The sequence below is a fragment of the Manganibacter manganicus genome (genome assembly GCF_002075885.1).
In the GTDB taxonomy this organism is placed as follows: Bacteria; Pseudomonadota; Alphaproteobacteria; order Rhizobiales; family Rhizobiaceae; genus Mesorhizobium; species Mesorhizobium manganicum.
In genome coordinates, this window is record NZ_MDET01000020.1 from 1 (window position 1) to 55,888 (window position 55,888).

The following is a 55,888-nucleotide window of genomic DNA, read 5'->3' on the forward strand; positions in this document are numbered from 1 at the left end:
TGAGCTACCCCCCGAAATTCGGACACTGACATAAGCTATGATTTGCGGTCTGCTGATCTTCGACGAAAAGGAGATCAGAGATGTCGAAACGCAAGCAGCACGCGCCTGAGTTCAAGGCGAAGGTCGCCCTGGAAGCCTTGAAGGGCGAAGAGACCGCAGCCGAGCTGGCAAGCCGGTTCGGAGTTCATCCGACGATGGTTCACCAGTGGAAACGCGCTCTGCTCGAAGGCGCCTCGGGTGTGTTCGAACGCAATGGCCGGAAAAAGCCCGAGATCGACGAGGAGCAGGTGAAGGAGCTCCACGCCAAGATCGGGGAGCTGGCGGTGGCCAACTCTTTTTTGGAAAGAAAGCTGAAGCCCTGGGGCGGGAAGTGAGGCGCGGCATGGTTGAGCCGGATCATCCGGAATTGTCGATCACTCGGCAATGCAAGCTGCTGTCGATCTCACGCTCGTCCTTCTATTACACCCCGAAGGGGGAGACCGCGCAGAACCTGGCCCTCATGCGGCTGATCGACGAACAGTTCCTGGAAACGCCCTTTTTCGGTGTCCGGCAGATGACCTGGCATTTGCGCAACGACGGCCATCTGGTGAACGAGAAGCGGATACGCCGGCTGATGCGGCTCATGGGATTGATGCCGATCTACCAGAAACCCACTACCAGCAGACCGGCGAAGGGGCACAAGACCTATCCCTACCTGCTGAAGGGACTGCGCGTGGAGCGGCCCAACCAGGTCTGGTGCGCCGATATCACTTATGTGCCGATGCGGCGCGGGTTTCTCTACCTGGTTGCCATCATGGACTGGCACACCCGAAAGGTCCTAGCCTGGCGCATCTCGAACACGCTGGAGGCCGATTTCTGCGTCGAGGCGCTGAACGAGGCCATCTACAAGTTCGGGCTGCCGGAAATCATGAATACCGATCAGGGCAGCCAGTTCACCTCTTTCGCCTGGACCGATCGCCTGCGCCACACCGGCGTGCGCATCTCGATGGATGGAAAGGGTCGGTTCCTCGACAATATCTTCATCGAAAGGTTGTGGCGGACCCTGAAATACGAGTGCGTCTACCTGCATGCCTGGGAGACCGGATCAGAAGCGAGGGCGGGCATCCGGAAATGGATGACCTTCTACAACCACCAACGCCCACATTCAGCCCTTGGCGGCAGACCGCCCGCCGTGGTCTATTGGCTGAGAAAAGACGAAACCCAACCCGATCAGCAGGTGCAGAGAGTAGCTTAATTTATGCCAGATCCTGTCCAACGATCGGGGAGCAGCTCAGTTCACCTGAGCCCAGCAGGAGCGATGGTAGAGATAATGGGTGAGGCCCACCGCCTTGCCGTCAATCAATGCGATGAAACCTTTCGGCTCGAATTCACCGTCGCTGAACAGGCGTTTCTAGGTGGCGGCATAAACCTCCTCCGGCACTGTCGTTTCGTAGAATTCCAGATAGGCGGTCCATAGATTTCGCCAATCGGCGTGGTCGGATTCTTGCAGCCGGCGGACGGTGAGGACGGGCATGGCTATTTCCTATCACTGATAGTTGATGAATGGTGTGGCGTGGGCGATCCTGCCGTAAAGACGGTGCTCCGTCTCATTGAAGTCCTGCGTCAGCCAGTGGCTTGTTCGTGAGAGACCAACTTGTCGAAGCTGCGCCCGGTGCCAACGGGCCAGATGGCGGAAAGCGCTGGCCGTGATAGCACCGCTGCCTTCTTGCCATGAAGGCGGGGGCGCGGACAGATAAGCCACCGGAAAGCCGCCTATTGCACTGGCGCGAACGCCCTGCCGTCTCTATATTGGCAAGCGGCGATCTGCGCTTCCCGACAGGAGAGACATATTCCCCGGGGCCTTATTGATCTCGAAGGGAGCTGTCCCTGTCCGGGCTCGTGGGCTCGGACATATGGCGCCCACCTACTTTGTAGGTTCCCGGGATCGACTTCTCCACCGGTTGTGTGGATCGCCGCTTTCCCTTGACCTTTTCACCAAGTTGCGGTTTTGCCAGCTTGCGGTTACGTCTGGCATGCGGGAGAAGGGTCTCATGTCATCGCTGAAAGAGTTGAAGACGCAGTTGCGAGGCGAGGCGCTTGGCCGCCGCGATGCGCTCGATCCGGCGTGGCGCATAGAGGCTGCCCTGCAGGTGGCCGACCGGGGGGCACCGGCACTTTCCTTCTCGCCGGGTACGATCATCTCCGGTTTTCTGCCGATCCGTTCCGAAATCGATCTTCGCCCGCTGATGGCGCGGTTGGCGGAACGAGGCGCCCGGCTGTGCCTGCCGGTGGTGCTCGACCGTGAAACCATCGTCTTTCGCGAACTGGTGCGCGGCGCCGAAATGGTTTCCACCGGCTTCGGCACGTCCGGACCGGGGCCGGAAGCCGCCGTGCTCGATCCCGAAATCATGCTGATGCCGCTTGCCGCCTTCGACCGGCGCGGCCATCGACTGGGCTATGGTGCGGGCCATTACGACCGGGCCATCGACCGGCTGCACCAAAGAGGGCTGAAGCCGCATCTGATCGGCATTGCCTTCGACTGCCAGGAGGTCGAGCGCGTTCCTAATGAACCGCATGACGTGATGCTTGCCGAAATCCTGACCGAGCAGGGCTTGCGCCGCTTTGCCGCCGCTGGATAAAAGGCGGGTATGAGACTCCTCTTCCTCGGCGACATGGTGGGCAAGACGGGCCGCACGGCAGTGTGGCAGCAACTGCCCGGCATCATTTCGGATTATCAACTCGATTTCGTCATCGTGAATGGCGAGAACGCGGCCGGCGGGTTCGGCATTACCGAAGAGATTTTTCGCGAGACCATTACCGCTGGCGCCGATGTGGTGACCACCGGCAATCATGTCTGGGACCAGCGCGAGGCGCTGGCGTTCGCACCTCGTCATAACCGTTTTCTAAGGCCGGCCAATTTCCCCAAGGGTACGCCCGGCAGCGGCTCGGGTGTATATCTGGCCAAAAACGGCGCCCGCGTTCTCGTCGCCAATATTATGGGGCGCGTGTTCATGCATCCCGAACTCGACGATCCGTTCCATGCGGGCGAACGTGAACTGGCGGCCTGCCCGCTCGGTGATCAGGCCGATGCGGTGGTGATCGATTTCCACGCCGAAGCGACGAGCGAGAAAATGTGCTTCGCGCATTTCGTCGATGGCCGCGCCTCGCTGGTCATCGGTACGCATACGCATCAGCCGACCGCCGACCATCAGATCCTCAATGGCGGCACGGCCTATATGAGCGATGCAGGCATGTGCGGCGATTATGATTCTTCGCTTGGCATGGACAAGGAAGAGCCGCTTAATCGATTTCTTTCCAAAGTGCCGAAGGGGCGGTTTGAGGCCGCCAGCGGCCCGGCGACGCTGTGCGGAGTCGGCGTGGACATTTCCGATCGCACAGGTCTTGCCGAGAAAATCGCGCCGTTCCGCCGCGGCCCGCGGCTGGAAGAAACCGCACCCTCATTCTGGGCCTGACATTGATCTTGGCCGCCGGCGTACCTAATTGCGGCGGACGTGATTTCGATACATCAATCCGGTCGAGATGGTGCAAGGCCGTTTCGAGTCGGCCGGCTTGATCCTGAAACTGCTTCAGATCGTTAAAGAGGGGACGACCTCCATGCAGCTTGCCGATTTTTTCGCCCAGCATTTCGTGTGGCTCTCCGATCCGACCGCATGGGCGGCGTTGGTGACGCTGGTCGTGCTGGAGATCGTGCTCGGTATCGACAATCTGATCTTCATTTCGATCCTGACCAACAAATTGCCGAAGGAACAGCAGGTTCCGGCGCGCAGGTTGGGTATCTCGGCGGCGCTGATCATGCGCCTTGTCCTGCTCGCAACCATTTCCTTCATCGTCCAACTGACAAATCCGCTTTTTACCGCTTTTGGACATGGTTTTTCCTGGCGCGACCTGATCCTGATCGCCGGTGGTCTGTTCCTGGTCTGGAAGGCGACCAAAGAAATTCACCATACGGTCGATCCCGCTGAACATGGGGATGCGAGCCTTGCCAAGACGCTGCAACTAAGCCTGGCCGGCGCCATTTTCCAGATATTGCTGCTCGATCTCGTCTTCTCGATCGATTCCATCATTACCGCTGTCGGCATGACCGATGAGATCGCCATCATGTATATCGCTGTCATCGTCGCGGTGTCGGCGATGATGCTGGCGGCGACGCCGCTCGCCAATTTCATCGAGAAGAACCCGACCATCGTCATGCTGGCGCTTGGGTTCCTCTTGATGATCGGCATGACGCTGATCGCAGACGGTTTCGGCTACCATGTTCCGAAAGGCTATATCTACACGGCCATGGGCTTTTCCGCGCTGGTGGAGGGGCTGAACATGCTGGCGCGGCGGCGCAAGACAAAATCCGGAGACGGCCATTGAGGGCCGCGCCGGCGCGCCGAAAGGCTATGCTGGTGCAAGCATCTCGTTCCAACGCGCCAGGAGGGCCGCATCGCCGTCGTCGGGCTGCGTCTCGTAAGCAAGCTCGTCTGGTCCGATGGCGATAAATCGCTGCTTTGAGCGTGTCCAGATATGACCGGCCGGCACCAGCCAACTGGTGTCGTCGAGCGTTCCAGCCTTGAGGTTGACGCGCTCCGCACCGGCGCTGGCGTGGATGATGCGCACGCCGCATACCGGGCAGAAATAGCCTTCGCGGCGCGTCCCGGAATCGGCAAGACGTTCGGTCAGCCGAAGTTCGCCTTCAACCTCGATGTCGGTCCGCCGCACCCTTAGCGATTCTCCGAAAGCGGACGAGGTGTGCCGCTGGCATTCGCTACAGTGGCACAGGTAGAAGACGAGCGGCGCACCGGTGATGCGGTAGCGCACTCTGCCGCACTGGCATCCACCTTCGAGCGGAAGCGGCGGGAGGTGGACGGAAAGGCTTGCCATATTGCACTCCTTCTGGACGTTTCCCGGTAATCTATCTATAAGCCCGGCAAATTCCGAAAAGTTTCTGCAAATCAGGAGTCCCATGGCCGGCCATTCACAATTCAAGAATATCATGCACCGCAAGGGCCGCCAGGATGCGGTCAAGGCGAAGCTGTTTTCGAAGCTGGCGCGCGAAATCACCGTCGCCGCCAAACTTGGCTCGCCCGATCCGGGGATGAATCCGCGCCTTCGGCTTGCCGTGCAGGCCGCCAAAGCGGAGTCTATGCCGAAGGACAATATCCAGCGCGCCATCAACAAGGCGTCTGCCTCCGATATCGAGAATTACGAGGAAGTCCGCTATGAGGGCTATGGTCCCGGCGGCGTGGCGCTGATCGTCGAGGTCTTGACCGATAACCGCAACCGCTCCGCTTCCAATGTCCGTGCCGCCTTCACCAAGGCCGGTGGCGCGCTTGGCGAAACCGGCTCCGTCTCCTTTATGTGGGATCGCGTCGGCGAGATCGTCTATCCGGCTTCGGCCGGCAGCGCCGATGCCATCATGGACGCGGCGATCGAGGCCGGTGCCGAGGATGTCGAGAGCGACGAGGAGGAAGGCCATACCATTTATTGCACGTTCGAGAATCTCGGCGATACGTCCAAGGCGCTGGAAGCGGCACTTGGCGAGGCCCAGTCCGTGAAGGCGATCTGGAAGCCGAAGAACAATGTGCCGGTGGACGAGGACCGCGCACAGTCGCTGATGAAGCTGGTTGCGACGCTCGATGACGATGACGACGTTCAGAACGTCTATGCGAATTTCGAGATCGATGACGCGACGCTGGCCAAACTCAGCGCCGCTTGAGCCAGGCGCGCTGGAACTGGCCGGCGGGTAAATCCGAGCCGTCTTTTGCATCTAACAAAAAAACCCGCCTCGCGGCGGGTTTTTTGCGATGTCGGTCTCTACGGCTTAGATGCCGAGATTGGCAAACTTGTTCTTGAATTTCGACAGGCGGCCGCCACGGTCCAGCAGCGTCTGCTGGCCACCGGTCCAGGCCGGATGAGTGGTCGGATCGATGTCGAGATTCATCGTGTCGCCTTCCTTGCCCCAGGTCGAGCGCGTCATATACTCGGTGCCGTCGGTCATGACGATCTTGATGGTGTGGTAATCGGGGTGAATTTCGGCTTTCATCGATATATTCCTGGCTTTCGAGACGTCTGGCGCAGTGCTGCGTCGATGCGCCTCTTTTTAAAACTCGAAGCCGCGGCTATTGAGGGCCGCGGCTCCTGAAACGGTCGGCGTGGCTATACATCAGCCGAAATCGAATCACAAGGCCGGGCGCTTCATTTCGAAATTGCGTCCGGGAAAGGCGATCATGGCGCGAACCAGCAATGAGGATGCAGGCCGGCGTTCGCTGAAACCGCTTAGAGGTTTCGTGCCCTATCTGCGGCGCTATCGGGGCCTTGTGGCGGGCGCGCTCGTTTCGCTGGCGCTGGCGGCACTCACGACATTGACCCTGCCGCTTGCCGTTCGCCGGATGATCGACCACGGCTTCTCGGCTGCCGATTCGCAGATGATTTCCGGCTATTTCGCCATGCTGATGGTGATTGCCGCGGTTCTGGCGGCAGCTTCCGCTGCCCGTTATTATTTTGTCGTCACGCTTGGCGAGCGCATCGTCTCCGATATCCGGCGCGACGTGTTTTCGCATGTCACTGCATTGTCGGCATCGTTCTTCGACACGACGCAATCGGGCGAAATCGTCTCGCGCCTCGCCGCCGACACGACGCAGATCAAATCAGCGGTGGGCGCAACCGCCTCGGTGGCGCTGCGCAATGCAATCCTGGCCATCGGCGCGCTGACGATGATGGTGTTCACCAGTCCGAAGCTCTCCGGTATCGTCATTGCCGCCATTCCGGTCATCGTGCTGCCGCTGGTAGCGTTCGGGCGCTCGGTTCGGGCCAAGTCCCGCTCGGCACAGGACACGCTGGCCAACGCCACTGCTTACGCCAGCGAGCAGATCGGGGCCGTCCGTACGGTGCAGGCCTATACCAATGAAGAGCTTGCCACGGCTCGCTTCGCCAAAGCGGTTGAATCCGCCTTTCAGGCGGCCAGAGTCTCAATTTTTGCGCGCTCCTTTCTGACCTTTTTTGCCATCTTTCTGGTGTTCTCCTCGGTGGTCGCGGTACTGTGGTTCGGTTCGCGCGATGTACTTTCCGGCGCCATGTCGCCGGGCACGCTTGGCCAGTTCGTGCTTTATTCCGTGCTTGCGGCGAGTTCCTTCGGCCAATTGTCGGAAGTCTGGGGCGAGCTTTCACAGGCCGCCGGCGCCGCCGAACGGCTGACGGAACTTCTGGCCGAGAAGCCGGCCATCGTCGCACCCAGGCAACCGAAAGCGTTGCCGGCGACGACGAAGGGGGCGATTGCCTTTGAGGATGTGTCCTTTGCCTATCCGACGCAGCCGAACCGTTCGGCTCTGCATCGGTTGAATTTTTCCGTAAAGCCGGGTGAGACGGTTGCGGTGGTTGGGCCATCTGGTGCTGGCAAAAGCACGATTTTTTCGCTGCTGTTACGTTTCTACGATCCGGATTCCGGTCAAGTGCGGCTCGACGGGTTGGATTTGCGTGAGGTCGACCCGGTGGCGTTGCGCGGCCGCATCGCCATCGTGCCGCAGGATATCGCCATCTTCGCCGCCAGCGTGCGCGACAATATCGCCTTCGGTCGCCCCGGTGCCGGCGATGTGGAGGTCGAAGCAGCGGCCAAGGCCGCCCTTGCCGATGAGTTCATCGTCAAGCTGGACAAAGGATATGACACGCAGGTCGGCGAGCGCGGCATCACGCTGTCCGGCGGCCAGCGCCAGCGCATTGCTATCGCGCGGGCCATATTGCGCAATGCGCCGGTGCTGTTGCTGGATGAAGCGACGTCGGCGCTCGACGCCACAAGCGAAACGCTGGTGCAGGAAGCACTGGAACATCTGATGCGCGGGCGCACGACGCTGGTCATTGCGCATCGGCTCGCCACCGTTTTGAAGGCCGACCGCATCCTGGTCATTGACGATGGCGGCATCGTGGAAGAGGGAACGCATAGCACTCTTGTGGCGAAGAAGGGGCTTTATGCGCGTCTCGCCAAGCTGCAATTCGAAAGCGGCGCCGATGCGTTCAGGGGCGCTGCGGAATAGCAGGGGAGGCGCGGCAGCAGCCGGCCCGTTCGGCGAATACCGCAGGCCATATGTTCAGCGCTCGGTCAGTTTCAATTCGATGCGGCGGTTTGTGGCGCGCGCCGCGTCGGTGTCGGCGGTGTCGAGTGGCTGATATTGGCCGAAGCCTGCTGCGACCAGCCGGTTTGCGGGCACGCCGTTGGTGATCAGGAATTTCACCACCGCAATGGCGCGGGCCGAGGAAAGCTCCCAATTGTCGTGGAAGCGGCCCGTGCCCGAAAGCGGCCGGTCGTCGGTGTGGCCGTCTACGCGCAGCACCCAGTTGATCTCGGGCGGGATTTCCCTGGTAAGTTCGATAATGGCGTCGGCGAGCTTCTTCATCTCCGTCTTGCCAGCGTCGTTGATCTCGTCCGAGCCGGTCGGGAACAGCACTTCGGACTGGAAGACAAAGCGGTCGCCGACAATGCGAATATTCTGCCGGTCGGCGAGGATTTCGCGCAGCCGGCCGAAGAAGTCGGAGCGGTAGCGATTCAGTTCCTGAACGCGCTGGGCAAGCGCGACATTGAGCCGCCGGCCAAGGTCGGCAATCTTGGCGTTCGATTCCCTGTCACGCGTTTCGGATGCATCGAGCGCATCCTCGAGGGCGCCGATCTGCTTGCGCAGTGCGGCGATCTGCTGGTTGAGCAGTTCGACCTGGGACAGCGCGCGCTGGCTGATCTGGCGCTCATTGTCGAGTTGGCCGGAAAGCGTGTCGGCGCGGGCGCTGGCTGCGGCCCCGGCCCCGGCGCCTTTGTCGAGCAATTGCTGAAGCCGGCTCTTTTCGGTTTCAGCCGCCGACAGGGAAGCTTGCAGGTTGGCGATGGAATCCAGCGCGTCCTGATTGTTGCCCTTTTCCAGCGCCAATAATTGCGTCAATTCGTTGATCTGCGCATTAAGGCGGTTCAAAGCCTCGTCCTTGCCGGAAATCTCACGCGTCAACAGGAACTGCGCCAGCACGAACACCGACAGCAGGAACATGAAGGTCAGAAGCAGGGTGGAAAGCGCGTCGACGAAACCCGGCCAGTAGTCGATCTTTCGGTCGCTGCGGCGCGCGCGGGCCAGCGCCATCAGTTAGGCTCCCGCTTTTTCAAGGCGTCGGCGATCTTTTCGAGTGTCTGTCGCAACGCCTTCTGCTCGTCGGACTGGGCCTCGACCCAGTCGCGCATGATCTGCTGCTCGGAGCGCATGTTTTTGACCAGACCGGAAATGCCGTCGGCAAGATTGGCCATGGCGCCGGCGACGCGCGGATTGGAACCGCCGTTTTCCTGCAGGCTGCTCAGCCGTTCCGACAAAACTCGCAATTCGTCGGTCGGATCGGCTCGTCCCGGTTCGACGGGAGCTATATCCGAAGAAAGGTCGGTGACGGAGGAGAGCCAGTTTTCAAGCTCGGTGTAGAAACGCGTCTGGGCGCGGCCGGCCTGAAGATCGAGGAAACCCAGGACCAGCGAGCCGGCAAGCCCGAACAGCGAGGATGAGAAAGCGGTGCCCATGCCGGCAAGAGGTGCGCCGAGGCCCTGCTTCAGCGCATCGAGCACCGCGGCAGCGTCGCCGCTGCCGGGGTCGAGCGCCTGAATGGTATCGCCGATCGAGCCGATGGTTCTCAGCAGGCCCCAGAATGTTCCGAGCAAGCCGAGGAACACCAGCAAGCCGACGAGATAGCGTGACGTATCGCGGCTTTCATCGAGGCGGGTGCCGATCGAATCCAGCATGGTGCGCATGGACGAGGTCGAAAAGGCCATGGTGGAGGAGCGGCCGATCATTGCCTTCATCGGCGCCAGCAGCACCGGTTCGGTGGTTTCGGAGCCGGCGCGGAAGGAATTGACCCAGCGCACCTCGCGAAACAGCCGCCCGACCTGCGTGAAGGCAAGCAATATGCCGACCAGCAATACCCCGACGATCAGCCCGTTAAGGCCCGGATTGGTGACGAAGGCGCTTGAGATCTGGCGTGTGAGGATGATGGCGATGAAGGCGACGATGGCCAGGAAGATGACCATGGTCAGCACGAACACCTGCGGGCTGGAAAGCCTGTGCGGGTCGTAATTCAGTACATCCGAACGCCTGCCGATTCCAAGTAATGCCATGTTCTATCCCGATGACGCGATGCGTGCCGTGCGGACTCTAAGCGGAAATGGGGCGAAATTGGAAGGTGCTTGCAATACCGCCGCGCTTCGCCGTCAAAGACGGGCAATGACAAGACAGTCAAACATGGCGGCAAGGTGCAGGCTGGCACCCGCCACGACGAAGCCGTGCCAAAGCGCGGTGTGGAAGCGCAGGCCTTTCCAGACGAAGAATACGACGCCGCAGGAATAGACGATGCCGCCGGCCAGAAGCAGCGCCACGGCTGCTGGCGTCAACAGGGCCATCAATGGACTGGCGAGCATCAGACCGCTCCAGCCGATAGCCAGATAAAAGGCGATGGCCAGGCGGTCGAAGCGGCCGGGCAGGATAATCTTGACGACCATGCCGGCTATCGCGGCCAGCCAGATCATTACGATCGTCCAGCCGCCTTTGGGAGATGGGAGTTGTGCGAGAAACGGCGTGTAGGTCGCTGCGATCAGAAGATAGATCGCGGAATGGTCGAAGCGCCTGAGCAGCCATTTTACCGGTGAAGCGACGGGCCACAGATTATAGGCCAAGGAAATCGAAAACACCGCAAGCAGGGCCAGGACATAGAAAATAGCGGCGAGATACACACCAGATCCCACCTTAGGGGCGGCGAGCGCCAGCATCACAGAACCGGCGACGATGGCCAACACGATGCCGATCACATGAACGATGCCGTCGGCAATCAATTCGGTTCGTGAATAGTGCCATCGCCCGATAAAGGGGATTTCAACGTCGGGTCGGGTTTGCTCACTGCTCATGGCCGGGTTCCAGCCCTCAATCTGGGGGCTTCCCATTCATGATTTCAAGCTTTCATTGCGATTTTGCGACGATGCTGCCTGCTTGTACTTCGTGTCAGCCGGCTGAAATCGGTTTCCTGACCGTTTTCATCAGCGCGCGGTGGATCGTCTCGTTGCCTGCCACGAGCGAGCCATTCTCGAGCATGGCCTGACTGCCATCCATGTCGGAAACGAAACCGCCGGCCTCGCGGATCATCAGGATACCGGCGGCGATGTCCCATGCCGAAAGGCCGGTTTCCCAAAAACCGTCCATGCGCCCGGCAGCGAGGTAACAAAGATCGAGCGAGGCAGAGCCGAAACGGCGGATACCGGCGGCTTCACCCATCACATTGCGCAATTCAACGAGGAAATTGCCGTGATGGCCGCGCCCCAGATGCGGCAGGCCACAGCCGATGACGGCGTCGGACAGCTTGGTGCGTGCGGCAACACGCAGCCGCCTGTCATTCATGAAAGCGCCACCGCCGCGCTCTGCGGTATAGAGTTCGTCCATGGCCGGATTATAAACGACGCCCGCCACGATCTGCCCCTGCCGCTCCAGCGCGATCGAGATGGCGAAGAGCGGAATGCCGTGCAGGAAATTGGTCGTTCCATCGAGCGGGTCGACGATCCAGCGGTGCTGGTCGTCGCTGCCTTCGACTGTGCCGCGCTCTTCCATCAGGAAGGAATAGCCCGGTCTTGCCTTCGACAGTTCGGCAAAAATGGTCTCTTCGGCTTTGCGGTCGGCCTGGCTGACATAGTCGCCCGGCCCCTTCATCGAAACCTGAAGGTTCTGCACCTCGCCGAAGTCGCGCGACAGTGAGCGGCCGGCCTTCATTGCGGCCTGCACCATGACGTTGAGGAGAGCTGAACGGGCCATGCGAGATACTCCGCCTAATCCGCGCGGCGCAGATAGGTGATTTCGTTGGTATCGACGACGATCTTCTCGCCGGCGGCAATGAAAGGCGGCACCAGAACCCGGATGCCGTTTTCCAGAATTGCCGGCTTGTAGGATGAGGCGGCCGTCTGGCCTTTCACCACGGGGTCCGCCTCGGAGATCGCCAGCGTCACCTGATCGGGCAGGGCGATGCCAATCGGCCTTTCCTCGTAAAGCTGCACCGTCACCTTCATGCCGTCCTGCAGGAAGGCGGCGCGTTCGCCGACGAAATCCTTGGCCAGTTCGAGTTGTTCGTAGCTTTCGGTATCCATGAACACCAGTGCCTCGTCCTGCTCGTAGAGGAAAGAGAAATCCTTCAGTTCCAGTTGCACGCGCTCGACCGTTTCGGCGGAGCGGAATCGTTCATTGAGCTTTGTACCGTTGATCAGGTTCTTCAGTTCCACCTGATTGTAGGCGCCGCCCTTGCCGGGCTTCACCGAGTTGGTCTTGACCGCGACCCACAGGCCGCCATCGTGCTCGATGACATTGCCGGGACGGATTTCGTTGCCGTTGATCTTGGCCATTGGAGGTTCAATCCGGAATGAGAAGGGTTCGCCAAAGGGGCGAATTCGGCGTTTCCAAGACCACAATTCGCCTTGAGAGGCAAGAGAGACCGCGAAATCGCGTCCCGCCTGGTCGCCTATCAAGCTGGACGGATCATGGCAGGCGGTTCGCCTTCTTGATGGCGTCCTTGATCTGGCCGTCGGTGAGGCCGGCCATGAAATCTTCCATCTGGCCGTCAATCAGGCCCGCCCGCTTGGCCAGAACATACCAGGCGGCAGCCTGTATCGGGTCCGGATCGACGCCTATGCCGGCCATATAGAGTTTGGCCAACCGGTTCCGGGCGGCGACATTGCCGCCGCGGGCGGCCGTGCTCATCCAGCGAAAACCGGCTTTCAGGTCGCGTGGGCCGCCGCGCCCGTCAATCAGGAACTGGGCAAGGTCGATCTGGGCGGTGTCGTAGTTCTGGCGTGCGGCAAGTTCGAGCAGTTTGCGGGCATGGGCGTCGTCCCTCTTCTTGCCGCCCGCGCCATTGGCATAAAGTTGCGCCATGGCATATTGCGCGTCGGCGAGGCCGGTATCGGCGGCTTGTTCATAATAGGGTGCGGCGCGGACGATGCCGGCCTCGCCTGGGTCTTCCTTCACCAGAAGCTGGGCGAAATTGAACTGTGCCAACGGATTGCCTGCCGCGGCTGCCGCCTGCAACAGCGCATGGGCGCCCTTTTCGTCCTTCTTGACATAGCGGCCGTCGAGCAAGAGCAGCGCGTATTGTAACTGTGCTTCGGGCACACCCTGCTCGGCTGCGCGCTGATACCACTTTGCCGCCTCCGCTGCATTCAGCGGCACGCCAAGGCCTCGCGACAGAATCTCCGCAACCAGCGTTTGTGCGGCGGGATCGCCATTTTGCGCTCGCACCAGCGCCAGATCATAGGCAGTCTTGTAAAGGCCGCGCTGGTAGGCACCGTAGGCCATATCCGGCGGGCGCTTGCCGAAGCGGGCCGGGTCGATCGCCTTCTCCGAAAGAGGAGCCGGTTCGTCCATGGTGGCAGGCTGCGGAAGTAGATTGGCTATCGGCCTGTCACCCTTGCTGCTTTCCTGAATTTGCGGTTGCGGCAGTGCGGAATCGGGCTTGGCGTCCGTGGCCCTGACAGGCGATGCCACGGCGAGAGCAATAAAAAGAACGAGCGTGCGCCAAGCCGCCATCATCAATCCTCGACGCGCGGCGCCGTCTGGTCGAGCAGGGCATTGGCCTGAGCCACGGCGGCGGCGGGATCGACGCTCTCGGCGAAGACGGCGCTCGACAGCGCCACGAACTCCGCACCTGTGGCGGCAACCGTCTCGACCGAGCCGAGGTCGGAGCCGGCCATGACGATGCAGGGGATCTCGATCATTTCCGCCCACCATGCGCCGAGGGCGAGGTTGCGCCGATGCGGCTCGGGCGTGGTGTCGTAACCGAAGCGGCCGAAGAAAATATAGTCCGGGCGCTCCTCGCCGAGCTCCAGCGCCTCGTCGCGTGTCCTGGCGCCGCCGGCCCCCACCATCATGCGGCCCTGAAGCCGTTCTATGGCGTCCGCCAGTTCAGCCTTCGATCCTTCGAGATGGATACCGTCGGCGTGGACGCGGCCAGCGATACGGCTGTCGCCGTCAATGATCACCGCAACTCCCGCGGCCTGACCCGGCGGCACGACAGCTTCAGCGAAACCCTGAAAACCCGCTTCATCGAGCCCGTTTTGTGGCAGGATCAGCGAGGCCACATCGCCGCCTGTCAGCGCGGCGGCAATGCGCGCGGGCGTGGTGTCGGGCATTGCGATCAGCACGATGCGGCAGCGATTGGGCGGCGTTGCGTCGGTCATAAGGTGAGTTTCCGTTTTCCGCCTATGCGGTGCGAAGATGGTTGCAATGCGGCATAGACGAATGCGGCGCGCTTGAACAGACGTGCGCGCCGCCGCTCCGTGGTCGCCTCTCGGCGCGCAATCGGTTATGTCGGGTTGCACATTCCTGCCGCCGACTGATCGCGAGCCTCATGACAAGCCTTCTTGCCGATCCCTGGTTCTATGCCGTGGCGCTGCCGGCGGTGATCCTGATCGGCCTTTCCAAAGGTGGTTTTGGCGGCGCGCTCGGCGTGGTCGGTGTGCCGCTGATGTCGTTGGCCATGCCGCCGGTGCAGGCGGCGGGCATTCTTCTGCCGATCCTGGTGCTGATGGATATTTCAGCCCTTTGGGCGTGGCGCGGCAAGCCGCGGGACCGCCTGACGATCAAGAACATGCTACCGGGCGCGGTGGCCGGCATCACGATCGGCTGGGCGACGGCGGCGATGGTCAGCGAAGCCATGGTCAAGCTGATCGTCGGCGTCATCGCCTTTGGCTTCGTGCTGCGCTGGCTGTGGCAGAAATTTTCAGGACTGGACAAGCCGCATCCGCACAATACGCCCGCCGGCGTGTTCTGGGGCACGGTTTCGGGCTTCACCAGTTTCGTCGCCCATGCCGGCGGCCCGCCCTATCAGGTCTATGCGCTGCCGCTCAGGCAAAGCCCGCAACTCTATACGGCCACCAGCGTGCTGTTCTTTGCGCTCGTGAATGCGGTCAAGCTGATTCCCTATTTCGCGCTTGGCGAACTCGATACCAGCAATCTCACCGCCTCGGCGGTGTTGATGCCGGTGGCGGCGATCACCACGCTCGGAGGAGCGGCGGTGGTGCGGCACATGAAGGCCGAGATCTTCTATCCGATCACCTATGCACTGGTGTTTTTCCTGTCGCTGAAGCTGATATGGGATGGTGTGCTGGAGATCCTGTAGCGGAAAGCCACGCATTTCCGCTATGAAAGATCAGCCCTTATCGGTGCGCTTCGGAGGAACCATGTCCAATGCCTATGAGCGGGATCTCGACAAGAACCCGGCTAATTATCAGCCGCTGACACCGCTTTCTTATCTGGAGCGGGCGGCGAAGGTGTTCCCCGATCATGTCGCCATCATCCATGGCAGCCAGCGGCTGACCTACAGGGATTTCTGGCGGCGTTCGCTGCAACTCGCTTCGGCATTGAGGAAACACGGCATCGGCAAGGGTGATACCGTGTCGGTGATGCTGTCCAACACACCGCCGATGCTCGAAGCGCATTTCGGCGTGCCGATGGCCAAGGCTGTGCTGCATTCGCTCAACACAAGGCTGGACGCAGCCGTGATCGCGTTCCAACTCGACCACGCCGAGAGCAGAGTGGTGATCGTCGATCGCGAATTTTCCGGCGTGATGAAGGCGGCGCTGGCGCTGGCAAAAGTGAAGCCGCTGGTCATCGACTATGACGATCCGGACTATGGCGAGGATGCCCCCTATCCCAAGGGCGAGCGCATCGGTACGCTCGATTACGAAGCACTGGTGGACTCGGGCGATCCCGATTTTGGCTGGTCGATGCCGGACGACGAATGGGATGCCATCTCGCTCAACTACACGTCGGGCACGACCGGCAATCCGAAGGGCGTCGTCTATCATCATCGTGGCGCGGCGCTGATGGCCTACACCAACACCATACATGCCGGCATGGGCAAGCATTGCGTTTATCTGTGGACGCTGCCGATGTTTCATTGCAACGGCTGGTGCTTTCCCTGGACGCTTGCTGTGCAGGCTGGCACTCATGTTTGCCTGCGCTGGGTTCGTGCCAGAGCTGTCTATGAGGCAATCGCCGACCATGGCGTCACTCATCTGTGCGGTGCACCGATTGTCATGTCGCTGCTCATCAATGCCGGTGACGACGAGCGTCGCGATTTTCCTCAGGCGGTGACTTTCAGCACAGCCGCCGCCCCGCCGCCCGAGGCGGTGCTTTCCGGCATGGCCGATGCCGGTTTTTCAGTCACTCACCTTTATGGCCTGACTGAAACTTACGGCCCGGCGGTGGTCAATGAATGGCATGGTGAATGGGATGCGCTGGACAAGAGCGCCGCCACGGCAAAAAAGGCAAGGCAGGGCGTGCGCTATGCGGCGCTTGAAGAGCTGACGGTGATGGACCCTCAAACCATGGTGAAGACACCGGCCGATGGCGAAACCATTGGCGAGGTAATGTTTCGCGGCAACATCGTCATGAAAGGCTATCTCAAGAACCGCAAGGCCAGCGACGAGGCGTTCGCAGGCGGCTGGTTTCATTCCGGCGATCTCGGCGTCATGCACCCGGACGGCTATATCCAGCTCAAGGACCGCTCCAAGGATATCATCATATCCGGCGGCGAGAACATTTCGTCAATCGAGGTCGAAGATGCGCTTTACAAGCACCCGGCTGTTGCGGGTTGTGGGGTGATCGCGCGGCGCGACGGCAAATGGGGCGAAGTGCCGGTGGCTTATATCGAGTTCAAGCCGGGCAAGACGGCCACCGAGGCCGAACTGATCGAGCATTGCCGGTCGCTGCTAGCCCGCTTTAAAGTGCCGAAGGCCGTGATTTTTGCGGAAATCCCGAAGACTTCGACCGGCAAGATTCAGAAATTCCGGCTGCGTGAAATGATCGACGAGAGTTGAGCCGAGACAGGCTTATCCATATTTGCTAATATGCATCTCATGCTGAGGAGAACCTCGCCATTGGAGGGCACCATGCAGGGCGTGGCACGCAATTTCTTTACTTTGTCGATCATCTACGCGCTGTGTGGGATGGCGCTCGGCTTGGACATGGCGATCAGCCAGGATCATAGCGAGATGCCGACCCATGCGCATATCATGGTGGCCGGATGGCTGATGTCGGCAGTATTCGGCTTCTTCTATCATTTATTCCCGGCGGCAGGCCGCAAGATGCTCGCCAGCGTGCATTTCTGGCTGACGGCGGCGAGCGGCATCGTGCTGATGATCGGGCTTTATTTTGAGTTCGCGGGCGTGGAATCCATGGAGCCGGTGCTGGGTATATCGTCCATCGGCTTTTACCTTGCCATGTTCCTGTTCGCGTTTATCGCGTTGCCGGCGGTGTGGAGCAATCCCGAGGCCTTGCGATAGCGCTCAGGCCAGTTCTCTCGAAAATTATGGCGGCCGTTAACCGATCGTTAGCCTTTACAGGCGTTTACTACGGCCATCCAGTGATCTGGATTCTTACCAAGTGGTTGGAGCCACTTTGTTTGACGCCTCCCTGTTAAAACTCCTGAGAGCCGCCTTACCCGCGGCTCTTTTTTTTTCGGTTGGCCGCGTTAACCTTTCGTTAAACATGTCCTTGCCTTGAGCGGAGACGAGGCGCATTTTCGAAACATGGTCATATAGGTTGGCGGGCGGCGGCAGGGCCGAATCAGCCGGCCGCCGAACCGGGTTACAGGCGTGATGATGAACGAGCTTTCGAACAATATTGCCAACATGGCGGCAAACGCCGGCGCCGGGGGCAAAACCGTGAAACTGGCCGAGCGCCGGGTGTTCTCGCAATCCTTCAAGCCACTCTATAATGAAGGCATGGGGCTGGTGGAGCAGGCGGCGGAATATCTCGACGGCGAAGGCAGGGTCGCGGCCAAGAAATTGTCGCGGCTGGGCGCTACGCTTTACGCTGCCGAATCCATGCGCCTGACGACACGGTTGATGCAGGTCGCTTCATGGCTGCTTTTGCAGCGAGCCGCCAATTCCGGCGAAATGACCCGCGACCAGGTCGCTTCCGAAAAGGCCAAGGTGCGGCTGGACACCGCTTCGGCGCATGACGACGCGGCAGGTTGGAACGAACTGCCGGGCTCCTTTATCGATCTCGTGCAACGTTCGCTGCGCCTGCAGGCGCTGGTCCGGCGCATGGACGAAGAGGTCTATGGCGGCGGCGAAAGCATGTCGCATGATGTGGGGCGACGGTCCAATCCGGTTTCCGACCAGATCACGCTTTTGAACACCGCTTTCGCCCGCGGTTGATTCAGGGCCCTGAGCTTCACGTTTCTGCTTTGTTCACATTTCGCTGGCAAGCCTGTCGGCGACGGATAGAGTGGGGCCCATGGCAGAAGCGATTCGCATCATCGGCATCGATCCAGGCTTGCGGCGCACCGGTTGGGGCATCGTGGAGAGCCTTGGCAATTCGCTGCGTTTCGTGGCCGCCGGCACGGTGCGCTCCGACGATACGCTGACGCTCGCCTCGCGGCTTTGCCAATTGCATGGCGGCCTGACCGATGTGCTTCACGGGGCCATGCCGCATGAAGCGGCGGTTGAGCAGACATTCGTCAACAAGGATGCGGTCGCCACGCTGAAACTCGGGCAGGCGCGCGGCATCGCCATGCTGGTGCCGGCACTCGCCGGCCTGCCGGTCGCCGAATATGCGCCCAATGCGGTGAAAAAGGCGGTGATCGGTGTCGGGCATGGCGACAAGAAGCAGATTCACATGATGGTGAAGGTGCTTTTGCCGAAGGCCGTTTTCGATACGGCCGATGCCGCCGACGCACTGGCCATTGCCATTTGCCATGCCCATCACCGGCAGAGTGTGACTCATCGGCTGAGGTTGGCGGGGTAGGGACGATGATCGGCAAGCTCAAGGGCACGCTGGACGAAATCGACGAGGATCATTGTGTCATCGACGTGCATGGCGTCGGCTATGTCGCCTTTTGCCCGGCGCGCACGCTGGCGGCACTGCCGTCCCCCGGCGAGGCGGTGGTGCTGTTCATCGAGACCTATGTGCGCGAGGACATGATCCGGCTCTATGGTTTCCGCACGGCGCTGGAGCGTGAATGGTTCCGGCTGTTGATGAACAACGTCCAGGGCGTCGGCGCCAAGGTCGCGCTGGCGGTGCTTTCTACGCTAGCGCCGGCGGATCTCGCCAACGCGATCGCATTGCGCGATATCGCCATGGTTTCGCGTGCGCCGGGCGTCGGCAAGAAGGTGGCGGAGCGGATCGTTACCGAACTGAAGAACAAGGCGCCGGCCTATGCCGGCGAGACGACCGGAACGATCGGGCTCAAGCAGGAGTTGGGCGAGGGCGTGGCGCCCGCGCCGGTGGCAGACGCCGTGTCGGCGCTGGTCAATCTCGGCTATTCGCGCGACATCGCCGCCAATGCCGTCGCCGGCGCGTTGAAGGCGGCGGGCGAGGGCGCGGATTCGGCAAAGCTGATCCGCTTTGGCCTGAAGGAACTGGCGCGGTGAGGCACGGCTGCTTGCCCGTTTCGGCCCTTCATGCGAGGAGGGTGAAATGAACACCGCCCCCCGTCTCATCGATTCCGAAAAGCGTGGTGAGGACGCCGAACAGACGCTGCGGCCGCAGACGCTCGACGATTTCGTCGGTCAGGCGGCGGCCCGCGCCAATCTCAAGGTTTTCATTGAGGCGGCGAAGGGGCGTGAGGAGGCGCTCGACCATGTGCTGTTCGTCGGCCCGCCGGGGCTTGGCAAGACGACGCTGGCGCAGATCATGGCGCGTGAGATGGGCGTCAATTTTCGGTCGACCTCCGGCCCGGTCATAGCCAAGGCCGGTGATCTTGCGGCGCTTCTGACCAATCTGGAAGACCGTGACGTGCTGTTCATCGATGAAATCCATCGGCTCAATCCGGCGGTGGAGGAAATCCTCTATCCGGCGATGGAAGATTTCCAACTCGACCTCATCATCGGCGAGGGGCCGGCCGCGCGCTCCGTCAAGATCGACCTTGCGCGCTTCACGCTGGTCGCGGCCACGACCCGGCTTGGTCTGTTGACCAATCCGTTGCGGGATCGCTTCGGCATTCCGGTGCGGCTCAACTTCTATACGGTCGAGGAACTGGAGCAGATCGTGCGGCGCGGGGCGCGCATCTTGAACATGCCGCTCGGTGACGACGGCGCCGTGGAGATTGCCCGGCGCGCCCGCGGGACGCCGCGCATCGCCGGGCGGCTGTTGCGTCGTGTTCGCGATTTCGCCGCCGTCGCCGGCGACGGGCACGTCGATCGCAGGATCGCCGACGAGGCGCTTTCCCGGCTTGAGGTCGATGCGCTCGGCCTCGATGCGCTCGACCGTCGTTATCTGTCGATGATCGCGGCCAATTTCGGCGGCGGGCCTGTCGGCGTGGAGACGATTGCCGCTGCCCTGTCGGAGCCGCGCGACGCCATCGAGGACATTATCGAGCCTTATCTCATCCAGCAGGGTTTTATCCAGCGCACGCCGCGTGGCCGGGTGCTGACGGCCAATGCCTGGCGTCATCTCGGGCTGGACGTGCCGAACGACCTGGCGCAACAGCAGATCAGCCTGTTTCAGGAGGGATCGTGAGCGGTGATGCCATCCTTTCGCCGAGTGTCGGCCTTGCTGGCGAGTTGACGCCCGCCGGCCATCGGCTGGTGGCGCGGGTTTATTATGCCGATACCGATTTTTCCGGCGTCGTCTATCATGCGCGCTATCTCGAATTTCTGGAGCGCGGTCGCTCCGATTTCCTGCGCCTCGCCGGTGTCCACCATACGGAGCTCGCCGATGGCAAGCATGGGGAGCGCATCGTGTGGGTCGTGCGCCGGATGGAAATCGATTTCGTCACGCCCGCGCGCATCGACGACATTCTGACCGTTGAAACGCAGGCCGAGCGTATTTCCGGCGCGCGTATCTTCATGGCGCAGCAATTGAAGCGCGGCGAAGACCTTCTGGTGCGGGCCAGGGTGGAAGCGGCCATTATCGGCGAGAGTGGCAGGCCACGACGTTTCCCGAAGGAATGGATCGCCGCCTTCATGCCAAAACCCTGAAAATTTCCGCTCTGAAGCGAAAATTTTCAGCGGTCCGGGCCGTTGCATGGCGGCTCTAACGCCTCGTTAACCATAACAGTCCATGAAGGAAATCGTGAAAGATCGGAGGAATCCGTGTGCCTTCCTTTCACCAAGATTTGCTCCGAAAAGGCCGCGAACGCGGCATTTTTCGGGGTATTCGGGAAGCTTGGGGCTGACAAACCACGAGGAATGCGCAGGGGCCAGCCGCAAGCCACGCCCGGTAATCTTAAGGAATTGAGTCAATGGAAAACATCGCACTCGCCGAACCGGGCGCGCATTTGTCGATTTGGGCGCTGTTCATGCAGGCCAACTGGGTGGTCAAACTGGTCATGCTCGGCTTGCTCGTCGCTTCGATCTGGACCTGGGCCATCGTCGTTGACAAGGTGGTCTCTTTCGGGCGCATGCGGCTGGCGCTCAACCGCTTCGAGCAGACTTTCTGGTCCGGCCAGTCGCTGGAAGAACTCTATCGCAATCTCGCTGAACGCAAGACGACCGGCATGAGTGCGATTTTCGTGTCGGCGATGCGTGAATGGAAGAAGAGTTTCGAGAAAGGCGCCCGTTCTCCGCTTGCCTTGCAGACACGCATCGACAAGGCGATGGATCTGGCGCTGACGCGCGAAATGGAACGATTGGAAGGCCGGCTTGGATTCTTGGCGACCGTCGGGTCGGCGGCGCCCTTCATCGGCCTGTTCGGCACTGTCATCGGCATCATGACGTCGTTCCAGGCCATTGCCGGTTCGAAATCGACGAGTCTTGCGGTGGTGGCGCCAGGCATCGCTGAAGCCCTGCTGGCCACCGCCATCGGCCTTCTGGCGGCCATTCCGGCGGTTATTGCCTATAACAAGCTGTCATCGGATGCGAGCAAGCTGGCGGTGCGCATGGAAGGCTTTGCCGATGAATTCTCGGCCATACTCTCGCGCCAAATCGATGAAAAAGTCATGCAGAAGGCTGCGTAGGGGTTAGCTGATATGGGAATGTCCGTAAGTGCAGGCGGCGCTGGCCGCGGCGGGCGCGGCCACAGGCGGCGCGGTCGCCATCACAGCCTGATGTCGGAAATCAATGTCACGCCATTCGTTGACGTCATGCTGGTGCTGCTTATCATCTTCATGGTCGCGGCGCCGCTTTTGACTGTTGGTGTGCCGATCGACCTGCCGGAAACGCAGGCCAAGGCGCTGAATTCGGATACGCAGCCGATCACGGTTTCGGTCAACCAGCAGGGCAAGATCTTTTTGCAGGAAACCGAGATCCCGCTCGACGAGGTGGTGGCGAAGCTGCAGGCGATCGCCAAGACCGGCTATGACGAGCGCATCTATGTGCGCGGTGACAAGACCGCCGATTACGGCACGGTGATGAAGGTGATGGCGCGCATCTCCTCCGCAGGCTTCAAGAATCTCGGCCTCGTCACCCTCCAGGAACAGGATCAGTAAACCCCAAATGAAGGCCGGCCTCACCACATCGGTGATCATGCATGCGGCGATAATCGGCTTCTGCCTGTTTTCGCTGAAGGCGCCGGCTGCCTTCGATGTGGCCGATGTCGAGGCGTTGCCCGTCGATATCGTTCCGATGGACGCGCTCACCCAGATCCAGGAGGGCGACAAGAAGTCGCCGATGCGCGACAAGCCGGCGCCGCTGCCGACCGAGCGTCCGGACGTTGTGGCCGACGCCCGGAAGGTGGGCGAGAATTCGGTCGATACAGATAAGCCGGCGACACCCGCTCCCAAGCCGCAACCGGTCGATAGCTCGACGGCCCCGCCGCCGGCGCCCGAACCCAAGGAACCGGTCAAGACAGAGGACGTGCCGAAACCCAGGGAGGAACCGAAGCCGGTTCCAGCCACTGAACGGGCAACCGAGGCCCAGCCCAAGCAGGACGTCGCGCCTGAACCGGTGAAGAAGCCCGAACCGAAGCCCGAACCGATCAAGAAGGCGGAGCCTGCGCCGGCGCCGCCGACGCAAGAGACGACGGCCGCCGTCGAGCCGCAGCCGAAACCTGACGAGATTGCCAAGGCGATTGCCGAACAGCCGGCCGATGAAGTGCCGCTGCCGAATTCCGCGCCGGCGCCCGATGCGCGGCCAAAGCCGCAACAGGCCGAGGCCGAAAGCCCCAAGGCGCCGGACCGCAAGGATTCCGAGAAGCCGGTCAAGCAGGCGTCCTCCAAGCCGAAATCCGACGACAAGGAATTCAACGCCGATGAAATCTCGGCGCTGCTCAACAAGCAGAAGCCGTCCGGCGGCGGCGCCAAGCGCTCGACCCAACAGGCTTCGCTGGGCGGCAAGAAATCGACCGGCGGCGACAAGCTGTCGCAAAACGAGATGGATGCGTTGCGCCAGAGGCTTGGTGGCTGCTGGAGCATTCCCGCAGGCGTGGATGATGCCGACACGCTCAAGGTTTCGGTGCGCTTTCACCTCGATCGGTCCGGCATGCTCGAAGGGCGTCCGGAAGTGATCAAGGGCGGTGCGGCATCGGGGCCCGGCCGGACGGCGGCGGAATCGGCGGTGCGTGCCGTGCAGAAATGCGCGCCATTCAATCTGCCTGTCGACAAATACGATACCTGGTCCGAGGTCGTTGTGAATTTCGACCCGAGCGACATGTTCTGACGGACATTCGCGCAAGAAATGCCGACCAAGCAAAAGCGAGGCTGAACGCATGAAGAAACTGCTGACGACGCTGATGACGATCGCTGCCCTGGCTGCGGGAGCGGCCGGCGCGTTGACCTTTCCGGCCAGCGCGCGTGTCGAGATCGATGTCAACAAGGGCACAATCGAGCCATTGCCAATCGCCATCACGGATTTCCTGGCCGGCGATCAACTCGGTGCCGAGATTTCCGGCATCGTTACCGCCGACTTGAAGCGCTCCGGCCTGTTCGCACCGATCGACAAGAGCGCATTCATCGAGAAGATCTCGAACCCGGACGTGGCACCACGCTTTGACGACTGGAAGGTCATCAATGCCCAGGCGCTGGTGACAGGGCGTGTCTCGAAGGAGGCGGATGGCCGCGTTCGCGCAGAATACCGGCTTTGGGACACGTTCGCCGGCCAGCAGCTTTCAGGCGAGCAGTTTTTCGCCAGCAGCAACAATGTGCGCCGTGTCGGCCATATCATCGCCGATGCCATTTATGAGCGGCTGACCGGCGAAAAAGGCTATTTCGATACGCGCATCGTCTTCGTCGATGAGTCCGGGCCGAAGAACGCGCGCAAGAAGCGGCTTGCCATCATGGACCAGGACGGCGCCAATGTGCGTTACCTGACCGATGGCAGCGCCATCGTACTGACACCGCGCTTCTCGCCGAACCGGCAGGAAGTCACTTACATGTCCTACGAGAGCGGCCAGCCGCGTGTCTATCTGCTGCAGATAGAGACCGGCCAGCGTGAACTGGTCGGCAATTTCCCCGGCATGACATTTGCGCCGCGCTTCTCGCCGGATGGCCAGAAAGTGATCATGAGCCTTTTGCGCGATGACGGCAATTCCAACATCTTCGCCATGGATTTGCGCAGCCGTTCGACGACGCGGCTGACCAATTCGAATGCGATCGACACCTCGCCATCCTATTCGCCGGACGGTTCGCAGATCGTCTTCACTTCGGATCGTGGCGGCGGCAGCGGCCGCTCGCAGATTTATGTCATGGGCGCGGACGGGTCCAACCAGAAACGCATCTCCTTCGGAGCCGGCGTCTACTCCACGCCGGTGTGGTCGCCGCGTGGCGATCTGGTCGCGTTCACCAAGCAGTCGGGCGGCGAGTTCCAGATCGGCGTCATGAAACCGGACGGTTCGGGCGAACGCATCCTGTCGACGGGCTTCCAGCAGGAAGGGCCGACCTGGGCGCCGAATGGGCGCGTGCTGATGTTCTTCCGCGAGGTTCCGGGTTCGGGCGGGCCGAAACTGTTTTCTATCGATCTCACCGGCCGCAATGAACAGGCGATCCCGACCAAGGATTACGCCTCCGACCCGGCCTGGTCGCCATTGCTCGATTGAGAAGCATCCTGCTTGTGCGGCAAAAGGGGCCGTTTGGCTCCTTTTTCCATTGCTTCGTCGCGTTTTGGCCGTATTTCGGCCTCTGGTTGGGACGAAACAGGATTCGGATTGCAAGGTCGCGGACGGCGACTAAACCCATTTTTAACCGTGTTTGTTGAGCGCCGGTTAACCCAAATGTGGTTACTGAGAGATCAATCAAACCACTTGAATGCGAAGGAGAGGCGGCATGCGCCGTATCGCAAGACTTGCAGCAAACCCGGCCATGATCGCACTGTTCGCCTCGCTGGCGATTGCCGGCTGTGCTTCGAAAAAGACCCCCAACAGCGCGGCCGATCTCGGCCTTAACGGTGCCGCCGCCACGCCGGGTTCGGCGCAGGATTTCACGGTCAATGTCGGCGACCGCATCTTCTTCGATACCGATTCTTCGGCAATCCGCGCCGACGCCCAGCAGACGCTGGCCCGCCAGGCACAATGGCTCAACCGCTATTCGCAATACCGGATCGTCGTCGAAGGCCATGCCGACGAGCGCGGCACGCGCGAATATAACCTCGCGCTTGGCGCGCGCCGCGCCGCCGCGACTCGCGATTTCCTGGCTTCCAAGGGCGTTGCCGCAAGCCGCATGAAGACGATTTCCTACGGCAAGGAGCGGCCGGTTGCGGTGTGCGACAACATTTCGTGCTGGTCGCAGAATCGCCGCGCCGTCACCACGCTTTCCGGCGCTGGCAGTTAGACGCGGGCAGCGGCGGCACCTGCGGGTGCCCGGCCAATTTACAACAGCTTCAGGCAAAGGCGGTCATGCTAGGCCGCCTTTGTCGCATTGTGACCCTGCGAAACAAAATTTGGCCGAAGTCTCGCGCCCTGTTAAAGGCTGTGCGGGCGGTCCTTGTGGATGCGCTTCATCAAAGGAGAAACTGGTTTTCACGGCGAGAGGCTTATGTATCTGAGATCAATTCTGGGCAGCGCGCTGGCAGTGCTGCTTTTATCGGGCGTCGCTGCCTTGGCGAACGGTTCCGACCAATCCCGGTCTTCGGACAGCGGGTTTTCATTGCATCTGCCGTCCTTCGGGCTGCCCGGCGTGTTCGGGGAGAAAAAGCAAGAACAGGTTCAACTTGCCCAGCAGGCGGTCGGTGCGACCGGGTTGGAGGACCAGATCCGCGTTTTGAACGGCAAGGTCGAGGAACTCAATTTCCAGATCCTGCAAATGCAGGAGCAGATTCGCAAGCAGCAGGAAGACAATGAGTTCCGCTTCCAGCAGCTTGAGCAGGGTGGTGGACAGGGCGGGCAGAAGCGTTCCGACGCTTCCGACAAGACAGACCGTTCGATTGCCACGACCCGGACCGACAATGGGACCGCCGCCGCTTCAAGCGGCGGTCAAACGTTGGAAGATATTATCGGTTCCGGCGAGGGCGAGGCCGGCAAAGGCGCGCCGCCGAAGACCTTCGGCACCATTACCGTCGACAAGAACGGTAATGTGGTGAGCACGGGCGGAAATCCGCAGGCCGACGCGGCTTCGGGAAGCGCGGGTACTGCAAGCGGTTCCACGGGCGGACCGGTCGTGGCGGCATTGCCGACCACGGACGATCCCGACGAGCTTTACCGCAATTCCTATCAGTTCATCCTCTCGGGCGATTACGGTGTCGCCGAAAAGGGTTTCCGCGACCATATCGCGCGGTTCCCGAAGGATGCGAAGGCGGCGGATGCACATTACTGGCTTGGCGAGGCCCTGCTCGGTGAGCACAAATATCGCGATGCGGCTGAGGTTTTCCTCGGCGCCAGCAAGAACTTTCCGAGAGCGAAGAAGGCGCCTGACATGCTCTTCAAGCTCGGTGTGGCCCTGGTCGGCCTCAAACAGCGCGACGTTGCCTGTGCCACGTTCGGCGAGGTCACGAAGCGTTATCCCGATATCTCGGCGGCCTTGAAAGAACGCGTCAAGCAGGAACGGACCCGCGCATCGTGCTGACTATCGAAGCGCCGCCTCTTTCGACGCTTTTCGACCCTATCGATTTTACCGGCGGCGTCATTGCAGCCGTATCCGGCGGCAGCGACTCCACCGCCCTTCTCATCCTTCTCAAAGATTATCTCGATCGCAACGCGCCTGGAACGAAGCTTCTTGCGGTGACCGTCGATCATGGCTTGCGGCCCGGTTCCGATGCGGAGGCGTGCGCGGTGGCGCGATTGTGCGCTTGGCGCGGCATCGACCACCGGACCCTGAAATGGACCGGGCCGAAACCTGCCACCGGCCTGCCTGCCGCCGCACGAGCCGCGCGCTATCGGCTGCTGGCGCAGGCCGCGCGCGAAGCGGGCATCGGCACGGTGTTGACGGGCCATACTGCGGACGACCAGGCCGAGACGGTTCGGATGCGCATGCAGCGCGGCGGCGCGGCCGGCGCCGAGCAGCGTGGCCTTGCCGGCATGGCGCCGGCGACGTGCCTTGAAGATGGGCTATGGCTGCTGCGCCCTTTTCTCGGTGCTCGGCGGGAAGCATTGCGTGATGTGCTGCGGCGCGAAGGCGTCGGCTGGGCTGAAGACCCGACCAATGCCGACCGACATTATGAGCGGCCGCGTGTGCGCGCGGCCCTCGATGGAGCCGGTGCCGAGGCGCTGCTTGAACTGGCGCATGAGGCGGCTACCGAGCGCCGATCGCTTGACAGGCGTACGGCGCGGCTTTTGCGGCGCATTGCCACTCAGCCATCGGCAGGGCTTTTACGCCTTTCGCCGGAATTGGCGCAAGCAGACGACAGGGGCGCGGCCATTCATGCGCTGCGCGTGCTTCTGGCAACTGTGGGCGGCGTATCCTTTCTGCCCGACAAAGCGCGAGTGGCCGCGCTGTTTGAGCGGTTCGCCGCTGCCGAACGGATTCGCGCCACATTGTCGCGGGTCGTCGTCGATGCGCGGCGTGGCGGCCTTTATCTCTATCGCGAGGCACGGGGCCTGCCTGTGCCGACTGGCGCGAGCGACGGGATGATCTGGGACGGGCGGCGGCGCATCACTTTCCGCGACAGGCGTGGAGCGATGGTGATCGCGCCGCTCGGCGCCCATGCCGTGCGCAGCGGGGCGCCGGTGGCTGACGATGTACCGCAAAGCCTTGTCCGGCGGGCACTGGCCGCAGAACCGGTCTTGACGGAACAAGGAGAAAATGGCGTGTCAGCGCAAGCACTTCCGCTGCTTGCCCCGTGGGCACACTTCCTGCCCGACTTCGATCTTGAAACCGCCCGCGTCATCGCTGAATTGACGGGTGCGCCGCCTGTCCCGGTGCCGCCATTTTCCGGGTACGGAAAAAGCGCCATGGAACCGCTTCATTAAGCTTTAAGCGCGACATTCGGCAATGCTTGGCATTGCGTGGCGCAATCCCTATGTTAAAGCCACGTTCCTCTTGATCTATGCGCCCCGCAGCATCGGCGCCAACGGGATAATTGATGAATCCGAATTATCGCAATCTCGCGCTCTGGGCCGTCATCGCAGTCCTCCTGATCGCCTTGTTCAACCTGTTTCAGACGCCGCAGACACGTGGCGCCTCGACCGAGGTTGCCTATTCGCAATTCCTGCAGGATGTCGCTTCGGGTCGGGTGAAATCGGTGACGATTGCCGGTGAGCGCATCAGCGGCAACTATAACGACAGCGCCACCGGCTTCCAGACCTATTCACCCGGCGATCCCTCGCTGGTTTCAAGGCTTGAGGAAAAGCACGTCACCATCAACGCCCGGCCTGAGACGGACGGTTCAAACACATTGTTCGGCTATCTGATCTCGTGGCTGCCGATGATCCTGATCCTGGGCGTGTGGATTTTCTTCATGCGCCAGATGCAGTCGGGGTCCGGCCGCGCCATGGGCTTCGGCAAATCGAAGGCCAAACTGCTGACCGAGGCGCATGGCCGCGTCACATTCCAGGACGTGGCTGGCGTTGACGAGGCGAAGGAAGATCTTGAGGAGATCGTCGAATTCCTGCGCGATCCGCAGAAGTTCCAGCGGCTCGGCGGCAAGATTCCGCGCGGCGTTCTGCTGGTCGGTCCTCCCGGCACCGGCAAGACGCTTCTGGCCCGTTCGGTGGCCGGCGAGGCCAACGTGCCGTTCTTCACCATTTCCGGTTCGGACTTCGTTGAAATGTTCGTCGGTGTCGGCGCGTCTCGCGTGCGCGACATGTTCGAGCAGGCGAAGAAGAATTCGCCCTGCATCATCTTCATTGACGAGATCGACGCGGTCGGTCGTCATCGCGGCGCCGGCCTCGGCGGTGGCAATGACGAGCGCGAGCAGACGCTGAACCAGTTGCTGGTCGAAATGGACGGCTTCGAGGCCAATGAGTCGATCATCCTGATCGCCGCCACCAACCGGCCCGACGTGCTCGATCCGGCGCTGCTGCGGCCGGGCCGTTTCGACCGTCAGGTGGTGGTGCCGAACCCCGACATCATCGGTCGCGAAAAGATCCTCAAAGTGCATGTGCGCAACGTGCCGCTGGCGCCCAATGTCGATCTCAAGGTGATCGCGCGCGGCACGCCGGGCTTTTCCGGCGCCGATCTGATGAACCTCGTCAATGAGAGCGCCCTGATGGCTGCGCGGCGCAACAAACGGCTCGTCACCATGGCCGAATTCGAGGACGCCAAGGACAAGATCATGATGGGCGCGGAGCGTCGTTCCTCGGCCATGACCCAGGCCGAGAAGGAACTGACCGCCTATCACGAATCCGGCCATGCTATTCTGGCTCTCAACGTGCCGACGGCGGACCCGTTGCACAAGGCAACGATCATCCCGCGCGGTCGTGCGCTCGGTATGGTCATGCAGTTGCCGGAAGGCGACCGCTATTCGATGAGCTACAAATACATGATTTCGCGTCTGGCGATCATGATGGGCGGACGCGTTGCCGAGGAGTTCAAGTTCGGCAAGGAAAACATCACTTCGGGTGCCGCTTCCGACATCGAGCAGGCGACCAAACTGGCGCGTGCTATGGTGACGCGCTGGGGCTTTTCCGACAAGCTCGGTCATGTCGCCTATGGCGACAATCAGGAAGAGGTATTCCTCGGGCATTCCGTGGCGCGCCAGCAGAATATTTCCGAAGAAACCGCGCAGATCATCGATGACGAGGTGCGCCGGTTGATCGACGAGGCCTATTCCTCGGCCAGGACGATACTGACGAAGAAGAAGAAGGACTGGATCGCGCTTGCCGAAGGGCTTCTCGAATATGAGACGCTGTCAGGCGACGAGATCAAGCAGTTGCTGGCCGGCAAGAAGCCGGCGCGCGATATGGGCGACGACACGCCGCCCTCACGCGGTTCGGCGGTGCCCAAGACCGGCGGCACGGCGCGCGGCAAGAGGAAAGGTCCTGAGCCGGAAGGCGGCATGGAGCCGCAGCCTTCGAACTGAGGCATGGCTGCGGCCCGGTAGCGGTCTGTTTACCTGCCATCAAGACAATGAGAACACCGCGGCCGCCCGCGGTGTTTTTATTTTGACGTACATTCCGTCTCTGCTTGACAATTCATAGCTCAATGGTTATCCATAACCCATAGCCAATTGGTTATGGATTACGATGACAGTCTCCCGTGACGCTCTTTTCAGATCTCTGGCCGATCCCACGCGACGATCGATCTTTGAGCGGTTATGCCGCGAAGGAGAGCAGACGGTCGGCGTGCTGACGGCGCAAGCCGGAATCTCTCAGCCGGCGGTTTCCAAGCATCTCGGCATACTGAAACAGGCGAGGTTGGTGCAGGACCGTCATGAAGGACGCCAGACGCATTACAGTGTCAGGCCCGGTGCCTTGGCGCCGCTGGCCGATTGGACGAGCGAGATGACAGGCTTCTGGGAGAGCCGATTGGACGATCTCGAAGATTTACTCAAAAGGATGGATCAATGAACGAAGCATCGACTGAAGTGCGCTCGATTATCATTGAAAGGGTGCTTCCTCACCCAGTTGAAAAGATCTGGCGCGCGCTCACACAACCGCATCTGATCGAGGAATGGCTCATGAAAAACGATTTCAAGCCGACGGTAGGGCATCACTTCAATCTTCGCGGTGAATGGGGTGGGGTGCTGGATTGTGAGGTCCTGACCATCGAACCGAACGAAAGCCTGTCCTACAAGTGGGATTTCACGCATGACGATGCGGCGTACGATCTGCGAAGCGTGGTGACTTTTACGCTTACGCCTACGGCTACCGGCACGCGTCTGCGTGTCGAGCAATCGGGTTTCCGGCCAGACCAGAAGCAGGCCTATGGCGGCGCCAAGGCAGGATGGCAGCAATTCCTTGAAAAGCTGGAACAGGTTCTGGCGCGGGAAGGCTGAAGCCTGCATCGCAGAAACTGAACCGATACCGACTCGGCAGAGAGCGGCTCACTTCGACTTATTTCACAGGAGGATTCATTGACCTGGAACGCATGGATTCGGCAGGGCCATCGCTGGCTTGCCATCATCTTTACACTGACCGTCATCGCCAATTTCGTCACTATGGCACTAGGAACACCTCCCGCATGGGTGGTCTATTCGCCCCTTCTCCCGCTTTTCCTGCTGCTGTTCAGCGGGCTGTACATGTTCGTACTGCCCTATTTCACCAGGACATGAGGCCGGCCGGCAGCCGGTGTAATCGACGAGCGAATGGAACACGATCGGGACAAAACAAAACCCGCGAAGCGCACGCCTCGCGGGTTTTCGTGATTTGGTGCGGGATGGATCAGCCGTTCTTCAGGCGGGCATTGCACAGGCTGTAGAAGCCGCCGCCCTTCTGAATCCACCTGAGACCGCCCAGCGTATCGTCGTCCTTGTTGGCATAATATTGGTCGAGGCAGGTGTGCATGCGAGCCTTGCCGGGCGACTCGGACTTGTATTTCTGCGAGACGGCGGTCGGGAATTTCACGCCGCGCGGTGCCCTGGCGGTCGGCTTGGCCGGCTCGCCGTCATATCTGGCTTCGCTCGCGGCCGGAACCGTATCGTCGGCGGCAGCATCGGCGCTGCACTCGGCCTTGCGGAAGTCGTTCCACTTCATGCCGTTCAGCGTGTCGGCAGCCTTGGCGGCCTGGTATTTGGCGCTGCATTCCTTCATCGAAAGGCCCTTGCCGGCATCGTTATCGGCTGCTGCCTTTTTTGTTTTCGTGGTCCTGGCGGGCTTTGCCGCGGTGTCGGCGGCATCGGCGCTGCACTCGGCCTTGCGGAAGTCGTTCCATTTCATGCCGTTCAACGTGTCGGCAGCCTTGGCGGCCTGGTATTTGGCGCTGCATTCCTTCATCGAAAGGCCCTTGCCGGCATCGTTATCGGCTGCTGCCTTTTTTGTTTTCGTGGTCCTGGCGGGCTTTGCCGCGGTGTCGGCGGCATCGGCGCTGCACTCGGCCTTGCGAAAATCGTTCCACTTCATGCCGTTCAGCGTGTCGGCAGCCTTGGCGGCCTGGTATTTGGCGCTACATTCCTTCATCGAGAGGCCGGTCCCGGCATCGTCTTCAGCTTTGGCCTTCTTCGTCTTCTTGGCGGATTTCTCGCTGTCGTCCGCCTTCGTGGTTTTCTTCCTGGATTTGCTGTCATCCTTGGCGGCGCTGGCGTCCGATCCGCATTCCGCCTTGCGGAACTGGTTCCAGGTCTTTCCGTCCAGAGTGCCGGCCTCCTTGGCGGCGTTATACTTGGTGCTGCACTCGGCCATGCTGAGCGCACTGGCAGGTGACGCCAGAAGCAGGCCGACGATCGCAACCCCGGTCAAGGTAGCCAATTTGTGGATGAGCATAGCGTTTCTCCATCTTGCCGCTCACGACGTCCCTGACAAAGACATATCGCGCAATGAGCGGTTGCGCCAGATGCAACGATTCACGGTGCGATGCCATTGATAATCGAGCGGCGGTCGTGACGGTTAACAGCGGCAGAACGATTTTCTAAGGATTCGTGACACAAGATCATACAATGTGATACCGGAAGTTGACTCGGCTGTGGCATGAGATCAGTCGGCCAATCGCAAAGGACAGCCAGTAAATGCCAGGACGTTATTTCGGTACCGATGGTATCAGGGGGCGGGCCAACAAGTTTCCAATGACGGCGGAAATCGCCATGCGTGTCGGCATGGCCGCCGGTCTCTCTTTCCAGCGAGGCAGTCACAGGCATCGCGTCGTGCTCGGCAAGGATACGCGTCTTTCAGGCTACATGATCGAGAATGCGCTGGTGGCGGGCCTGTGCGCGGCGGGCATGGACGTTTTCCTGCTCGGCCCGATCCCGACGCCTGCGGTGGCCATGCTGGTGCGTTCGCTGCGCGCCGATATCGGCGTCATGATCTCAGCTTCGCACAATCCATACCATGACAACGGCATCAAGCTGTTCGGGCCGGACGGCTACAAACTGTCCGACGAGATCGAACAGCGCATCGAGGCCATGCTCGACGACAGTATCGAGATGACGCTTGCCGACTCTGATCGGCTGGGCCGTGCCAAGCGCGTCGATGGCGTGCATGACCGCTATATCGAATTCGCCAAGCGCACTTTGCCGCGTTCCATGTCGTTGTCGGGCCTGAGGATCGTCATCGATTGCGCCAACGGCGCGGCCTACAAGGTGGCTCCGGCAGCTCTCTGGGAGTTGGGCGCCGAGGTGTTTTCCATTAATGACGAGCCGGACGGCTTCAACATCAACAAGGAATGCGGCTCAACCCATCCCGTCAGCCTGCAGGCCAAGGTGCATGAGGTGCGCGCCGATATCGGCATCGCGCTTGACGGCGATGCCGACCGGGTCGTGATCGTCGATGAGAAGGGCGAGATCGTCGATGGCGACCAGATCATGGCGATGATCGCCGAGGCCTGGCACCAGAGCGGGCGGCTGGCCGGCGGCGGCGTGGTTTCCACCGTCATGTCTAATCTCGGGCTTGAGCGCTTCCTCAGCGGGCTCGACCTGCAACTGCACCGCACCCGTGTCGGCGACCGTTATGTCGTCGAGCATATGCGTGCGCACGGCCTCAATGTCGGCGGCGAGCAGTCCGGCCACATCGTGCTGTCGGATTTCTCAACCACCGGCGACGGTCTGGTCGCGGCCTTGCAGGTGCTGGCTTGCGTCAAGCGCCAGAACCGCCCGGTCAGCGAGGTGCTGAAGAAATTCGAACCGGTTCCGCAATTGTTGAAGAATGTGCAGGTTTCCGAAGGCAAGCCGCTGGAGCAGGCGCCGGTGAAAGCCGCGATCGAGGACGCGCACCACCGGTTGGGTAAATCCGGACGCCTGGTGATCCGGCCTTCCGGCACCGAGCCATTGATCCGCGTGATGGCGGAAGGCGACGATCCCAAGCTGGTCGAGACCGTGGTCGACGATCTGATCACCGTGATTTCGGAAGCGCATCACGCTGCTGCCTGAATGGCTGGTGGGAGGAATTCGATTTCCACACCTCACATCAAGGCAGCCGCAGCGGCTTTTCATGGCCGGTGCAGGCAGGGCCAAATGATTAGAATTCTTTAGATTCTTGGTTAAGCGACAGGGTTAAACCGGCTTTAACCTTTGCAGTTCATTATCCACGCCGAAATCAAGCGTTTCGGGGGCACATGCTTGCGCATCCCGAGGGCCAGGGGTGAATGATGTTCAATCTTGCAAGAAAAGCATTCCTTACCGGTATTGTCGCCACTTTCGCGGTCCCTGCCTTCGCGGCCGACCTTGCCTTGCCGCCGCCGGTCATCGAACAGCCGCCGATCTATGAAGCGCCGGCGCCTGATTATGGCGGCTGGTATATCCGCGGCGATATCGATTATCACAAGCCGAGCTGGCGCGGCGCGGATTACATCACCTACGGGCCGGGCACCAACAGCTTCACGTCGGGGAAGCTCAAGGGCGCATTCTCGCTCGGAGCCGGTGTCGGCTACCAGATCAACAATCATTTTCGCGCCGACCTGACCGCCGACTACTGGTTCAAGTCCGACTTCGAGGGCCACACCGTAGGCAGCGGCTGCGGCGGCGTTCCCGGCACATGTACGTCCAACGATTCAAGCAGCATGTCGGCCTGGCTGTTGCTGGCCAACGCCTATGTCGATCTCGGCACCTGGCATGGATTCACGCCCTATGTGGGCGCGGGCATCGGTGGCGCGCACATCAAGTGGGATACGTTGCACAACAGCGATACGTCCGGTGACTATTACCACAAGGGCGCGAAAGGCTGGCGCTTTGCCTATGCGCTCATGGCCGGCACCTCCTATTGCCTGACCGATCGCGCCAAGCTGGACGTCGGCTATCGCTTCTCCCACATCGAGGGCGGGCGCATGTTCGAGGAATCGGGTGTCGGCGTTGGCCCCGGCTTCGACGACGGCTTCAATGTGCATGAGGTACGTGCTGGTCTGCGCTACAGCTTCGGCGGGCCCGCCAATGGCTGTTACGAACCGGTGCAGGTGGTTTACGAGCCGCAGCCCGAGCCGCTCTACACCAAATAGTTTCGCACCCGCAGAGGTGTCGACCGAAAGCCGCCCTGCCGATGTCGGGCGGCTTTTTCATATGTGCGCGAAAAAACGCGCAAGGATTCGTTATCCTTAACCGCCACTTAACCACTATGGTTAACAATGCTTTCCCATGCGGGCCCGATGGTTGTGTCGCGGTTCCGGAGGCGGGAGCACATCGATATGAAACATCAATTGCGCGGCGTGCTGGCGCTTGCCGCACTCGGCACTTTGGCCTCCATGCCGGCGCCGGCCGCCGACTATGAGCCGCCGTTGGTCCTGGACGAGGCGCCGGAATATGTGCCGGTCGAAGTCGGTTCAGGCTGGTATCTGCGCGGCGACATAGCCTATCTGCCGGCCGACAGCTATCGCGATATCGATTTCAGTTCCGCCGGGACGAGCGTCTCGCAACGCGAGCGGCCGGTATTTGCCAGTGTCGGTTTCGGTTATCATTTTACCGATTATCTGAGGGCTGACGTCAATATCGGCTTCCTTCCCGGAAACGAGGCGAACATCACGACAAGCGGTCCGGCCGGCACGGGCTTTGCCGATTTCGACAATCGAGGCGCAACGGCGATGGTCAACGGCTATATCGACCTTGGCACCTATGTCGGCATCACCCCTTATGTCGGGGCGGGTATCGGCGTATTCCAGAACCGGTACAGCTACAATGTCGGTTACGACGATCTCACGCCGGCCAACGCCGACATATCCGCTTCCGGCCGCAAGACGCAGTACTCGTTCGCCTATTCGCTCAATGCCGGTCTTGCCTATCAGATTTCGAGGAATCTGGCGCTGGATATCGGCTACCAATATCTGTCGGCACCCGATGCCGAATATATCAGCTTCGACGGCCCCTCTGCCTATTCGATCGACAAGGGCGTCGACAGCCATCAGATCAAGGTCGGGCTGCGCTACGATCTCTGGTAGGCGCTAGATTCGGGTAACATCGCGGCGGCAGGCTCCCTGCCTGCCGTTTTCACTTCCGCAACAGATGTTCCATTCGCGACAGAAACTTTCGTCTTGACGGCGGCAGCGCCGAGGCTTATCGCCGTCCGTGGGCCACCCTTCCCCAACGAAGGGCTTACTATCTGGAAGGATAGACCACGATGACGATACAATCCAAGCCGGACCTGCGTCCGGCCAATCCCCGTTTTTCTTCAGGTCCCTGCGCGAAGCGCCCCGGCTGGTCGGTCGAGGCGCTGAAGGATGCCGCGCTCGGTCGTTCGCATCGCGCCAAGCTTGGCAAGAGCAAGCTCGAACAGGCGGTCGATCTCACCCGCGAGGTGTTGCAGGTGCCGGCCAGCCATCGCATCGGCATCGTGCCGGCGTCGGATACCGGCGCCGTCGAGATGGCGCTGTGGTCGCTGCTCGGCGCGCGCGGCGTCGATATGCTGGCTTGGGAAAGCTTTGGCGCCGGCTGGATCACCGACGTGGTCAAGCAGCTCAAGCTTGCCGATGTGCGTCGCATCGAAGCGCCTTATGGCGAACTGCCGGATCTCTCGACCATCGATTTCGACCGCGACGTGGTCTTCACCTGGAACGGCACCACGTCCGGCGTGCGCGTGCCGAATGCCGACTTCATCCCGGCGGCGCGCAGCGGCCTGACCATTTGCGACGCGACCTCCGCAGCCTTCGCGCAGCGGCTGGATTTCGAAAAGCTCGATGTCGTTACCTTTTCCTGGCAGAAATCGCTCGGCGGCGAGGGTGCGCACGGCATGCTGATCCTCAGCCCGCGCGCCGTCGAGCGGCTGGAGACCTACACGCCGGCCTGGCCGCTGCCGAAAATCTTCCGGCTGACCAAGGGTGGCAAGCTGATCGAGGGCATTTTCAGGGGCGAGACGATCAATACGCCGTCCATGCTGGCGGTGGAGGATTATCTCGATGCGCTCAACTGGGCGAAGTCCATCGGCGGCCTCGACGCGCTGATAGGCCGCGCCGATGCCAATGCCGCCGTCATTGACCGTTTCGTACAGAGCTCCGCTTGGCTGGATCATCTGGCCGTCGATCCCGCGACGCGGTCCAACACGTCGGTGTGCCTGTCGATTGTCGATCCGCAGATCGCTGCGCTCGATGAGGCCGGGCAGGCGGCTTTTGCCAAAGGGTTGGCGGCGATGCTCGACAAGGAAGGCGTGGCCTACGACATCGGCCATTACCGTGACGCGCCGCCCGGCCTGCGCATCTGGTGCGGGGCGACGGTCGAGACATCCGATATCGAGGCGCTGATGCCCTGGCTCGACTGGGCTTTCGCGCAGCAGAAGGCATCGCTTCAGGCGGCCGCCTGATCGTTTCGTGGGTGTTTGAACCCCACTCATCCGACCTCGCTCCGCTCGCCCTCCCTCCTTCCCTTGTGGAAGAAGTTGGCGCCAGAGGCGACGAATGGAGGTCAGCAACCTGACAGGATTGAAAAAATGCCCCGCGTACTCGTTTCCGACAAACTTTCCCCCACCGCCGTGCAGATCTTCAAGGATCGCGGCGTTGAGGTCGATTACCTTCCCGATCTTGGCAAGGACAAGGAAAAGCTCCTCGCAGTCATCGGCCAGTATGACGGCCTCGCTATCCGCTCCGCGACCAAGGTCACGGAAAAGCTGATCGCCGCCGCGACCAACCTCAAGGTTGTCGGCCGGGCCGGCATAGGCGTCGACAATGTCGATATTCCGGCGGCCAGTCGCCGTGGCATCATCGTGATGAACACGCCCTTCGGCAATTCCATCACCACCGCCGAACATGCCATCGCGCTTTTGTTCGCGGTTGCCCGCCAGATCCCGGAAGCGAATGCTTCCACCCAGGCCGGCAAGTGGGAGAAGAACCGCTTCATGGGTGTCGAGATCACCGGCAAGACGCTGGGCGTGATCGGCTGCGGCAATATCGGCTCCATCGTGGCCATGCGCGCCGTCGGCCTGAGGATGCATGTCGTTGCCTTCGATCCGTTCCTGTCGGAGGACCGTGCATCCGAGTTGGGGGTCGAAAAGGTGGAACTCGACGAATTGTTCGCCCGCGCAGACTTCATCACACTGCACACGCCGCTGACCGACAAGACGCGCAACATCATCAATGCCGGCTCGATTGCGAAGATGAAGGATGGCGTGCGCATCATCAATTGCGCGCGTGGAGGGCTTATCGTTGAAGCCGACCTGGTCGCCGCCCTGAAAAGCGGCAAGGTGGCGGGCGCCGGCATCGACGTGTTCGAAGTCGAGCCGGCGACGGATAACGCGCTGTTCGGCATGGACAATGTCGTCACAACGCCGCATCTCGGCGCTTCCACTTCCGAAGCGCAGGAGAACGTGGCGCTACAGGTTGCCGAGCAGATGTCGGATTATCTCATCAAGGGGGCGATCTCCAATGCCATCAACATGCCTTCGATCACCGCTGAGGAAGCGCCACGCCTGAAGCCTTTCATCAAGCTGGCCGAAGTGCTTGGCGCCTTTGTCGGCCAGGTTACCGAAGATCCCATCAAGGAGGTGGAAATCCTGTTCGACGGCGCGACCGCCACGATGAACACGCGCGCATTGATCAGCGCGGCGCTCGCAGGATTGATCCGTCCGCAGGTGTCCGACGTCAACATGGTGTCGGCGCCGATCATGGTGAAGGAGCGCGGCATTATCGTCGCCGAGGTGAAGCGTGACAAATCGGGCGTCTTCGACGGCTACATCAAGCTGACGGTGAAAACCGAGAGGCGGACACGCACGATTGCCGGCACCTGCTTTTCCGATCACAAGCCGCGCTTCATCCAGATCAAGGGCATCAATCTCGACGCGGAAGTCGGCCAGCACATGCTCTATACCACAAACGCCGATGCGCCGGGCATTATCGGCCTGCTCGGCTCGGTCTGCGGTGAGAACGGCGTCAACATCGCCAATTTCGCGCTTGGCCGCGATCGACCGGGCGGCAACGCCATCGCGCTGCTTTATCTCGATGCGCCGTTTCCCGAGGACGTGCTTGCCAAGCTGCGCGCGCATCCCACCATTGCGTCGGCAAAGCCATTGCAGTTCGACGTCAACGGCTACTAAGGGCGCGTAAATCTGCATGACGGTCAAAGGCGCCGGGCAACCGGCGCCTTGCGGAACTCCGTGGCTTGACCGGTGGTGATGCAAAGTGTTGCTTACCCCGCGGCCAGACAATTGAGCAAAGAGCGAACCATGACCGATCACGCATTTCCATTTCCTGCTAACGGCACTTTTCTTGGCCGCGCTTTTGCCCAGGGCTGGGCGCACCCGGCTGTCGTGACGGTACGCGACGGGGCGGTTTTCGACATCACGTCGAAGAATGCGCCCACTTCACGCGATATCTGCGAGATGGACGATCCGGCGGCCTATGTCGTCAATGCCAACGGAAAGCCGCTCGGCGCGCTTGCCGACATCCTGGCCAACAGCATGGCGACCAGCCGTGATCCGGCAAAGCCGTATCTGCTCTCGCCTGTCGATCTGCAGGCGGTGAAGGCGTCGGGCGTCACCTTCGTCGTTTCGCTGCTGGAGCGCGTCATCGAGGAGCAGGCGCGCGGTTCCGCCGAGAAGGCAGACCTGATCCGCACCGACATTGCCAATTTGATCGGTCATGATTTGTCGAAGCTGAAACCCGGTTCCGACGAGGCCGCCGAGGTCAAGGCGCGGTTGATCGCACGGGACGTGTGGTCGCAATATCTGGAGGTCGGCATCGGCCCGGATGCTGAAATCTTCTCCAAATGCCAGCCGATGGCTTCGGTCGGCTATGGCGCCGATGTCGGCCTGCACCCGGTTTCGACATGGAACAATCCCGAGCCGGAAATCGCCGTGGTGGCCTCAAGCAAGGGCAGCATCGTGGGTGCTACCCTCGGCAACGACGTCAACCTGCGCGATGTCGAGGGCCGCTCCGCTCTGTTGCTCGGCAAGGCCAAGGACAACAATGCGTCGGCCTCGCTCGGCCCGTTCATCCGGCTTTTCGACAGTGCCTTTGCATTGGACGATGTGAAGAAAGCCGTGGTGCGACTGAAGGTGGAAGGCGAGGACGGTTTCGTGCTCGAGGGGCAAAGTTCGATGGCCGAGATCAGCCGCTCGCCGGAAGATCTCGTGGCTGCGGCGCTCGGGGCGCATCATCAATATCCTGACGGCATGGTGCTTTATCTCGGCACCATGTTTGCCCCGGTCAAGGATCGTGGCGAGACCGGCAAGGGCTTTACCCACAAGGTCGGCGATATCGTCACCATAGCGTCGGAGACGCTGGGCGCGCTGGTCAACCGCGTGCGGCTGTCGCCGGATTGCCCGCACTGGACCTATGGCGCCAGCCATCTGATGCGCGATCTGGCAAAGGCCGGGTTACTTTAAATCTGCTTCCGCGCGGGCCATGCGGCGACCGCTGGTTTCCGCCAGCCAGATGCCGCCCATCACCAGAACCAGTGCGAGGCCCTGATAGAACTGAAACTGCTCGCCGATGATGAGGACGGAAAGCAGCGTGCCGAAGATCGGCACCAGATTGATGAACAGGCCGGCGCGGTTAGCGCCGATCAGTTCGTTGCCCCGTATATAGAGCACTTGCGACACGACCGAGACGCCGAGGCCGATATAAAGTGCAAGCATCCAGCCGGTCGCGTCCGGCATCATCGCCTCACCGGCGGCGATCTCCCATGCCAGGAAGGGTAGCGACGTGACCAGAGCCGCCAGCGACAGCGCGGTGATCAGGCTTTGCCAATGCAGCCTGGGTTTCATGCGCAGGACGACGGAATAGCCGCTGTAAAGCAGGACGGCGATCAGCATGATCGCGTCGCCGAAATTCACTTGCAGCTTCAGCAATTGACGGGGATCGCCATGGCTTGCGGTCAGGAGCACGCCGAAGATTGTCACACACACGCCGACAAGCTGCATCCAGCTTGCGCGCATGCGAAAGAACAGGAAATTGATGGCGATGATGAGGATCGGCATGCCTGCTTGTTCGATGGAGACGTTGATTGCCGTCGTGTAGTGCAGGGCGGTGTAGAAGATGACGTTGAACAAGGTGAAGCCGCCGGTGCCGAGAATGGCGAGCAGCAGCCAGTGCCGGCGCAGCACCGGCCAATCCTCGCGCAATTGCCGCCAGCCCAGCGGCAGCATGACCAGCACGGCGAGCGCCCAGCGCAGGAACACCACGACCATTGGCGAGACATGGCCGACGGCGAGTTTGCCGGCCACGGAATTTCCGCCCCATAACAGCGTGGTGAGCAAGAGCAGCGCATAGGCGTTTCTGTGCATGGGAAAGCTCCGGGCGGCTGCATCTATCGCGACCGCGATCAGGTATGGCCTTGCTGACGCCAAGTAAATGATGCGAAAGCCGGAAATTGTTGTGCCTCAGCCCGGTATCATGGGCAAAGAATGGTCGCGTCGCGCGGCGCATGACGTTATAGAGGCGTGTTTCGAAGTGCCGCCTGCGGCTGCACACGATTAGGGACTCGAAGGGAATCGAACATGGCCAATGTGGTGGTCGTCGGCTCGCAGTGGGGCGACGAAGGCAAGGGCAAGATCGTTGACTGGCTGTCGGAACGCGCCGACGTCGTGGTGCGTTTCCAAGGCGGCCACAATGCCGGCCACACGCTGGTCGTCGACGGCAAGACCTACAAGCTGTCGCTGTTGCCGTCCGGCGTCGTGCGCGAAGGCAAGCTGTCGATCATCGGCAATGGCGTCGTTTTCGATCCGCATGCCTTCGTCGCCGAGCTTGGCAAGCTCAAGGCGCTGGGCGTTTCCATAACACCGGATTGCCTGAAAATAGCCGAAAACACGGCGCTTATCCTGTCGCTGCATCGGGAACTGGACGGGTATCGCGAGGATGCGGCCTCCAATTCCGGCACGAAAATCGGCACGACCCGGCGCGGCATCGGCCCGGCCTATGAGGACAAGGTGGGGCGGCGCGCGATCCGGGTGATGGATTTGGCGGATTTGGAAACCCTTCCTTCGAAGGTCGACAGGCTGTTGACGCACCACAATGCGCTGCGCCGCGGGCTTGGCCATGACGAGGTGACGCACGAGGCGATCATGCAGGAGCTGACCTCGGTAGCCGACCAGATCCTGCCCTATATGGATCGCGTCTGGAGGGTGCTCGACGATCGCCGCCGCGCTGGCGAGCGCATTCTGTTCGAGGGCGCGCAGGGCACGTTGCTCGATATCGATCACGGCACCTATCCTTTCGTCACCTCGTCCAACACCGTGGCCGGGCAGGCTGCCGCCGGTTCCGGCGTCGGTCCGGGCGCCATCGATTATGTGCTCGGCATCACCAAGGCCTACACCACGCGCGTTGGCGAAGGCCCGTTCCCGACCGAGCAGACCGGCGAGGTGGGCGACTTCCTGGGCACGCGCGGCCGTGAGTTCGGTGTCGTCACCGGGCGCAAGCGCCGGTGCGGCTGGTTCGACGCGGTGCTGGTGAGACAGGCTGTTGCAGTCAACGGCATCAAGGGCATTGCGCTGACCAAGCTCGACGTCCTGGACGGGCTGGACGAGATCAAGGTCTGCACCGGCTACCGGCTCGACGGCGAGACGATCGACTATCTCCCCGCAAGCCAAGGCGCACAGGCGCGTGTGGAGCCGATCTATGAGACGCTGCAGGGGTGGCAGGACACCACGGCAGGCGCGCGAAGCTGGAACGAACTGCCGGCGCAGGCGGTCAAATATGTTCGGCATATCGAGGAATTGATCGGCGCGCCGGTCGCGCTGCTTTCCACCAGCCCGGAGCGGGATGACACGATACTTGTGACCGATCCGTTCCAAGATTAGGTTTCGAGGCTGTTCGGGCACTGTGCCGAATCGCAGCGGCCCGGAAAGCGCAGATACAGGTCGATTGAAGCATGGCAGATTTCGTAGCGGTTCTGAAAAAGACACTGGATGGTCTCGGAGAAACCACATCGCAGACGCGCGCCAGGGTCTATGACAAGGCTCGCTCGACCATCGAGGCCAAGCTCGCGGCGATCAGCCCGACGCCGCCGCAAGCTGTAGCGGATCGTCAGCGCCGCGCGTTGGAGGACGCCATCGCGACGGTCGAGAAAGGCTATGAGAAACCGAAGCCGATGTCGGAGGCTTCCGATCCGCTGGCCGAACTGGAAAGCATCTTTTCCTCGATCGACCGCAACCGCACGCAGCCCAATCACGTTCGGCCAACAGCCAAGGCGACTGCATCGGCACAGCCTGGCGAAGCCGCGACGCCACAGGAATGGCCTGCTGTTGAGCCTGTTGCACACGAGCCAAAGGCCGAGCCCGGTTCTGCCTCGAACGGTTCCCCGCCAAAGGTGGCCGCGACATCTGAGCGGCCGGCGGACCCGGTGCCAGCCTCTCCAGCCGTGCCAGTGCCTCCGACCATGGAAACGGATGACGCCGAGGAGACCTTTCCCGGCATCGAGGAGGACCACGGCTATCCCGCGGATGTCGATGAGGAAAGGTCCCGGCGCCGGCTTGGCGGGCTGATCGCCGCTCTGGTTGCGCTGGTGGTGATCGCTGGCGGCGGCTATGCCGCCTGGCTCAACAAGGATGTCGTGACGGGACTGTTTGACAAGGGCGACGACACGGTCGCGGTTCAACCGGTGAAGGAAGAGCCGACGAAGCCGGTGGCGGGCCAGGACACGCCGACCAAGACACCTGACACGAATAGCGGCGAGACGGAGAGCCCGCAGAAATTCACCCAGCGCCTGCTGCCTGACGGCAAGGAGGTCGATCCGGGCCCTGCCACCGCGCCCGCGACCATCGGCGAAGGATCGTCGGTGGTGGCCTTGACCACGCCTCCGTCCGGAACGCCTACCCAACCGCCGGTTTCCGGCGGTGAGCCGGCGACGCCACCGGCCGGCAATGCCAATCAGCCGGCGGTCGCCGTCGGCCAGAAGGCGATCTATTACGAGGAACGCACCAATGCCGCGGAGGGCTCGGCGGAGTCCGGCACCGTCGTGTGGTCGCTGGTGCAGGAATCGCCGGGCGGCGACGCGCCGCCGGAGCCGGCGATTCGCGGCGAGGCGACAATTCCCGGCAAGAATGTGCAGTTGCGCATCACCATCCGCCGCAACACCGACAAGACTTTGCCGGCCAGCCATATTATCGAGATGATTTTCCTGACGCCGGACGGTTTCGAGGGCGGCAGCATCGACAATGTGCTGCGCATCGCCATGAAGCGCACCGAGCAGGATGCGGGCAATCCGCTGCTCGGTATTCCGGCCAAGATCGCCGACGGCTATTTCCTGGTGGCGCTTAACGACACCAAGGCCGACGAGGCGACCAATCTCGCCCTGCTGCGCAATCAGGAATGGATCGACATTCCGGTTATCTACAAATCGGGCCGCCGCGCATTGCTGACCATGGAAAAGGGCATTCCCGGCGACAAGGTATTCGACGAGGCGCTTAAAGCTTGGGAGAGCGAGGCTGAAACCACCGATACGGGCGGTGCCGATACAGGCGACGGCAGTGCCGCGGATACCAACACCGGGAATGGCAATACCGGAGACGCGCAGACCGGAAACGGGGAGGCCGCGCAATAACGCTTCTTCCTATCTAAGGCGATTGGTCTAAGTCGGAGTCATTAAGGAAGCCATCCCATGGATATCGTTATTCCCGGCGCCACCAATCTTGGCCTGTTCGTCGTCGCCGCACTGGTTTTGCTCGTGGTTCCCGGCCCGGCGGTGCTCTATATCGTGGCGCGGTCGGTGGCGCAGGGGCGCACCGCCGGCTTCGTTTCCGATGTCGGCATTCATTCCGCTACGCTCATCCATGTAGCGGCAGCGGCGCTTGGCCTGTCGGCACTGCTTGCCTCGTCGGCAATCGCTTTCTCGATCGTCAAATATGCCGGGGCGGCCTATCTGATCTGGCTCGGCCTGAAGAAGATTTTCGGCCGCGCTGAAGATGTGGACATGGAGATCGGCATGAAGAGCCGCAGCTATGCGCGGCTTTATCGCGACGGGTTCATCGTCAATCTGCTCAATCCGAAGACGGCGCTGTTCTTCCTTGCCTTCCTGCCGCAATTCGTTCAGGTCGAGCGCGGGCACATCGCCATGCAGATCGCATTTCTCGGCCTGTTGTTCACGCTGCTCGGTTTCGTCAGCGATGGCTGCTATGCGTTCGCCGCCAGCGTGCTCGGCAATCGCTTGCGCCAAAGCCGTTCCTATCTGCGCTTCGAGCGTTATGTCAGCGGCGCATTGTTCATCGGGCTCGGCCTGAGCGCCGCGTTTGCCGGCAACCACCGGAAATAGAGCGGTTCCGGCTTACGTTTCAAGTTCCTCGCGCAGCATCTCAAGCTCCAGCCATTCCTCCTCAAACGCTGCCAGCGTGGTGCGCTCCTTGTCGAGGGCGGCGATGGTTTTCTGAAAACCGACCGGATCGCGCTCATAATAGGCAGGATCGGCAATGGCGTCTTCCAGTCTTGCGATTGATGCGGTGACCGCCTCGATCTTCTTCGGCAAATTGTCCAGCGCGAACTGTTGCTTGAAGGACAATTTCTTCGCCGGCGCCTTGGGGGCATCGGCCGGTCGCGTTTCGGCTGTCGGCATAGCGTCCGTTGCTTTTGCGCGCGCCTTTCGCTCGTCCAGCCGCTTGCCGCCGCGTTGCGCCAGCATGTCGGAGTAGCCGCCGGCATACTCGGTCCAGTTGCCATTGCCTTCCGGCGCGACGATGCTGGTGACGGTGCGGTCGAGAAAGTCACGGTCGTGGCTGACCAGAAGCACGGTGCCGGCAAAGCCGGCGACCAGTTCCTGAAGCAGGTCCAGTGTTTCCATGTCGAGATCGTTGGTTGGCTCGTCCAGAACCAGAAGATTGGCCGGCCGGGACAGGACGCGCGCCAGAAGCAATCGCGCGCGTTCGCCACCGGAAAGCTCGCGCACCGGCGTGCGCGCCTGTTCCGGCTTGAACAGGAAGTCTTTCATATAGGACACGACATGGCGCTGTTCGCCATTGACGACGAGGTTTTCGCCACGTCCGTCGGTAAGGTAGTGCGCCAGCGTTTCGTTCGGATCGGCCGCCTCGCGCTTCTGGTCGAGCGTGGCGATCTCCAGATTGACGCCGAGGCGGACGGTGCCGCTATCGGGCGCAAGCGTTCCGGTCAGCATCTTGAGCAGTGTCGTCTTGCCCGCGCCGTTTGGACCGACCAGCCCGACCCGGTCTCCGCGCTGGATGCGGGTGGAGAAATTGCCGACCACGGCAAGATCGCCGAAGCTCTTGGCGATGTTTTTGGCCTCGATCACCAGCTTGCCGGATTCGGTGGCCTCGCTGGCGACCAGGACGGCGCTGCCCTCCGCACCGCGATGGCTGCGATGGCGCTGGCGCAAGGTCTGCAATTCGCCGAGGCGGCGCATATTGCGCTTGCGGCGTGCCGTCACGCCGTAACGCAGCCAATGCTCCTCGCGCACGATCTGGCGGCCGAGTTTGTGCTGCTCGCGCTCTTCCTCTTCCAACACCTGGTCACGCCACGCCTCGAAATGCGCGAACCCCTTGTCCAGCCGGCGGGTGCGGCCGCGGTCCAGCCAGACGGTGGCGCGGCTGATGCGTTCAAGGAAGCGGCGGTCGTGCGAGATGACGATCAGAGCGGAAGACGTGCGGACAAGTTCCTCCTCCAGCCATTCGATGACCGACAGGTCGAGATGGTTTGTCGGCTCGTCGAGCAGCAATATATCAGGTTCCGGCGCCATGACGCGGGCTAGCGCTGCGCGCCGCGCTTCGCCGCCGGAAAGGTCGGCCGGATGTTCCTCGCCGGTCAGGCCCAGATGCTCCATGAGATAGGTGGCGCGGTGCGGGTCGTCGGCAGGGCCAAGTCCCGCTTCGACATAGGCACGGACAGTTGGAAAACCTTCGAGGTCCGGCATTTGCGGCAGATAGCGCACCGTGGCGGAAGGCTGGCGAAACACTTCGCCGTCCTGCGCCTCGACCAGCCCCGCCGCGATCTTGAGCAGCGTAGATTTGCCGGAGCCGTTGCGCCCGACCAGCGCGATCTTGTCGCCGGGGCCGGCAGCGATTTCGGCGCCGTCCAGCAGTGGTGTGCCACCGAAGGTCAGCTTGATGCCATCGAGATTAAGGAGCGGTGGAGCCATGTCAGTCGCGTCTCACGGTGGGCTTGTTGAGGCCAGGGGATTGAACGATGACTGATATATCATATGATATATCAGGAAGAGCAGCCATGATCGGCGCTCATGGCTGCGGGTGGGCGATCAGCATGGCGCGGCCTTTTTCCAGTGCTATATGCAGTCGCCCGCGAACCTCGTTGGAAATGGTCAGCGAGGAGCCGAAGGCGACGTCGACGCGAGTGAGAGGCCATTTGGCCCCTTCAACAGTAAGGCTGGACAGGTCGGAAAAGCCGAGCACCGAAAACAGCGTGCCGCTCTCATAATCGAAGCCCGAAGCCGGTCCCGGCAGCAGCGGGACACCTTCCTGCGCGCCGCTGGAGAGCAGGGTCGGAAATCCGCCCTCGGCCAGCCGCAGCGCCAGTGTCAGGTGCAGAAAGGCATGGTCGGCGCGCGGCCCGCCGAACGCACCGACAAGGATGAGTTCGGTTGCGCCCTGCCGCATGGCTATGTCGACGGCGAGTTCTCCGTCGGTCTTGTCCTTTTCGCGCGGAAAGGTTTCGGTGGGCACGGCCTGAAGCGCCGCCGGCAGATGATCCGGCACGGAATCGAAGTCGCCGACCCATAATTCCGGTGTCAGGCCCAGGGTTGCGGCGTGGCTGATGCCGGCATCGGCGGCGATTATGCGGGTGCCCGCGATCTGGCGATCGAGGCGCGGCGTGCGCACAAGATCGCCGCCGAGCAGGATGGTGAAACGGCTCATGGGCGTGGCCTCTATCAGGCGCCGCCGCTACCGCCAAGCTTTCCCTTGCGCGCGGCCTTATCCGGGCCTATGTCTGCACTCGCTCTAACGGGGTGCCGGACGCTGCTTGCGAACCGGCTGAGAGGCGAAACGCCAACCCGCTGAACCTGATCCGGCTTGTACCGGCGGAGGGATTAGATGCTTCGGAACCCCGGCGCTTCAACTCCCTTGTTTAACTGACGAAGGAGGCGCCGATGCGCTCGCTGCTGTTTGCCCTTGTTTCCGCCGCCGTGCTGGCTGTCGTCGCGCCTGCCTCGGCCAAGGACAAGCTCACCATCTATACCTATGAAAGCTTCACCGCCGACTGGGGGCCAGGTCCGGTGGTGAAGAAGAATTTCGAGGCCGAATGCGGTTGCGAGGTCGATTTCGTTTCAGTGGCGGATGGCGTGGCGCTGTTGAACCGGCTGAAGCTGGAAGGTGGCTCCACAAAGGCCGATCTGGTGCTCGGCCTCGACACCAACCTGACGGCGGAAGCCAAGGCTACAGGGCTGTTTGCGCCGCACGGACCGGTCTCAAACGTCGATGTGCCGGGCGGCTGGAGCGACGACACTTTCGTGCCTTACGACTACGGCTATTTTGCCGTGGTCTATGATACCGAGAGCCTGAAAGAGCCGCCGAAAAGCCTGAAGGATCTGGTCGAGGGCGATCCGAACCAGAAGATCGTCATCGAAGATCCGCGCACCTCCACGCCCGGCCTCGGCCTGGTTCTGTGGATGAAGTCCGTCTATGGCGACAAGGCGGCCGAGGCCTGGAGCAAATTGAAGGGCCGGGTGCTGACGGTGACGCCGGGCTGGAGCGAGGCCTATGGCCTGTTCACCAAGGGCGAGGCGCCGATGGTGCTGTCCTACACCACCTCGCCGGCCTATCACATGATCGAGGACAAGACCGACCGCTATCAGGCGGCTTCCTTTGCCGAGGGTCATTATCTGCAGATCGAGGTGGCAGGCATGACCAGGCACGGCGCCGAGAACCCGCTGGCACAGGAATTTCTCGCCTTCATGACCGGCCCCGGCTTTCAGGATGCGGTGCCCGAAACCCAGTGGATGTATCCCGCCGGCAAGATGGATAAGCCGCTCGATCCGGTCTTCGACAGGTTGGTGGAACCGGCGAAGACGCTGATCTTCAGCTCCGACGACGTGGCGGCAAACCGCAAGGCCTGGGTGGACGAATGGCTCGGCGTGATGAGCAAATAGCAATGACGCGGCCGGGCGCGCCTGCCGATATCCGCATCTTTGCCGGTCTTGCCGCGCTTGCCTTCATTGCCGTCCTGGTCTGCGGGGCATTGGCCGGTCTGGCCGTGGAAGGCGCCGGCGATCTGTCCGGTGCGCTCTCGGCCTTCGATCCCTATCTGCTGAGAGTGGCGCGCTTCACGCTATGGCAGGCGGCGCTTTCGACGCTTCTATCGGTACTGCCGGCGCTTTTCTTGGCGCGTGCGCTGTCGCGTCATCCGGTCTTTCCGGGGCGCGGCTTCATCCTGCAGCTTTTTGCCGTGCCGCTGGCGCTGCCGGCGATCGTGGTGGCGCTCGGCGTATTGGCGCTGCTTGGCCGTGCCGGGTTCATGGCGGATGCGCTCGGCAAACTCGCCGGTGGCACATGGCCGGGCATTTACGGACTGTCGGGCATTCTCGTTGCCCATGTCTTCTTCAACCTGCCGCTTGCCGCGCGGCTGTTCCTCGAAGCCTTGCAGACGGTGCCGTCGGATCAATGGCGGCTGGCGAGCCAGCTCGGCATGGGCGCACGCGCCGGCTTCCGGCTGATCGAATGGCCGGCGCTGCGCCAGGCATTGCCCGGCGTCGCCGGTCTGGTCTTCATGCTGTGCGTGACCTCCTTCACCATCGTGCTGACTTTGGGCGGCGGCCCGGCCGCCTCGACGCTGGAAGTGGCGATCTATCAGGCGCTGCGCTTCGATTTCGATCCGGCGCGCGCGGTGGCGCTGACCCTGTTGCAGATCGGGCTTACCGTTCTCGTCGTGTCGGTTCTGGCCTGGCTGGGCGCCAATACCAGCGGCGACGCCAATCTTCAGGTGGCGCCACCGCGTCGCTATCTGGCCGCGGGCGGCGCGGAAACCGCTATCAACGCGGGTTTGATCGTGCTGGCGCTGGCGTTTGTCGCCGGGCCGATGGTGGCGATCGTCGCGGCCGGCTTGCAGGCCGATCTGGGGAGGCTTGCGGGTGAGGCGGCCGTGCAGCGTGCTGCCGCCACCAGCATCGTTCTCGCCTTCGTGTCGGCGTTCATCTCGGCACTGTTGTCGCTGGCGCTGGTCGCAGCGCGGCGCGCGCTTTCGTCAAGACGTCGAGGCGGCAGGAAGCGGCTTTTCGAGCATGCCGTGGAAACCGGCGCCGGCTTCGTACTGGTGGTGCCGCCCATCGTCATCGGCGCCGGCTGGTTCCTTGTCCTGCGCCATTTCGGCGATCTATTCGCCGTCGCACCTGCCATGGTGGCGGCGGTCAATGCGGTGATGGCCATGCCGTTTGCGGTGCGGGCGGTTCGCCCCGCCTATGATGCCGCCAGCGAACGGCATGACCTGCTGTGCGCACAACTCGGCGTTTCGGGCTGGAACAGATTCACTCTGATCGACTGGCCGGTGCTCAGACGGCCGCTCGCGACCGCCTTTGCCTTCGCCATGGCGCTATCGCTAGGCGATCTTGGGGTAATCGCGCTGTTCGGCAGCGATTCGGTGCAGACGCTGCCCTATCTTCTGCTGGCCCGCATGGGCAGCTACCGCACGCAGGATGCCGCCGGGCTGGCGCTGCTGCTCGGGCTGGTGTGCCTGGCTCTGGTGCTTGCCGCCGACCGGCTGGGAAGGGAACGCCGCACATGAACGATAGGACGCAGAACGGCGTTTCAGTGCGGTTGGAAAACGTTGCCTTCAGCTATGGCGAGGCGCGTTTTGTCTTCGATGCCGAATTTCGGGCCGGCGCGATCACCGCTGTGATGGGCGCCAGCGGCTCCGGCAAATCGACGCTGCTCAATCTTGTCGCCGGTTTCGAGTCGCCGCAGGCCGGTCGCGTGCGGATCGGCGGCGAGGACGTGACCGCACTGCCGGCTTCCATGCGGCCGGTTTCGATGGTGTTTCAGGAAAACAACCTGTTTGCGCATCTCAGCGTCGAGGCCAATGTCGGGCTCGGCCGTTCGCCTTCGCTGCGGCTTGCCGCGCAGGACCGTGAGAGGGTGGAGGCGGCGCTGGCGCGTACCGGGCTTGCGGGCAAGGGTAAGCGGCTGCCGCGCGAGCTTTCCGGCGGCGAACGCCAACGCGTCGCCCTGGCTCGTGTGCTGGTGCGCGAGCGGCCGGTGCTTTTGCTCGACGAACCGTTTGCCTCGCTCGGGCCGGCGCTGCGCGACGACATGCTGGATCTGGTGGCGCGGCTACAGGCCGAAAGGTGCATGACCGTGCTTTTCGTGACACACCAGCCCGACGACGCGCGCCGCATCGCCGATCATGTGGTTTTTATCGAAGGCGGCAAAGTGGCGGCAAGCGGCGCGGCTGCCGGCTTTTTTGCCGACGATGGGCCGGACGTCTTTCGCCGCTATGCCGGTACGAACGGTCGTGAATCACGCCATGTTGCCCGCAAGCCGACATAATTTACGGCCACAGGCAGGTGCTTGACCGAATGGCTTGCTTGCCTTGCCGGGTTGCGTATGGCTAGGTCCGCTCCATATAGGCTCGCGGATGCGTGATTTGCGTCAGGCGATTGCGCCGAAACCGGAAAGGAAAGCGAACCTGTCGGGTATCGTTAATTGTGCGTGGATGAACAGGCTGGTGCGATTCTTCGCGCCGGTAGGTTTTGTCGTGGCTTTGGCCAGTTGCCAGGCGGTCACGCCGACGGATGTGCAGGAAAGCGGTTTTCAGCCGTCGAACCGGCCCGTCACGGTGGATAACGTCACCGCCAACAACAAGCTGGCCGAACTGGCGAGGGCACAGCACCCGCGCATCCTGGCGACCTATGGCGGCGAATATTCCGATCCGAAGCTGGAGCGCATGGTCGCCAAGGTCGTCGGCAACCTGACTACGGTTTCCGCCAATCCGACACAGACCTATCGCATCACCATTCTCAATTCGCCCAATGTCAACGCTTTCGCGCTGCCCGGCGGTTATCTCTACATCACGCGCGGTTTGCTGGCGCTGGCCAACGATTCGGCCGAACTCGCCGCCGTCATCGCGCATGAGATGGGCCATGTGACGGCCAATCACGGCCTGCAGCGCCAGCGGCTCGAGGCCGAGGAGGGGCTGGCCTCGAAGGTGGTCTCCGACGTGCTCGGCGACAGCCAGACCGCCAAGGTGGCGCTGATCAAGGGCAAGCTCAGGCTCGCCCAGTTCTCGCGCAACCAGGAACTGGAAGCCGACGCCATCGGCATCAAATCGGTCGGCGAGGCGGGCTACGATCCCTATGCGGCATCGCGTTTCCTGCAATCCATGTCGGCCTATACCGATTTCCGCTCGGTCAGCGGCGCCCATGACGCCAGCCTGGATTTCCTCGCCACCCATCCAAATACGCCGCAGCGCATAGAACTTGCCCAGCGCCATGCGCGCGCATTCGGGCCGCCGGGTGTCGGCAGACGCGATCGCGACGCCTATCTCGCCGGCATAGACGGGCTGCTCTACGGCGACTCACCGGACGAGGGCTATGTGCGCGGCGACACTTTCCTGCATCCACGCCTTGGCATCAGTTTCTCGGTGCCGAAGGGCTTCGTCATCGACAATTCGGCCGCTGCCGTCACCGCGACCGGGCCGGGCGACATGGCCGTGCGCTTCGACGGCGTTTCGATCGACAAGGGCACCGCGCTGACGGATTATATTCGCAGCGGCTGGGTGGCCGGGCTCGATGATGCCAGTGTGCGGCAAGCGACCGTCAACGGCAATGAAGCGGCGACGGCGCGCGCCCAGGCCGACGGCTGGCGCTTCGACGTCACCGTGATCCGCGCCAATGGTCAGGTCTATCGGCTGCTGACGGCGGCGCCGGCCGCAAGTGCTGCGCTGGATGGCGTTGCGAACTCGGTGAGCGGCTCCTTTCATGTGTTGAGCGCGGCAGAGAAGGCGGCCCTGAAGCCGCTGCATATCCGCATCGCCACCGTGGGAACGGGGCAGACGATGGGTACGCTGGCTGCCCAGATGGTCGGCGTGGACCGCAAGCTCGACCTGTTCCGTGTGCTCAACGCATTGGCGCCGGGCGCTACGGTATCGACCGGCGAAAAGGTCAAGATCATTACCGACAGGTAGCGGCTGGTTCAGTCAGGCGGCCAGAAGTTCGGGGTGCTGCTTGACCAGCGCCACCTTCAGCTTTTCCATGGCACGAACCTCGATCTGGCGCACGCGTTCCTTGGATATGCCGAGCGCATTGCCCAATTCCTCGAGCGTGGCGCCCTCATCGGTCAGACGGCGTTCCTCGATGATCCTCAGTTCACGTCCGTTGAGAGCGTCAAGTGCGGCTCTCAGCCATTCGGTGCGGCGCTCGACATCGATGGCATCGCCGACCACCTCGTCGGGGAGCGGGTCGGTCGAAACAAGAAAATCCATGCGCTCGCCGTTGCCGCCATCTTCGGCAAGGGGCGCGTTGAGCGAACTGTCGGGTGCCGAAAGCCGCGAATCCATGCGCGCCACGTCCGATTCCGACACCCCCAGCGCCGAGGATACACGACGATAAAGCATTTCGTTGGAAAGCGGCTCGGGGCCGCTGGCGAGACGCGCGCGCAGCCGCCGCAGATTGAAGAACAGCGCCTTCTGCGCCGAACTGGTGCCGCCGCGTACGATCGACCAGTTGCGCAATATGTAGTCCTGCATGGAGGCGCGGATCCACCATGTCGCATAGGTGGAGAAGCGCACCTCACGATCAGGGTCGAAGCGGGCGGCGGCTTCCAGGAGACCGACATGGCCTTCCTGCACCAGATCGCCGACCGGCAGGCCGAAATGACGGAATTTGGCGGCCATGGCGATCACCAGCCGCATATGTGCGATGGTGATCTTGTTGAGAGCGTTCTGGTCGTGCTCTTCTTTCCACAAAAGCGCGAGGCGATGTTCCTCGTCGCGTTCGAGATAGGGCGCCGCCATAGCGGTGCGAACGAAGCTTCGGCCGGCACGATCCTGCATCATGGCATTCTCCGATCTCGGTGTTGCGATCACGTTTGGACCGAAAGCATTGAAATACTGCCGCCGTGCCCTAGACATCTGTGAACGTGACAAGGGCCGGAAGGTTCCGGCGCGCCTTGGCCAGCCAGAATAATCTGGCCGGAAAGCCGCGTTTGGGGGATATGCAAAAAAGGGGCACAAGTCTGGCGCGCGCCGCATCTTTTTGGCATGCTGTTCCATGGCATCTGGCTTTTCGAAATATTATTCCTTAATTTGCCTCAGGCCGTCTGTCAGTTTCTGCCTTTCTCAACAGCGCCGGCACGACCGGTGGAAACAGGATCGTCAAACATGAAATGGCTTCAATCGCTTATCGCCGCCGCGGCGCTTCAGGTCGTGGCGCTCGGTGCCGCGCATGCCGGCGCCAATCTCGATGAGATCAAGGCGTCGGGTGTCCTGAAGATCGGCACCGAAGGCACCTACGCGCCCTTCACCTATCATGATGCGTCGAACAAGCTGGTCGGCTTCGACGTGGAAATCGGCGAGGCGATCGCCAAGCGGCTTGGCGTCAAGCCGGAATTTCTCGAAGGCAAGTGGGACGGCCTGATCGCGGGGCTCGACTCCAAGCGTTACGATGTCGTCATCAACCAGGTCGGGATCACCCCGGAGCGGCAGAAGAAATACGCTTTCTCCGATCCCTACATCGCTTCCAAGGCGGTGCTGGTCGTGCGTGGCGACAACACCGACATCAAGAGTTTCGCCGATCTCAAGGGCAAGAAGTCGGCGCAGTCGCTGACCTCGAACTTCGCCAAGCTGGCGCAGAAGAACGGCGCTGAACTGGTCAGCACCGATGGCTTCGACCAGTCGATCCAGCTTCTGATCACCGGGCGTGCGGATGCCACCATCAATGACAGCCTGTCCTTCCTCGATTTCAAGAAGCACAAGCCGGATGCCAATGTGAAGATTGCCGCGCAGGAAGAAAATGCCGATCATTCCGGCGTCATCATGCGCAAGGGCGATCCTGAACTGGTCGCGGCCATCAACAAGGCCCTGGCCGACATCAAGGCCGACGGCACCTATCAGAAGATCGCCGACACATATTTCGGTGAAGACGTTTCGAAATAAAGGGTTGCGGCGACCGGTCGCGATCTGGGCCGACGGCTCGCCAAAAAGGCAAGACAGCCACCCTCTCACCGGCAGTTCCGGTGGGAGGGTGCTTTGCCGATAAAGTGATTTCGGCAAACAGGAAGGGGACATTTCGGTGCCGTATTGGCTGCAATTGATGGTGGATTCGCTGGGGCCGCTCTTATGGGCGGCCTTTGCCTTCACCGCTCCGCTGACGCTTCTGTCCTTCGTCTTCGGCCTCACCCTTGGCCTGGTGGTCGCCCTGATCCGGCTGTTCGGACCAAGGCCGCTGGTCGCGGTGGTGCGCTTTTATGTATGGATCTTCCGCGGCACGCCGCTTCTGGTGCAACTGTTCCTGATCTTCTACGGCCTGCCCTCTGTCGGCATTCTGCTCGATGCCTTCCCGGCGGCGTTGATAGGCTTTACGCTGAATGTCGGCGCCTACAGTTCGGAGATCGTGCGTGCCGCGATCGGCTCCGTTGCCAAGGGCCAGTGGGAAGCGGCTTATTCGATCGGCATGACATGGACGCAGGCGATGCGCCGCACCATCCTGCCGCAAGCCGCCCGCGTCGCCGTGCCGCCGCTGTCCAACACCTTCATCGCACTGGTCAAGGACACCTCGCTGGCTGCGGCCATCACCGTG

54 protein-coding genes, 1 other RNA gene, 1 pseudogene and 1 riboswitch (1 of these 57 cut by a window edge) are annotated in these 55,888 nt (G+C 61.7%); of the genes and pseudogenes, 41 read left to right on the plus strand and 15 right to left on the minus strand.

Annotation, left to right across the window (positions count from 1 at the left end):
• Window positions 1-80 precede the first annotated feature (80 nt).
• Window positions 81-1,234, plus strand: a protein-coding gene (locus tag BFN67_RS13305) for an IS3 family transposase (protein ID WP_245295242.1) whose coding sequence is annotated in 2 segments (ribosomal slippage) — window positions 81-333 and window positions 333-1,234 — 1,155 coding nt in all. Because the reading frame shifts where the segments join, the coding sequence is not laid out codon by codon here.
• 39 nt (window positions 1,235-1,273) lie between these two features.
• Here BFN67_RS13305 and BFN67_RS13310 read toward each other — a convergent pair.
• Window positions 1,274-1,513: pseudogene (locus BFN67_RS13310) on the minus strand (GNAT family N-acetyltransferase); the annotation flags it as partial.
• Between the two features lie 284 nt (window positions 1,514-1,797).
• On the opposite strand from BFN67_RS13310, the gene ssrS reads away from it, so the two are divergent.
• The 4 genes from ssrS (at window position 1,798) to BFN67_RS13330 (ending at window position 4,359) form a co-directional block, all read left to right on the plus strand.
• A non-coding RNA gene (gene ssrS / locus BFN67_RS13315) (6S RNA) lies at window positions 1,798-1,955 on the plus strand.
• 75 nt (window positions 1,956-2,030) lie between these two features.
• Window positions 2,031-2,618, plus strand: a complete 588-nt coding sequence (locus tag BFN67_RS13320; protein ID WP_080920109.1) for a 5-formyltetrahydrofolate cyclo-ligase — start codon at window positions 2,031-2,033, stop codon at window positions 2,616-2,618.
• A gap of 9 nt (window positions 2,619-2,627) precedes the next feature.
• Complete coding sequence (locus BFN67_RS13325; RefSeq protein WP_080920059.1) at window positions 2,628-3,452, plus strand: TIGR00282 family metallophosphoesterase; 825 nt, start codon at window positions 2,628-2,630, stop codon at window positions 3,450-3,452.
• A gap of 142 nt (window positions 3,453-3,594) precedes the next feature.
• The gene (locus tag BFN67_RS13330; protein ID WP_080920110.1) at window positions 3,595-4,359 is read left to right on the plus strand and encodes a TerC family protein; all 765 of its coding nucleotides are present in this window, start codon (window positions 3,595-3,597) and stop codon (window positions 4,357-4,359) included.
• 24 nt (window positions 4,360-4,383) lie between these two features.
• Here BFN67_RS13330 and BFN67_RS13335 read toward each other — a convergent pair whose 3' ends face one another.
• On the minus strand, window positions 4,384-4,866 hold the full coding sequence (locus BFN67_RS13335; RefSeq protein ID WP_080920060.1) for a GFA family protein: 483 nt from the start codon (window positions 4,864-4,866) through the stop codon (window positions 4,384-4,386).
• An 82-nt stretch (window positions 4,867-4,948) separates the two neighbouring features.
• Here BFN67_RS13335 and BFN67_RS13340 point away from each other — a divergent pair, with 82 nt between their 5' ends.
• Window positions 4,949-5,701 (plus strand): YebC/PmpR family DNA-binding transcriptional regulator, encoded by a 753-nt coding sequence (locus BFN67_RS13340; RefSeq protein ID WP_080920061.1) that lies wholly within the window; start codon window positions 4,949-4,951, stop codon window positions 5,699-5,701.
• A gap of 105 nt (window positions 5,702-5,806) precedes the next feature.
• Here BFN67_RS13340 and rpmE read toward each other — a convergent pair whose 3' ends face one another.
• Window positions 5,807-6,028 (minus strand): 50S ribosomal protein L31, encoded by a 222-nt coding sequence (gene rpmE / locus BFN67_RS13345; protein ID WP_080920062.1) that lies wholly within the window; start codon window positions 6,026-6,028, stop codon window positions 5,807-5,809.
• A gap of 184 nt (window positions 6,029-6,212) precedes the next feature.
• Here rpmE and BFN67_RS13350 point away from each other — a divergent pair, with 184 nt between their 5' ends.
• Entirely contained in the window at window positions 6,213-8,012 is a 1,800-nt protein-coding gene (locus BFN67_RS13350) for an ABC transporter transmembrane domain-containing protein (protein ID WP_080920111.1), read from the plus strand.
• A gap of 54 nt (window positions 8,013-8,066) precedes the next feature.
• On the opposite strand, the gene BFN67_RS13355 is transcribed toward BFN67_RS13350, so the two are convergent.
• From BFN67_RS13355 to BFN67_RS13385, 7 genes are all read right to left on the minus strand, one after another.
• Entirely contained in the window at window positions 8,067-9,098 is a 1,032-nt protein-coding gene (locus tag BFN67_RS13355) for a peptidoglycan -binding protein (protein ID WP_080920063.1), read from the minus strand.
• Complete coding sequence (locus tag BFN67_RS13360) at window positions 9,098-10,111, minus strand: MotA/TolQ/ExbB proton channel family protein (protein ID WP_080920064.1); 1,014 nt, start codon at window positions 10,109-10,111, stop codon at window positions 9,098-9,100. The genes BFN67_RS13355 and BFN67_RS13360 overlap by 1 nt, the downstream gene beginning before the upstream one ends.
• A gap of 93 nt (window positions 10,112-10,204) precedes the next feature.
• Window positions 10,205-10,894, minus strand: coding sequence for a PAQR family membrane homeostasis protein TrhA (trhA, locus tag BFN67_RS13365; RefSeq protein ID WP_080920112.1), 690 nt, complete (start codon window positions 10,892-10,894; stop codon window positions 10,205-10,207).
• A gap of 94 nt (window positions 10,895-10,988) precedes the next feature.
• Window positions 10,989-11,789 (minus strand): inositol monophosphatase family protein, encoded by an 801-nt coding sequence (locus BFN67_RS13370; protein ID WP_080920065.1) that lies wholly within the window; start codon window positions 11,787-11,789, stop codon window positions 10,989-10,991.
• Window positions 11,790-11,803: 14 nt separating this feature from the next.
• Window positions 11,804-12,370 (minus strand): elongation factor P, encoded by a 567-nt coding sequence (gene efp, locus BFN67_RS13375; protein ID WP_080920066.1) that lies wholly within the window; start codon window positions 12,368-12,370, stop codon window positions 11,804-11,806.
• 133 nt (window positions 12,371-12,503) lie between these two features.
• Window positions 12,504-13,550 carry a tetratricopeptide repeat protein gene (locus BFN67_RS13380; protein ID WP_080920067.1) on the minus strand — a complete coding sequence of 349 codons (1,047 nt, stop codon included), beginning with the start codon at window positions 13,548-13,550 and terminating at the stop codon, window positions 12,504-12,506.
• A gap of 2 nt (window positions 13,551-13,552) precedes the next feature.
• Window positions 13,553-14,200, minus strand: a complete 648-nt coding sequence (locus BFN67_RS13385; protein WP_080920068.1) for a thiamine phosphate synthase — start codon at window positions 14,198-14,200, stop codon at window positions 13,553-13,555.
• A 170-nt stretch (window positions 14,201-14,370) separates the two neighbouring features.
• Between BFN67_RS13385 and BFN67_RS13390 the strand changes: the two genes are divergently transcribed.
• The 19 genes from BFN67_RS13390 (at window position 14,371) to BFN67_RS13480 (ending at window position 31,486) form a co-directional block, all read left to right on the plus strand.
• Window positions 14,371-15,141 carry a sulfite exporter TauE/SafE family protein gene (locus BFN67_RS13390; protein ID WP_080920069.1) on the plus strand — a complete coding sequence of 257 codons (771 nt, stop codon included), beginning with the start codon at window positions 14,371-14,373 and terminating at the stop codon, window positions 15,139-15,141.
• 61 nt (window positions 15,142-15,202) lie between these two features.
• Entirely contained in the window at window positions 15,203-16,843 is a 1,641-nt protein-coding gene (locus tag BFN67_RS13395) for an acyl-CoA synthetase (protein WP_080920113.1), read from the plus strand.
• Window positions 16,844-16,915: 72 nt separating this feature from the next.
• Window positions 16,916-17,308 (plus strand): hypothetical protein, encoded by a 393-nt coding sequence (locus BFN67_RS13400; RefSeq protein ID WP_080920114.1) that lies wholly within the window; start codon window positions 16,916-16,918, stop codon window positions 17,306-17,308.
• Window positions 17,309-17,623: 315 nt separating this feature from the next.
• Entirely contained in the window at window positions 17,624-18,187 is a 564-nt protein-coding gene (gene rcdA, locus BFN67_RS13405; protein ID WP_425349782.1) for a protease adaptor protein RcdA, read from the plus strand.
• Window positions 18,188-18,266: 79 nt separating this feature from the next.
• The gene (gene ruvC, locus BFN67_RS13410) at window positions 18,267-18,776 is read left to right on the plus strand and encodes a crossover junction endodeoxyribonuclease RuvC (RefSeq protein WP_080920116.1); all 510 of its coding nucleotides are present in this window, start codon (window positions 18,267-18,269) and stop codon (window positions 18,774-18,776) included.
• A 5-nt stretch (window positions 18,777-18,781) separates the two neighbouring features.
• Entirely contained in the window at window positions 18,782-19,402 is a 621-nt protein-coding gene (ruvA, locus tag BFN67_RS13415) for a Holliday junction branch migration protein RuvA (RefSeq protein ID WP_080920070.1), read from the plus strand.
• 46 nt (window positions 19,403-19,448) lie between these two features.
• The gene (ruvB, locus tag BFN67_RS13420) at window positions 19,449-20,489 is read left to right on the plus strand and encodes a Holliday junction branch migration DNA helicase RuvB (protein WP_080920071.1); all 1,041 of its coding nucleotides are present in this window, start codon (window positions 19,449-19,451) and stop codon (window positions 20,487-20,489) included.
• Complete coding sequence (gene ybgC, locus BFN67_RS13425) at window positions 20,486-20,950, plus strand: tol-pal system-associated acyl-CoA thioesterase (RefSeq protein ID WP_080920072.1); 465 nt, start codon at window positions 20,486-20,488, stop codon at window positions 20,948-20,950. Before ruvB ends, ybgC begins: the two co-directional genes overlap by 4 nt.
• A gap of 263 nt (window positions 20,951-21,213) precedes the next feature.
• A complete protein-coding gene (gene tolQ / locus BFN67_RS13430) occupies window positions 21,214-21,927 on the plus strand; it encodes a protein TolQ (RefSeq protein ID WP_080920073.1) in 714 nt (237 codons plus the stop codon).
• A 12-nt stretch (window positions 21,928-21,939) separates the two neighbouring features.
• Entirely contained in the window at window positions 21,940-22,398 is a 459-nt protein-coding gene (tolR, locus tag BFN67_RS13435) for a protein TolR (RefSeq protein ID WP_080920074.1), read from the plus strand.
• A 7-nt stretch (window positions 22,399-22,405) separates the two neighbouring features.
• Window positions 22,406-23,566 carry a hypothetical protein gene (locus BFN67_RS13440; RefSeq protein ID WP_080920075.1) on the plus strand — a complete coding sequence of 387 codons (1,161 nt, stop codon included), beginning with the start codon at window positions 22,406-22,408 and terminating at the stop codon, window positions 23,564-23,566.
• A gap of 73 nt (window positions 23,567-23,639) precedes the next feature.
• The gene (tolB, locus tag BFN67_RS13445; RefSeq protein WP_245295261.1) at window positions 23,640-24,941 is read left to right on the plus strand and encodes a Tol-Pal system beta propeller repeat protein TolB; all 1,302 of its coding nucleotides are present in this window, start codon (window positions 23,640-23,642) and stop codon (window positions 24,939-24,941) included.
• Window positions 24,942-25,167: 226 nt separating this feature from the next.
• The gene (gene pal, locus BFN67_RS13450; protein ID WP_080920077.1) at window positions 25,168-25,671 is read left to right on the plus strand and encodes a peptidoglycan-associated lipoprotein Pal; all 504 of its coding nucleotides are present in this window, start codon (window positions 25,168-25,170) and stop codon (window positions 25,669-25,671) included.
• A gap of 204 nt (window positions 25,672-25,875) precedes the next feature.
• The gene (ybgF, locus tag BFN67_RS13455) at window positions 25,876-26,901 is read left to right on the plus strand and encodes a tol-pal system protein YbgF (RefSeq protein WP_080920078.1); all 1,026 of its coding nucleotides are present in this window, start codon (window positions 25,876-25,878) and stop codon (window positions 26,899-26,901) included.
• Window positions 26,895-28,244, plus strand: coding sequence for a tRNA lysidine(34) synthetase TilS (gene tilS, locus BFN67_RS13460; protein WP_080920079.1), 1,350 nt, complete (start codon window positions 26,895-26,897; stop codon window positions 28,242-28,244). The genes ybgF and tilS overlap by 7 nt, the downstream gene beginning before the upstream one ends.
• Window positions 28,245-28,357: 113 nt before the next feature.
• Entirely contained in the window at window positions 28,358-30,295 is a 1,938-nt protein-coding gene (gene ftsH, locus BFN67_RS13465) for an ATP-dependent zinc metalloprotease FtsH (protein WP_080920080.1), read from the plus strand.
• A 163-nt stretch (window positions 30,296-30,458) separates the two neighbouring features.
• The gene (locus BFN67_RS13470; protein WP_080920081.1) at window positions 30,459-30,782 is read left to right on the plus strand and encodes an ArsR/SmtB family transcription factor; all 324 of its coding nucleotides are present in this window, start codon (window positions 30,459-30,461) and stop codon (window positions 30,780-30,782) included.
• Window positions 30,779-31,210, plus strand: coding sequence for an SRPBCC family protein (locus BFN67_RS13475; RefSeq protein ID WP_080920082.1), 432 nt, complete (start codon window positions 30,779-30,781; stop codon window positions 31,208-31,210). The genes BFN67_RS13470 and BFN67_RS13475 overlap by 4 nt, the downstream gene beginning before the upstream one ends.
• Before the next feature lie 78 nt (window positions 31,211-31,288).
• Window positions 31,289-31,486 (plus strand): hypothetical protein, encoded by a 198-nt coding sequence (locus BFN67_RS13480; RefSeq protein WP_080920083.1) that lies wholly within the window; start codon window positions 31,289-31,291, stop codon window positions 31,484-31,486.
• Between the two features lie 109 nt (window positions 31,487-31,595).
• Here the strand turns inward: BFN67_RS13480 and BFN67_RS13485 are convergent, their stop codons facing one another.
• Window positions 31,596-32,330: a hypothetical protein gene (locus tag BFN67_RS13485; protein WP_425349783.1), complete on the minus strand. Its 735-nt coding sequence runs from the start codon at window positions 32,328-32,330 to the stop codon at window positions 31,596-31,598.
• A gap of 545 nt (window positions 32,331-32,875) precedes the next feature.
• Between BFN67_RS13485 and glmM the strand changes: the two genes are divergently transcribed.
• The 6 genes from glmM to BFN67_RS13515 all read left to right on the plus strand — a co-directional run bounded on the left by glmM (window position 32,876) and on the right by BFN67_RS13515 (window position 40,595).
• Entirely contained in the window at window positions 32,876-34,231 is a 1,356-nt protein-coding gene (glmM, locus tag BFN67_RS13490; protein ID WP_080920085.1) for a phosphoglucosamine mutase, read from the plus strand.
• A 218-nt stretch (window positions 34,232-34,449) separates the two neighbouring features.
• Window positions 34,450-35,292 (plus strand): outer membrane protein, encoded by an 843-nt coding sequence (locus tag BFN67_RS13495; RefSeq protein ID WP_080920117.1) that lies wholly within the window; start codon window positions 34,450-34,452, stop codon window positions 35,290-35,292.
• A gap of 186 nt (window positions 35,293-35,478) precedes the next feature.
• Entirely contained in the window at window positions 35,479-36,225 is a 747-nt protein-coding gene (locus BFN67_RS13500) for an outer membrane protein (RefSeq protein ID WP_080920118.1), read from the plus strand.
• A 179-nt stretch (window positions 36,226-36,404) separates the two neighbouring features.
• On the plus strand, window positions 36,405-37,580 hold the full coding sequence (locus tag BFN67_RS13505) for a phosphoserine transaminase (protein ID WP_080920086.1): 1,176 nt from the start codon (window positions 36,405-36,407) through the stop codon (window positions 37,578-37,580).
• A gap of 126 nt (window positions 37,581-37,706) precedes the next feature.
• The gene (gene serA / locus BFN67_RS13510) at window positions 37,707-39,305 is read left to right on the plus strand and encodes a phosphoglycerate dehydrogenase (RefSeq protein WP_080920087.1); all 1,599 of its coding nucleotides are present in this window, start codon (window positions 37,707-37,709) and stop codon (window positions 39,303-39,305) included.
• Window positions 39,306-39,434: 129 nt separating this feature from the next.
• Window positions 39,435-40,595, plus strand: coding sequence for a fumarylacetoacetate hydrolase family protein (locus BFN67_RS13515; RefSeq protein WP_080920088.1), 1,161 nt, complete (start codon window positions 39,435-39,437; stop codon window positions 40,593-40,595).
• Here BFN67_RS13515 and BFN67_RS13520 read toward each other — a convergent pair.
• Window positions 40,587-41,495 carry a DMT family transporter gene (locus BFN67_RS13520; RefSeq protein ID WP_080920089.1) on the minus strand — a complete coding sequence of 303 codons (909 nt, stop codon included), beginning with the start codon at window positions 41,493-41,495 and terminating at the stop codon, window positions 40,587-40,589. The genes BFN67_RS13515 and BFN67_RS13520 overlap by 9 nt on opposite strands.
• Before the next feature lie 213 nt (window positions 41,496-41,708).
• Here BFN67_RS13520 and BFN67_RS13525 point away from each other — a divergent pair, with 213 nt between their 5' ends.
• The 3 genes from BFN67_RS13525 to BFN67_RS13535 all read left to right on the plus strand — a co-directional run bounded on the left by BFN67_RS13525 (window position 41,709) and on the right by BFN67_RS13535 (window position 45,457).
• Window positions 41,709-43,007, plus strand: coding sequence for an adenylosuccinate synthase (locus BFN67_RS13525; protein ID WP_080920090.1), 1,299 nt, complete (start codon window positions 41,709-41,711; stop codon window positions 43,005-43,007).
• A 71-nt stretch (window positions 43,008-43,078) separates the two neighbouring features.
• Complete coding sequence (locus BFN67_RS13530; protein WP_245295260.1) at window positions 43,079-44,749, plus strand: pentapeptide repeat-containing protein; 1,671 nt, start codon at window positions 43,079-43,081, stop codon at window positions 44,747-44,749.
• Window positions 44,750-44,806: 57 nt separating this feature from the next.
• Window positions 44,807-45,457, plus strand: coding sequence for a LysE family translocator (locus BFN67_RS13535; RefSeq protein ID WP_080920091.1), 651 nt, complete (start codon window positions 44,807-44,809; stop codon window positions 45,455-45,457).
• A 12-nt stretch (window positions 45,458-45,469) separates the two neighbouring features.
• Here BFN67_RS13535 and BFN67_RS13540 read toward each other — a convergent pair whose 3' ends face one another.
• Window positions 45,470-47,287, minus strand: a complete 1,818-nt coding sequence (locus BFN67_RS13540) for an ABC-F family ATP-binding cassette domain-containing protein (protein WP_080920092.1) — start codon at window positions 47,285-47,287, stop codon at window positions 45,470-45,472.
• Window positions 47,288-47,384: 97 nt separating this feature from the next.
• Window positions 47,385-48,020 carry a thiamine diphosphokinase gene (locus BFN67_RS13545; RefSeq protein WP_080920093.1) on the minus strand — a complete coding sequence of 212 codons (636 nt, stop codon included), beginning with the start codon at window positions 48,018-48,020 and terminating at the stop codon, window positions 47,385-47,387.
• 78 nt (window positions 48,021-48,098) lie between these two features.
• Window positions 48,099-48,210: riboswitch (TPP riboswitch) on the plus strand.
• A gap of 43 nt (window positions 48,211-48,253) precedes the next feature.
• Here BFN67_RS13545 and thiB point away from each other — a divergent pair.
• The 4 genes from thiB to BFN67_RS13565 all read left to right on the plus strand — a co-directional run bounded on the left by thiB (window position 48,254) and on the right by BFN67_RS13565 (window position 53,277).
• Window positions 48,254-49,252, plus strand: a complete 999-nt coding sequence (thiB, locus tag BFN67_RS13550) for a thiamine ABC transporter substrate binding subunit (RefSeq protein WP_080920094.1) — start codon at window positions 48,254-48,256, stop codon at window positions 49,250-49,252.
• 2 nt (window positions 49,253-49,254) lie between these two features.
• Window positions 49,255-50,880: a thiamine/thiamine pyrophosphate ABC transporter permease gene (gene thiP / locus BFN67_RS13555; RefSeq protein ID WP_080920095.1), complete on the plus strand. Its 1,626-nt coding sequence runs from the start codon at window positions 49,255-49,257 to the stop codon at window positions 50,878-50,880.
• On the plus strand, window positions 50,877-51,641 hold the full coding sequence (gene thiQ, locus BFN67_RS13560) for a thiamine ABC transporter ATP-binding protein (RefSeq protein ID WP_080920096.1): 765 nt from the start codon (window positions 50,877-50,879) through the stop codon (window positions 51,639-51,641). The genes thiP and thiQ overlap by 4 nt, the downstream gene beginning before the upstream one ends.
• Window positions 51,642-51,807: 166 nt before the next feature.
• Complete coding sequence (locus tag BFN67_RS13565; protein ID WP_080920097.1) at window positions 51,808-53,277, plus strand: M48 family metalloprotease; 1,470 nt, start codon at window positions 51,808-51,810, stop codon at window positions 53,275-53,277.
• 12 nt (window positions 53,278-53,289) lie between these two features.
• Here BFN67_RS13565 and BFN67_RS13570 read toward each other — a convergent pair whose 3' ends face one another.
• Window positions 53,290-54,147 carry an RNA polymerase factor sigma-32 gene (locus BFN67_RS13570; protein ID WP_080920098.1) on the minus strand — a complete coding sequence of 286 codons (858 nt, stop codon included), beginning with the start codon at window positions 54,145-54,147 and terminating at the stop codon, window positions 53,290-53,292.
• Window positions 54,148-54,471: 324 nt separating this feature from the next.
• Here BFN67_RS13570 and BFN67_RS13575 point away from each other — a divergent pair, with 324 nt between their 5' ends.
• The gene (locus BFN67_RS13575; RefSeq protein WP_080920119.1) at window positions 54,472-55,245 is read left to right on the plus strand and encodes an amino acid ABC transporter substrate-binding protein; all 774 of its coding nucleotides are present in this window, start codon (window positions 54,472-54,474) and stop codon (window positions 55,243-55,245) included.
• A gap of 136 nt (window positions 55,246-55,381) precedes the next feature.
• Window positions 55,382-55,888: the 5' portion of an amino acid ABC transporter permease gene (locus BFN67_RS13580; RefSeq protein WP_080920099.1), read on the plus strand. The gene runs 174 nt beyond the window's last position; 507 of the gene's 681 nt are visible here — the first part of the coding sequence; it begins with the start codon at window positions 55,382-55,384; the stop codon falls past the right edge of the window.

Bases quoted from the DNA above. Each gene is read 5' to 3' on its own strand.
- thiB (WP_080920094.1), top strand. From the start codon at position 48,254: ATGCGCTCGCTGCTGTTTGCCCTTGTTTCCGCCGCCGTGCTGGCTGTC.
- BFN67_RS13505 (WP_080920086.1), top strand. From the start codon at position 36,405: ATGACGATACAATCCAAGCCGGACCTGCGTCCGGCCAATCCCCGTTTT.
- BFN67_RS13545 (WP_080920093.1), bottom strand. From the start codon at position 48,020: ATGAGCCGTTTCACCATCCTGCTCGGCGGCGATCTTGTGCGCACGCCG.
- tolR (WP_080920074.1), top strand. From the start codon at position 21,940: ATGGGAATGTCCGTAAGTGCAGGCGGCGCTGGCCGCGGCGGGCGCGGC.
- BFN67_RS13355 (WP_080920063.1), bottom strand. From the start codon at position 9,098: ATGGCGCTGGCCCGCGCGCGCCGCAGCGACCGAAAGATCGACTACTGG.
- BFN67_RS13500 (WP_080920118.1), top strand. From the start codon at position 35,479: ATGAAACATCAATTGCGCGGCGTGCTGGCGCTTGCCGCACTCGGCACT.
- BFN67_RS13565 (WP_080920097.1), top strand. From the start codon at position 51,808: ATGAACAGGCTGGTGCGATTCTTCGCGCCGGTAGGTTTTGTCGTGGCT.
- BFN67_RS13380 (WP_080920067.1), bottom strand. From the start codon at position 13,550: ATGGCGGCTTGGCGCACGCTCGTTCTTTTTATTGCTCTCGCCGTGGCA.
- rpmE (WP_080920062.1), bottom strand. From the start codon at position 6,028: ATGAAAGCCGAAATTCACCCCGATTACCACACCATCAAGATCGTCATG.
- tolQ (WP_080920073.1), top strand. From the start codon at position 21,214: ATGGAAAACATCGCACTCGCCGAACCGGGCGCGCATTTGTCGATTTGG.
- serA (WP_080920087.1), top strand. From the start codon at position 37,707: ATGCCCCGCGTACTCGTTTCCGACAAACTTTCCCCCACCGCCGTGCAG.
- BFN67_RS13370 (WP_080920065.1), bottom strand. From the start codon at position 11,789: ATGGCCCGTTCAGCTCTCCTCAACGTCATGGTGCAGGCCGCAATGAAG.
- BFN67_RS13390 (WP_080920069.1), top strand. From the start codon at position 14,371: ATGACAAGCCTTCTTGCCGATCCCTGGTTCTATGCCGTGGCGCTGCCG.
- BFN67_RS13330 (WP_080920110.1), top strand. From the start codon at position 3,595: ATGCAGCTTGCCGATTTTTTCGCCCAGCATTTCGTGTGGCTCTCCGAT.
- BFN67_RS13400 (WP_080920114.1), top strand. From the start codon at position 16,916: ATGCAGGGCGTGGCACGCAATTTCTTTACTTTGTCGATCATCTACGCG.
- thiP (WP_080920095.1), top strand. From the start codon at position 49,255: ATGACGCGGCCGGGCGCGCCTGCCGATATCCGCATCTTTGCCGGTCTT.
- BFN67_RS13535 (WP_080920091.1), top strand. From the start codon at position 44,807: ATGGATATCGTTATTCCCGGCGCCACCAATCTTGGCCTGTTCGTCGTC.
- BFN67_RS13525 (WP_080920090.1), top strand. From the start codon at position 41,709: ATGGCCAATGTGGTGGTCGTCGGCTCGCAGTGGGGCGACGAAGGCAAG.
- BFN67_RS13570 (WP_080920098.1), bottom strand. From the start codon at position 54,147: ATGATGCAGGATCGTGCCGGCCGAAGCTTCGTTCGCACCGCTATGGCG.
- BFN67_RS13385 (WP_080920068.1), bottom strand. From the start codon at position 14,200: ATGACCGACGCAACGCCGCCCAATCGCTGCCGCATCGTGCTGATCGCA.
- BFN67_RS13325 (WP_080920059.1), top strand. From the start codon at position 2,628: ATGAGACTCCTCTTCCTCGGCGACATGGTGGGCAAGACGGGCCGCACG.
- ruvB (WP_080920071.1), top strand. From the start codon at position 19,449: ATGAACACCGCCCCCCGTCTCATCGATTCCGAAAAGCGTGGTGAGGAC.
- BFN67_RS13395 (WP_080920113.1), top strand. From the start codon at position 15,203: ATGTCCAATGCCTATGAGCGGGATCTCGACAAGAACCCGGCTAATTAT.
- ruvA (WP_080920070.1), top strand. From the start codon at position 18,782: ATGATCGGCAAGCTCAAGGGCACGCTGGACGAAATCGACGAGGATCAT.
- trhA (WP_080920112.1), bottom strand. From the start codon at position 10,894: ATGAGCAGTGAGCAAACCCGACCCGACGTTGAAATCCCCTTTATCGGG.
- BFN67_RS13475 (WP_080920082.1), top strand. From the start codon at position 30,779: ATGAACGAAGCATCGACTGAAGTGCGCTCGATTATCATTGAAAGGGTG.
- tolB (WP_245295261.1), top strand. From the start codon at position 23,640: ATGACGATCGCTGCCCTGGCTGCGGGAGCGGCCGGCGCGTTGACCTTT.
- BFN67_RS13335 (WP_080920060.1), bottom strand. From the start codon at position 4,866: ATGGCAAGCCTTTCCGTCCACCTCCCGCCGCTTCCGCTCGAAGGTGGA.
- BFN67_RS13575 (WP_080920119.1), top strand. From the start codon at position 54,472: ATGAAATGGCTTCAATCGCTTATCGCCGCCGCGGCGCTTCAGGTCGTG.
- ybgF (WP_080920078.1), top strand. From the start codon at position 25,876: ATGTATCTGAGATCAATTCTGGGCAGCGCGCTGGCAGTGCTGCTTTTA.
- glmM (WP_080920085.1), top strand. From the start codon at position 32,876: ATGCCAGGACGTTATTTCGGTACCGATGGTATCAGGGGGCGGGCCAAC.
- BFN67_RS13540 (WP_080920092.1), bottom strand. From the start codon at position 47,287: ATGGCTCCACCGCTCCTTAATCTCGATGGCATCAAGCTGACCTTCGGT.
- BFN67_RS13360 (WP_080920064.1), bottom strand. From the start codon at position 10,111: ATGGCATTACTTGGAATCGGCAGGCGTTCGGATGTACTGAATTACGAC.
- BFN67_RS13530 (WP_245295260.1), top strand. From the start codon at position 43,079: ATGGCAGATTTCGTAGCGGTTCTGAAAAAGACACTGGATGGTCTCGGA.
- BFN67_RS13520 (WP_080920089.1), bottom strand. From the start codon at position 41,495: ATGCACAGAAACGCCTATGCGCTGCTCTTGCTCACCACGCTGTTATGG.
- pal (WP_080920077.1), top strand. From the start codon at position 25,168: ATGCGCCGTATCGCAAGACTTGCAGCAAACCCGGCCATGATCGCACTG.
- rcdA (WP_425349782.1), top strand. From the start codon at position 17,624: ATGATGAACGAGCTTTCGAACAATATTGCCAACATGGCGGCAAACGCC.
- BFN67_RS13470 (WP_080920081.1), top strand. From the start codon at position 30,459: ATGACAGTCTCCCGTGACGCTCTTTTCAGATCTCTGGCCGATCCCACG.
- BFN67_RS13495 (WP_080920117.1), top strand. From the start codon at position 34,450: ATGTTCAATCTTGCAAGAAAAGCATTCCTTACCGGTATTGTCGCCACT.
- ruvC (WP_080920116.1), top strand. From the start codon at position 18,267: ATGGCAGAAGCGATTCGCATCATCGGCATCGATCCAGGCTTGCGGCGC.
- BFN67_RS13350 (WP_080920111.1), top strand. From the start codon at position 6,213: ATGGCGCGAACCAGCAATGAGGATGCAGGCCGGCGTTCGCTGAAACCG.
- BFN67_RS13515 (WP_080920088.1), top strand. From the start codon at position 39,435: ATGACCGATCACGCATTTCCATTTCCTGCTAACGGCACTTTTCTTGGC.
- thiQ (WP_080920096.1), top strand. From the start codon at position 50,877: ATGAACGATAGGACGCAGAACGGCGTTTCAGTGCGGTTGGAAAACGTT.
- efp (WP_080920066.1), bottom strand. From the start codon at position 12,370: ATGGCCAAGATCAACGGCAACGAAATCCGTCCCGGCAATGTCATCGAG.
- BFN67_RS13320 (WP_080920109.1), top strand. From the start codon at position 2,031: ATGTCATCGCTGAAAGAGTTGAAGACGCAGTTGCGAGGCGAGGCGCTT.
- BFN67_RS13340 (WP_080920061.1), top strand. From the start codon at position 4,949: ATGGCCGGCCATTCACAATTCAAGAATATCATGCACCGCAAGGGCCGC.
- ftsH (WP_080920080.1), top strand. From the start codon at position 28,358: ATGAATCCGAATTATCGCAATCTCGCGCTCTGGGCCGTCATCGCAGTC.
- BFN67_RS13485 (WP_425349783.1), bottom strand. From the start codon at position 32,330: ATGAAGGAATGTAGCGCCAAATACCAGGCCGCCAAGGCTGCCGACACG.
- BFN67_RS13440 (WP_080920075.1), top strand. From the start codon at position 22,406: ATGAAGGCCGGCCTCACCACATCGGTGATCATGCATGCGGCGATAATC.